Genomic DNA, 54,620 nt, shown 5'->3' with positions numbered 1-54,620 from the left:
GATCAAGGTGCAGGAGATGGCGCTGCGCAACCGCGCGCCGATCATCGGCCTTTACGACGCTGGCGGCGCCCGCATCCAGGAAGGCGTGGCGGCGCTCGGCGGCTATGCCGAGATATTCCAGCGCAACGTGCTCGCCTCCGGCGTCATCCCGCAGATATCGCTGATCATGGGGCCTTGCGCCGGCGGCGACGTCTATTCGCCTGCCATGACCGATTTCATCTTCATGGTGCGTGACACCTCCTACATGTTCGTCACCGGACCGGACGTGGTGAAAACCGTCACCAACGAGACGGTGACCGCCGAGAGCCTCGGCGGCGCCTCCGTGCACACCACCAAATCCTCGATCGCCGACGGCGCCTATGACAACGACGTCGAGGCGCTCTTGCAGATGCGCCGGCTGGTCGACCTTCTGCCGGCATCGAACACGGTGGAGTTGCCCGAGATCGAGTGCTACCAGTCGGTGACCGACCACGACCTCTCGCTCGACCGGCTGATCCCGGATAACGCCAACAAGCCTTACGACATCAAAGAGTTGATCCTGAAGGTCGCCGACGAGGGCGACTTCTTCGAGATCCAGCAGAGCTTTGCGAAAAACATCGTCACCGGCTTCGGCCGTGTCGAGGGTCGCACGGTGGGCTTCGTCGCCAATCAGCCGATGGTGCTGGCCGGCGTGCTCGATTCCGACGCCAGCCGCAAGGCGGCGCGCTTCGTGCGCTTCTGCGACTGTTTTTCCATCCCGATCGTGACCTTTGTCGACGTTCCGGGCTTCCTGCCGGGCACCGCGCAGGAATATGGCGGGCTGATCAAGCATGGCGCCAAGCTGCTCTTTGCCTATGCCGAGGCGACCGTGCCGAAGATTACCGTCATCACCCGAAAAGCCTATGGCGGTGCTTACGACGTCATGGCCTCGAAGCATCTGCGCGGCGACATGAACTATGCCTGGCCGACGGCGCAGATCGCGGTGATGGGCGCGCGCGGCGCGGTCGAGATCATCTACCGCAAGGATATCGGCAACGCGGAAAAGATCGCCGCGCATACAAAGACTTACGAGGATCGCTTCCTGTCGCCCTTCGTCGCCGCCGAGCGAGGCTACGTCGATGAGGTGATCATGCCGCATTCGACGCGCCGCCGCGTGGCGCGCGCCTTGCGCATGCTGCGCAACAAGGACATGCAGAACCCCTGGAAGAAGCACGACAACATCCCGTTGTAAGGAGCTATCGGGTTCTGACATGCGCATAACAGTCGCCGCTCACGGCCTCATCCCAGCCAAGGGCTATGGCGGGACGCAGCGCCAGGTCGAATGGCTGATCACCGAATTGATCAAGCTGGGGCATCAGGTGACCTTGATCGCCGCGCCGGGATCCTTGCATCCACTGTGCGAGGTCCGGCACGCGGTCAGCGATGAAGAATGCCGGGCGGCGATTCCGCGCGACACTGAGATCGTCCACCTTCACACCTGGAACGTGGACGTCCCCTTCCCCACTTTGAACACCGAGCACGGCCATCGTCCGGATTATCCGCGGCCGCAGCCGAACTGGAATTTCATCAGCGCCCGCCATGCCGCGCTGCATGGCCGAAAGACCTTCGTTTATAACGGGTTTCCGGTGGACGCTTACCGGCTGGCGCCGTCGAAGAACGATCACCTGTTCTTCATGGCGGCCATTGCGCGCGCCGGAAAAGGGCTGAACCGGGCGGTGGACCTCGCCAAAAAATTCGACTTCATCCTCGATATCGCCGGCGGTTCGCGCTGGAAGCTGCTGGGCCGCAGCAAGACCCGCCGCGAGGGCGTCTTCTTCAAGAGCCTTTCTTCCCGCTACCGCTTTCACGGCATGGTCGACGGGCAACAGAAGCTCAGCCTGCTCGGCGGATCGAAGGCGTTCCTGAACCCGATCTCCTGGGAAGAACCTTTCGGCATGGCGCAGGTCGAGGCGATGCTGTGCGGGACGCCGGTGTTGACCACGCCGCGCGGAGCCTTGCTGGAGACCGTCGATGCCGATACCGGCCGCTTCTTCGAGAGCGACGATGAGTTTGCCGGCGGCTTTGCCGAGATCGGCAGCCTGTCGGCGCAAAGATGCCGCGAATCGGCGGCAGAGAGATTCCCGATCGGGAGGACCGCCAAGGGCTATCTCGAGCTCTATGCCCGCATTCTTGATGGCGAAGCGCTTCCGTGACAAGGAACGGGCACGCTTGCCGTCGGGCGCCGTCCCGGATCGAAAAGGTACCGCTTGTTGCGTCCCATCCTCGTCTTCTGCCTGCCGGCGATCGGTGACTTCATCCGCTGCCATTCGGCAATCCGGATGCTCGCGGAGCGGTTCCCTGGCTGTCCGATCGACGTCACCACCTCCGCGCTCGCCGCGCCGCTGGCGCGGCTGATGCCGCATGTGCGCAAGACCTGGATCGTCGAGAAGCACTGGAAGCCGGGGCTGAAGCAGCGGGCCGGCCTGGCACGGGAACTGCGCAAGGAGAACTATCAGGCCGCCTATATGCTCACCAGCAGCACCAAGGCGGCGCTCATCCCATGGCTGGCCGGCATACCCGAGCGCATCGGTTATCCGCGCGAATTCCAGTTCGGAATCGTCAACCGCCTGCCGGCCGGCTGGCTGAAGAGCTTCGTGGCCTTCGGTCCGCGCAAGACCAGACTGTCCGAACAGGTCTGCGCGATTGCGACGCTGGGCGAGAAACTCGCCGACGGCACGCGGCTGTCGGCGCCGCAAATGATGATCTCGTCCGAGGAGCTTGCCGATTGGCGCGCGCGGCACGGGATCGACGCGGCCAAGCCGGCGCTGGCGCTCTACACGTCCGAGTTCAGCAATTTCCGCTCATGGCCGGCGGAGCGCTTCATTTCGGTCGCCAGGCACTACAGCGCGCGCGGCTGGGCGGTATGGGCCGTCGGCGGTCCGCGCGAGCGCGAGGCGGCGGCTCAGATCCGGGCGGCGCTGCCTGAGGTGGTGGACTTCACATCGACCCCGCAACTCACCGACGCGATGTGCCAGATCGCGGCTTCGACCGCCTTCCTCGGCGTCGATGGCGGCATCTGCCATGCCGCCGCGGCGTTGGGGGTGCCATGCGTGCTCATCTTTGGCTCGAACCGTTCCTATGAAACGGGACCGGTCAACGAGCATGTCCGGTTTCTCGAGCCGCCGATTTCGACGCCGAGTTGGGTCTACGACACGCGCGGCGTCAACGAGGAAAGAGTGCTCGCGGCCATCGAGGACGCCGTGGCGCATACGCGAAATCCGTAAGACGCCCCAGCCGTTCGCGACTATTCCTCCGTCGCACCGAAGCCGGCGCCCATGCCGGCGCGCGCCGTCGTCGACCATGGCGTGGCATGGTTGTCGATGCGCATCTGGAAGATGAAATAGGTCGGCGAGCAGAAGCCGATGCCCTTGACCTTGGCGGCGCCCGGCGTATCCGCCGGCAACGATTGGCACATGTAATCCTCGCGGCAGAAATGGTCGGCCGAGCATGCGGGACGGTTGCCGCGATTGACCGCGCCGCCGAGGCACTGGTCGAAATTATTGGTGGCGACGCAGATGTCGAATTTCTTGCCGCCGACCAGGCCGCAGATTTCGCTCGGCATCGGCTTGCCTTGCTTGAAGGCGGCGAAGCTGCGGTCCTTGTCGTCGCAGGCGCGATAGGCGAAGCCGCCTGGAACGCCGATCTTGGGCGGGCGGCAAGTGTAGTCGGTGCGCGAGATTGCCGGTGCCATTGCCGCGAACTGGCCGGTGATCTTGTAACGGTCGTTGAAAGGCTGCGCGGCATTGCTGGCGATCGAGCCGCTCAGGCACGGATGGCCGGAAAACATCGCCGGACTGTCCTTGGGCAGGAGGCACTGCGCGAGTTTTGTCCTGACGCCGGAGGCGGTGGCCAAAGGCGTGCACACCGTGCCGCCGCTGCACTGCCAGGCGCCGCCGAAACGGGCCGCGTCTTCCGCCATCAGGCACGGCATTGCTGTTTCGGCAGGTTCGTAGTCGACTTCGCCGGCGTCTTTCCAGGTCGCCGGCGGCGCGAAGGAGAGCGGCCGGAAGCGGTTGGGCTCCTTGCCCTCGGCCGTCGCCCGCAGCCACGCCTGGCGGCGCGGAATCTCGGCATGGAGATGCGGCGAGATGCCGACCTCTAGGCGGTTGAGCGGCGAGGTCGTGGCGTCGTCGAGACCAATGAAATGGAAGCCTGCGGTCGAGCCGGCCTGGTGGCAGCCCTGGCAGGCGCCATTGTCGAGACGCTCGACCAGTGCCTCCGGCGTGCGCACCAGCTTGAGTTTCGAATAGTCGAGCCCGGCAAAATCCTTCGGATCGAAGAGCGGCGTGAACGAGTGGTTGGCTTGTCTCGCGCTGCCGAAGGTCGACCAGGAGATGACTTTCTTCGCCAGGAACTCGTCCGGGATTTCATAGACGCCGAGATCGACGGCGGCGGTGTTGGCGCGGACATAGTCGGCGAGCCTCGCCCTCAACTGCACATCTTCAGCCAAGCGCGCCGTGTCGGGTGTGTTTTCCAGCGGCTTCTCGCTGATCGTGCTGCCATCGAGCCCGAAGATGCGCATCAGATAGGCGGCCTGTCCGCCGAACTCAGTTTCCTGGCCGGAGGGAAAGCGCACGATCTGGGCGTTGAGCTCGAGCTGCTTGAAGGACAGGCTGGCCTTCTCGATCGGTCCGCCGGTCAGCCAGCCTGCGTCGGCCGTTTCGTCGAGCTGCGGCGTCCAGCGGCCGGCAACGCCGGAGCAGCCGCCATCGGCATCCGGAGCGACCCGGTAGACGGCATTGAAGTTGAACGGCAGCCGCGAGGCCAGCAGCTTGCCGTTCTTCTTGAAGCTGTAAGCCAGGCGATAGATGAAGCGCACCTCGCCGCAACTCTTCTCATTGCCGAGCGCGGCGAAGTCGCGCCGGTCGAGCCGGTTGACGACACCCACCAGCCGAAACCGGGCGGCATTGGTTTTCAACCAGCGCATGTCGATGACGCGGCCGACATTGCCGTCCGTCACTTCGTAAAGCGTGCGCCCGCCGGCTTTCATGTCGGCGCGCAAAGCGGCGACATCGCTTGCTACGGTCTCGACGATGGCGTGGTAGGCCGGCGCCGTGTCGTAGAGGGTTTTGAGATCGTCCTTGCCGGCGGCGCCGAAAAGGCCAGCGAAGCCATAGCCCTTAGCGTCGAGCGTGGCGAGGATGCGCGGGTCGTCGACGATGGTGACCGGTTTGGCGGCGCGCGCGCCTTGCGGTGCGAGCAGCGCGACGAGGCCTAGAAAAGCGAGCGCGAAACGCTTCATCGTGTCCGCGCCTTCTGTCGTGCTTCAACCAGTTCACGCAGCACCGGCACCAGCGCCAGCGGCAGATCCTCGGCGATCAAGCCCGGACCGAAGCGGCTGCCTGCCTCGGCGTGGATCCAGACCGCTGCACAGGCCGCCTCGAAGGCTGGCATGGCCTGGGCGATGAGGCCGGCAATGATGCCTGCTAGAACGTCGCCCGATCCAGCCGTAGCAAGCCAGGCGGCACCGTTGCCGTTGATGGCCGCGCGGCCGTCCGGCGAGGCGATCACGCTGTCGGCGCCCTTGTAGATGACGACAGCGTTGGCACGCTGTGCAGCCGCGCGCGCCTTCGCCAGTTTGGAGAGCGACTGGTCGCCGGCGATATCCGGGAACAACCGGCCGAACTCGCCCTCATGCGGTGTCATGACCAGCGCCGGCGCATCCGGCCTGCCGGCCGCCTCGAACAGCGCAGAAGCGTTGTTGCGAAAGGAGGTGATGCCGTCGGCATCAAGCACCAGCCCTTCGACGCCGCCTTCCAGCCGTTTCCTGGCGAGAACGGCGAGCGTAAAATCGCGCGCCCGGTCGCCGACGCCGAAGCCGGGGCCGAGAACGAAGCTCGACGACCGGCGATCGCCGAGAAAGTCGTGCACATCCTCGATCGCATCCGCCTTGCGCAGCATGATCGCGGTCAGATGCGCGGCATTGACCTGCATGGCGTTTGCCGGCGACAGCACGGTCACCGCCCCTGCCCCGCCTCTGGCGGCGGCAAGCGCTGCCAGCCGCGCCGCTCCGGTCGCCGACGGGCCGCCGGAAAACACGCAGACATGGCCGCGTTTGTATTTATGCGCATCGACCGCCGGGACAGGGAAATCCTGGAGCCAGAATGCTGGAGTGTTTTCAAATGTGCGCGGCGCGATCTTCGCGATGATGTCGTCGCCGATGCCGATATCGGCGACCACGATCTCGCCGCAGCGCTCGCGGCCGGGCAAGAGCAAATGGCCGGGCTTTTTGCGCGCGAAGGTCACGGTGACGGCGGCGCGAAAGGCGGTGCCGAGAATGTCGCCGCTTTCGCCTGAGACGCCCGACGTTAGATCGACCGCGACGACCGGCAGGTTCAGCCTAGCCGCGATCTCGACCGCGGCCGCGGCGTCGCCCGACAGCGGCTTCGACAGGCCTGCGCCGTAAAGCGCGTCGACCGCCAGCGAGCCGGGCTCTGCTTCGAAGGCCGAAAGCGGCTGACGCTTCAGGGCGCAACCGGCGGCCGCAATTGCGGCATCGCTGCCCGAGCGCGGATCGCCAGAGGCCCACAGCTCGACTTCCACGCCAGCCTCCGCCAGCAGCCTCGCCACGACATAGCCGTCGCCGCCATTGCTGCCGGGACCGCAGAGCACATGCACCCTCTTTGCGCTCGGATAGCGCGCCAGCACCACCGCGGCGACCGCTTCGCCGGCACGCTGCATCAGGCCATAGCCGTCGAGCGGTCCGGCGGCGATCGCCAGGCGGTCGGCTTCGGCCATTTCGGTGGGCGAAAGAAGTTCATTGCGCATGGGATTGCCGATTTTGATCCGATCAAGCATTGTCCGTTTTCAAGTTCGAAGCAAACCGTTGCGACTGCTCCTTACCTGCAAAGCGGTCGTGTCCGGGAGGAAATCTGCCTGCGAATTGTGCTGTATGCCTATTTTTTGCGCGAAGGTCGGGAGGGGCGATGCGTAAGGTTCGGGCGCTTACGGCGCATCCAGTGTCCTGGATGACGCGAATTGGCATCGGGATGCAGTGTGGGGTCGGAATTGCCGTAGCCCGTTTTTCGCACCTCGGATTGGCACGCTTCGTGCTTGATGAAGGCCCAAGCGGGGCACACAACCCGACTTTCTGGCAGTGGAGGCCACTTTTTACATGAAAAAGATCGAAGCGATCATCAAGCCATTCAAGCTGGACGAAGTGAAGGAAGCGCTTCAAGAGGCCGGACTGCAAGGCATCACCGTGACCGAGGCCAAGGGTTTCGGCCGGCAGAAGGGTCATACCGAGCTCTATCGCGGCGCCGAATATGTCGTCGACTTCCTCCCCAAGGTGAAGATCGAGGTGGTGCTGGGCGACGAGGCCGTCGAAGGCGCCATCGACGCGATCCGCAAGGCGGCGCAGACGGGCCGCATCGGCGACGGCAAGATCTTCGTCTCCAACATCGAGGAAGTCGTGCGCATCCGCACCGGCGAGACCGGTATCGACGCCATCTGACGCCCCCATCTTTCTGCAACGTCATCATCAAAAAACGTCATCACACAGGGATACATGACATGACGACAGCCAAAGACATCATGAAGCAGATCAAGGACAACGACGTGAAATTCGTCGACCTGCGCTTCACCGACCCGAAGGGCAAGCTGCAGCATGTGACGATGGATGTCGTCGAGGTCGAGGAAGACATGTTCGCCGACGGCGTCATGTTCGACGGCTCCTCGATCGCCGGCTGGAAGGCGATCAACGAGTCCGACATGGTGCTGATGCCCGACACCGACACCGTGCACATGGACCCGTTCTTCGCCCAGTCGACCATGGTCATCCTGTGCGACATCCTCGATCCGGTCTCGGGCGAGGCCTATAACCGCGACCCGCGCGGCACGGCCAAGAAGGCCGAGGCCTACATGAAATCGGAAGGCATAGGCGACCAGATCTTCGTCGGCCCGGAAGCCGAGTTCTTCGTGTTCGACGACGTAAAGTACAAGGCCGACCCCTACAACACCGGCTTCAAGCTGGACTCGACCGAACTGCCCTCCAATGACGACACCGACTACGAGACCGGCAATCTCGGCCACCGCCCGCGCATCAAGGGCGGCTATTTCCCGGTGCCGCCGATCGATTCCTGCCAGGACATGCGCTCCGAAATGCTCACCGTGCTCGCCGAAATGGGCGTGCGCGTCGAAAAGCACCATCACGAGGTCGCCGCCGCCCAGCACGAGCTCGGCATCAAGTTCGACACGCTGGTGCGCAACGCCGACAAGATGTTGATCTACAAGTATGTCGTGCACCAGGTCGCCAACGCCTATGGCAAGACGGCCACCTTCATGCCGAAGCCGATCTTCGGCGACAACGGCTCGGGCATGCATGTGCACCAGTCGATCTGGAAGGGCGGCAAGCCGACCTTCGCCGGCAACGAATATGCCGGCCTGTCGGAAAGCTGCCTGTTCTATATCGGTGGCATCATCAAGCATGCCAAGGCGATCAACGCTTTCACCAACCCGCTGACCAATTCCTACAAGCGTCTGGTGCCGGGCTATGAGGCGCCGGTGCTGCTCGCCTATTCGGCGCGCAATCGTTCGGCATCGTGCCGCATTCCGTTCGGCTCGTCGCCGAAGGCCAAGCGCGTCGAGGTCCGCTTCCCCGATCCGGGCGCGAACCCCTACCTCGCCTTCGCCGCGATGCTGATGGCCGGCCTCGACGGCATCAAGAACAAGATCCACCCCGGACAGCCGATGGACAAGGATCTCTACGACCTGCCGCCGAAGGAACTGAAGAAGATCCCGACCGTCTGCGGCTCGCTGCGTGAAGCCCTGCAGAGCCTCGACAAGGACCGCGGCTTCCTGAAGGCCGGCGGCGTCTTCGACGACGACCAGATCGACGCCTACATCGAACTGAAGATGGCCGAGGTGATGCGGTTCGAAATGACCCCGCACCCGGTCGAGTACGACATGTACTATTCGGTCTAAATTTCTGATCGCATAGCGAAATCAGGCCCTTGGAGGTGACCATCTCCAAGGGCTTTTCATTGAGTTGCTTCAGGAGATTATGACCCGCCCAGCCTTCCGACGTGCGTGGTCCGCGCCAACAAGGTCGCGGCGGTTTTTCGCAACGATGTCCTCAGCGATCGGGACAGGTTCCAGCCCGGCAAACTTGCGGTAGATGACCGCCCCCAAAACGGTCGGCAAAGTGGCGAGAATCAAGAGCGGCCCTGCGGCGCCGAATGTGACGAGTGTCATGATGGGAGCCACCAACAATCCCGCGATGCCATAACCCAGATATCCGGTCTTGCCCATCGAACGCAGTCCGAAATGCGCGACGGCAATGAGGATGAGGACAGGCACCCCCGTGAACAGAGCCATGGCTCCCTTCACGACAAGGTCACTCATCAGCACATCGAACAGATTTCCGGGACGTATGGATTTACCCATGCGCTCCAGATCACGCATGTACGATCCGAGATCAAGGATACTCTGGATTACCGTGCTCAGGACTGCACCGAGCAAGGACGCGCCGAGCAGAGAAAGCAGTGAGGTGCGCACACGCAGCGGTCCGTCGAAGTACTCCGTTCCTTTGTGCGTGAATGCGCCAACCGTGCCGGCGGCGGCCAGTGCCTTGCCAAATGTGAGTTGTCCGCGGCCAGACTGGCCATGCGATCCGGTGCCTGTTTCGCCGGCGGCGAAGGCAAGGCCGCGGTAGGCTCCATTCATTCCATCGAGGTCTTCGGCAACGCCGTCTATCCCGGCCGACTTGCGATAAGCCAGGCCGATTGTCGCACCGACGCATGCGGGGATGAACAAACCCGTCGACACGTTCCCAGTCGCCGCCAGTTCCGCGAACGTGCCGGAGGCAAGATGCGATATGAACAGCGGCAAGGCGCAAACCGTCCCGAGCGCGGCATAGGCCCAGGCCTTGATGATGCCCAGTTGGCGCAACACCAAGTGTCCCAGCGTGAATATCAAAGCGAACACGATACCGCCCTTCAGTATCGTCAGAATAACGGCATCGTTGCTGAAATCGGTGAGCGGTTCCGTGCCCCAGCCGCGTATGCTTGCCGCGACCAGATAGAATCCGAACGCCAGCCCCGCCGTGAATATTTTCAGATATCGCGTGCCGATCCGATGCATGCACAATCTCCCTAGTATTGACCTACAGGGAGCACCTTAAAATTGCACGAAGCCGCCAAGTAAAATGCCGATTGTCAACATCGAAGGCGGCCGGTGTCATCGATGACTGACGGCGGCGCGGAGAATTCTTCCGGCGAGCAACTGCCATTGAAAAAGCCCCGGCGGTTGACCGCCGGGGCTTCATTGTCGTTTTCGTCGCGCCACAGGTTTGCAGCCTGGGCCGCCGAAGAAATCAGGCGGCAGCCGAAACGGCCGTGGTCGAAACCTCCGAGATCGTCTTCAGGATCTGCGAAGCGATCTGGTAGGGGTCGCCTTGCGAGTTCGGGCGACGGTCTTCCAGATAGCCCTTATAGTCGTTCTTGACGAAGGAGTGCGGCACGCGGATCGAGGCGCCGCGGTCGGCGACGCCGTAGGAGAACTTGTTCCACGGCGCGGTCTCGTGCTTGCCGGTCAGCCGCTTGTCGTTGTCCGGGCCATAGACGGCGATGTGGTCCATCAGGTTCTTGTCGAACTGGGCCATCAGCGCTTCGAAATAGGCCTTGCCGCCGACTTCGCGCATATAGGCGGTCGAGAAGTTGGCGTGCATGCCCGAGCCGTTCCAGTCGGTGTCGCCGAGCGGCTTGCAATGGAACTCGATGTCGATGCCGTATTTCTCGGTCAGGCGCAGCAGCAGGTAGCGGGCCATCCACATCTGGTCGGCGGCCTTCTTGGAGCCCTTGCCGAAGATCTGGAATTCCCACTGGCCCTTGGCCACCTCGGCGTTGATGCCTTCATGGTTGATGCCGGCTGCGAGGCAAAGGTCGAGATGCTCCTCGACGATCTTGCGGGCGACGTCGCCGACATTCTTGTAGCCGACGCCGGTGTAGTACGGGCCCTGCGGCGCTGGGTAGCCGCTCTCCGGGAAGCCGAGCGGACGGCCGTCCTTGTAGAAGAAATACTCCTGCTCGAAGCCGAACCAGGCGCCCTCGTCGTCGAGGATGGTGGCGCGCTTGTTGGAGACGTGCGGCGTGACGCCATCGGGCATCATGACTTCGCACATGACCAGCACGCCGTTGGTGCGGGCCGGATCCGGGTAGACGGCAACGGGCTTCAGCACACAGTCGGAGCTGTGGCCTTCGGCCTGGTTGGTCGACGAGCCATCGAAGCCCCAGAGCGGCAGTTGCTCGAGTGTCGGGAACTCGGCGAACTCCTTGATCTGGGTCTTGCCGCGCAGGCTGGGGGTCGGGACGTATCCGTCGAGCCAGATATACTCGAGCTTGTATTTGGTCATTCTAGAGCCTCTCGTTGCTTGATCACCGCATGCGGTGTCGACGCATGGCCGGGCTAGCCGGCCTGCCGATCGTTAAAAAGCAATTCGTATGCCACACACGCGCGCTCGGGTGCGGCAAAATGGTCACGAGATCGTGTTGGTTTTGCTGAGCCGCCTCAGCGCTGCGCTGCGATCAGTCAGAGCCGTTCTATGCACAAATAATATGCACTTATTGATCTTTTAATAGGCATATTGCCTAAATGAATCGCAGAACCTACATTGCTGGAAAGATGAATCGGAAAGCCTCTTAAAAAGAAAGGAGACCGGCAATGGAGATCGTCTCCGCCCGTCCGACGGCAAAAATCCTGATGTTCCCGTTGGCAGGACGCAAGCCTGCCTCAAATTTAGGCGCCAAGGCGAAATTCGCGGCAGAGCTGGCTTCATTGCGCGGCGAGCCCGTCGATTTCGACGGCTGGTACCATGAAGCGGCCGTCGAGGAAGAGAACCGACAGCTCAAGAGCTGATCCGTCTCATCCGTCTCGGCAATGAAAAAGCCCGGCGCGATCGCTCGCGCCGGGCGTTCCGTTTGAGAGGATGACCGATCCGGTCAGTCCTTGGCGTGCAGGTCGGTGCCGAGCGTATCCCTGACGAAGATCATGCCGATGATCAACGACATGGCGGCGATGACCACAGGGTACCAGAGGCCGTAGTAGATATCGCCCTTATAGGCGCTGAGCGCGAACACCGTCGCCGGCAGCAGGCCGCCGAACCAGCCATTGCCGATGTGATACGGCAGCGACATGCCGGTGTAGCGGATACGGGTCGGGAACATCTCGACCAGGATCGCGGCGATCGGCCCGTAGACCATGGTGACGAACAGCACCAGGATAAACAGGATGCCGATCGTCATCGGCCAGTTGATGGCCGCCGGATCGGCGGTCATGGCGAAGGCGCCACCGCCCGGAATGTTGTAGACGGTGATCTCAGGCGCGCCGGCTGCCTCATCCTTGGTCAGCAACTTGTCGGTGATCGCCTTGTCGGTCGGAACCGTAGCCTTCTCGCCGCCGCGGATGGTTGCAGCGTCGAGCTTCAGTTCGGGATTGGCCGCGATGAAGGCGTCGAGCTTCTGGTCCGGCACTTTGGCGGCGGCGCGCTTCAGCGGATAGCCGCCGTCCTGGAGCGACATGTTGATCGCCTTGACGAAGGCCGCGTCCTTGGCCTTGGCCTGATCGCCGGCGGCGACGGCGTCATAGGACGAGACCGTCTCGTTGCCGATCTTGACCGTGGCCGCCGTTCCAGGCGCCGCCGTCGAAACGACGTCGTAAGGCACTGAGTTCTTGGTAAGGAACGAGGTCGCGATGTCGCAGGACGTCGTGAACTTCGCTGTGCCGACTGGGTTGAACTGGAACTTGCAATCGCCGGGCGCGGCGGTGACCGTCGCGCGCGTGTTCTGCTGAGCGGTGGCGAGAGCCGGATTGGCGGCCCAGGTCAGCGCCTTGAACAGCGGGAAGGTGCAGACGATGCCCAAGGCAAGGCCGGCCATGATGATCGGCTTGCGGCCAATCTTGTCGGACAGCCAGCCGAAGACGACGAAGAAGATCGAGCCGAGCGCCAGCGCGATCGCGATCATGATGTTGACGGTCTGGGCGTCGACCTTCAGCACGTTGGTGAGGAAGAACAGGGCGTAGAACTGGCCGTTGTACCAGATCACGGCCTGTCCGGCGGTGAGACCGAGCAGGGCCAGCAGCGCGATCTTGGCGTTCTTCCATTGGCCGAAAGCTTCCGAGAGCGGCGCCTTGGAGCCCTTGCCCTCCGCCTTCATGCGTTGGAAGGTCGGCGATTCCGAAAGCGACAGACGGATCCAGATCGAGATGGCGAGCAGCACGAAGGAAACGATGAAAGGAATGCGCCAGCCCCAAGCGGCGTAGGTTTCCTTGCTGAGCGAGCCCTGCACGATCAGGATGACGATCAGCGATAGGAACAGGCCGAGCGTCGCTGTGGTCTGGATCCACGAGGTGTAGAAGCCGCGGCGGTCGTCCGGCGCGTGTTCGGCGACATAGGTCGCGGCGCCGCCATATTCGCCGCCCAGCGCCAGGCCCTGCAGCATGCGCAGGACGATCAGGATCACCGGCGCGGCAATGCCCCAACTGGCATAGCCAGGCAGCAGGCCGACCAGGAAGGTCGACAAGCCCATGATGGTCATGGTGACCAGGAAGGTGTATTTGCGGCCGACGAGATCGCCGATGCGGCCGAAGACCAGCGCGCCAAATGGGCGGACAAGGAAGCCGGCAGCAAAAGCCAGCAGGGCGAAGATGTTGCGCGTCGCTTCCGGGATCGTCGGGCTGAAGAAGGTCGAGCCGATGAAGGCCGCCAGCGAGCCGTAGAGATAGAAATCGTACCATTCGAATACGGTGCCGAGCGACGAGGCGAAGATGACTTTCTTCTCCTCCCGCGTCATGCCGCGGCTTTGCCCGCCGGCGGTCGATGCCATTGCCATTTCAAAAGTCCTCCCGTGGAATCCCGTCTGTCCTCGACGGCCGCGCGCCTGCGTCTACAACTCCTCCGGACGACTCAAGAGCGCAGCCAACGCGGGAAAAAATGGCAGAAAGCGCGGTGGAAATGCACCGCGACGATGGGATTATGACTTTGGTATTAGGTGCAGTGCGAAGCCGCGCTTGGAGCGGTTCGCCGTTCCACGGAAACGGCTAACCGCCGCATCTCTTTGTTGGACGCAACTCCTGACGGAAAACCGCTTCGCACTTTTCCTGGAATTGCTTTAGCCCTTTAGCGCCTCGAGCAGGCTGACGGCCGCCATCATGTCGCGCTTGCGGGCCGAGCGGCGCGCGACGGCTTCCGCGTCCTGGCCCCAATGCTCGATCTGCCAGTCCTCGTCGACATGGCCGGCGGCCCAGGCTTCCTCGCCGTCGATCTCGCCGAAATCGACGGCGAGAGCGAGCAGCGCTGAACCGGTCAGCGAAGTCATGACGTGGATGGCGGCGAGCCGCATCGGTTCGGAACGCTGGCCGAGATGCGCTCCGAGCACGGCGATGGCCTCGCGCGGCTGCTCGACATGGATGACGCCCTCGGCAAGGTTGAAGCGCGCGCCGAGGTTGCCGCGCGCCCAGTCCAGCACTGGATCCCAGTGCTTGTTCTGCCGGTCGACCAGGCCTTGCGGGGCGTCGGCGCGATAGCAGAGCAGATCGGACGAAGCGAAACGCAGCACATCCTCCAGCACCGCCTGCGGATCGGCGGCGACACCGTCTATGGCGGTGTTGACGAGGCGCATGACCGGCATCGTCACCGGATCGATGACTTCGGCCTGCGCAGAGAACTCACCCGCCACCAGGGTTGCTGCCTTTTCGGTCGGCAGCATCATCACCGCCTTGCCCGGCGTGCGCACCGGCCGCCCATCGAGATGGATCGCAAAGCCGTTTTCGACCGGTGCCACCGAGACATTTTTGTAAAAACGCTTCGGCAGCGGCGTCTTCATCTGGATCTGGGCACGGCGCACCGGATCGGGATCGGAGAGGAGTTTTCCCGCTTCGAGGTCTTCGAGAATGTCGCGCATCTGGAACTCCTTAAAGCAATTCCAGGAAAAGTGTGTAACGGTTTTCCGTCCGGAATTGCGTAAAAACAAGGGCATAGAGTGCTTGCCGTTTCCCTGAAACGGCGAGCTGTCTATGGGGCAGGCTGCCTGCGCGCCGGCCGGTTGACGATGATCAGGCCGGCGGCGATCAGCGCCAATGCGACGAAGATCCTGAACGTCGGCGCCTCGCCCAGCACCACCGCGCCGCACAGCACGCCGAACACCGGCGACAGGAAGGCGAAGCTCGACAGCCCCGATGCCGGATAGCGCCTGAGCAGCCAGAACCACAATACATAGGTGAAGGCGACGATATAGAAAGACTGGAAGAGCAGCGCCAGCGTCGGCAACGCGGTCAAGTCTCGGATCGGAGGGCCGGCCAAAGGCATCACCAGGACACCGACGACCGCCGCGCCGGCCAACTGGTAGAGCAGCAGCTTCTCGGCGCTGGTCTCGACCAGTTTCGAACGCTTGATAAAGATGCTGGTCGCTGCCCAAAGCACGCCTGAGCCCAGGCTGAGAAGATCGCCTGTCAGCGTCGCGTCCTTGCCGGTGACCACGCCGTCCGAGAACACGGCCACCAGGCCGCAGAAAGCGAGGATGAGACCGCCGAGCTTGCGGGCGTTGATGCGCTCGCCGAGCAGGAAATGGCCGCCGATCAGCACCCAGAACGGCATGGTGTTGACCAGGAGCGTGTTGCGGGCGACGGTCGTGTATTCCAGTCCGATATAGAGACACAGGAATTCGACGCCGAAGAGCGCGCCGACGACGATGCCTGCGCCAAGCGTGCCGTCCCTCTCGAACAGCTTGATGCCGCGCAGGCGGCACCAGCTGAGTACGCAGGCCCCGCCGAGGATCGAACGCGCGATCGACACAAACACCGGGTCATAGCCGGCATAGGAGATCTTGGCGGCGACGTAATTCAGGCCCCAGGAGAAGGTCAGGCCGACCATGATGGCCGCCGCGGCCATGTCGACCGCGTCGCGGCGATCCAATGCGGGCGCAACGGCCAAGTCAGTCCTCCGCGCTCTGCTCGTCGAAGCCGAGCAGGTTCCAGCTCTGGCGCATATGCGGCGGCATCGGCGCGGTGACGTCGATCACGCCCTGGTCCGGATGCGGAATGATGATGCGGCGCGCATGCAGATGCAGCCGGTTCTGCATGCCGCCCGGAAAGTCCCAATTGGTGTCGGCCTCGAAATATTTCGGGTCGCCGATGATCGGGCAGCCGATATGGGCGGCGTGCACGCGCAGCTGGTGCGTACGGCCGGTGTAAGGTTCCATCTCCAGCCAGGACAGCGACTGCGCCGCCTGCTCGACGACGCGGTAATAGGACACGGCGTGGTCGGCGCCCTTCTCGCCATGCTTGGCGATGCGCACGCGGTCGCCGTCCTCGGTCGGCTCCTTGATCAGCCAGGTCGAGATCTTATCCTCGCGCTTGGCCGGCACGCCCTTGACCAGCGCCCAGTAGGTCTTTTTCGTCTCGCGTGCCCGGAACGCTTCCGACAGCTTCATCGCCGCAAGGCGGGTGCGGGCGACGACCAGCACGCCGGAAGTGTCGCGGTCGAGGCGGTGGACGAGGCGCGGCTTCTCGCCCTTCTGGTTGCGCCATGCTTCCAGCATGTCGTCGACATTGCGGGTGACGCCCGAGCCGCCCTGTACCGCCAGGCCCGCCGGCTTGTTGAAGACAAAGACTTTCGGATCCTCGTGCAGCAGCATCTTGGCCAGCACATCGGCATCGCCCTGGTTGCGGATCGAGTGGCCGGTGAGCGCGGTGTCGCCTTTCTTGTCGACCTCGAGCGGCGGGATGCGCACGGTCTGGCCGGGCTCGACGCGCGTGTCGGCTTTGACCCGGCCGCCATCGACGCGGACCTGGCCGGAGCGCAACAATTTCTGCAGATGGCCGAAGCCAAGGCCCGGATAGTGGACCTTGAACCAGCGATCGAGCCGCATGCCCGCCTCGCCGGCCTCCACCGTGATCTGTTCTACACCTGCCATGGATACGCTTTTTCCGTTTGAAAGCGGCGCCATAGCACTAAGGCGAATAGGTTGCGAGCCAAAGACCCAACAAAGCGCGACGATTGCCCCAATCGCCGCGCTATTCGTTCAACTGCCCGAAGGCGTGGGCACGGCGCAGATCGTCGAACGGGTCAGGAAACGCTTCTCACGGCCGTTGTCGAGCGAGAACATACCGCCCCTGCCCTTCACCACGTCGATGATCAGGTCCGTATGCTTCCAGGCTTCGTATTGCGAGGCGCTGATATAAACCGGCGTGTCGCCGATCTCGCCGAGCTTCACGTCGTTGTCGCCGATCATGAACTCCGCGCGCGGATAGCACATCGGCGACGAGCCGTCGCAGCAGCCGCCGGACTGATGGAACAGCACCGGTCCGTGATCGGTGATGATTTCGGCGAGGAACGCCTCGGCCTCCGGCGTGGCCGACACCTTGCCCATTGAAACCTTGTTCATGAATTCCTCCACTTGCACAATCGGCGAGAGGGCACAGCGAACCGTGCCCTCCCTTCTCTGACGCAATTCCGGACGGAAAACCGATTCACACTTTTCCTGGAATCGCTCTTGGCCCTTCGCCCTGGGAGGATCAGAAGAAGCCGAGCTTCTTCGGGCTGTAGCTGACCAGCATGTTCTTGGTCTGCTGGTAGTGGTCGAGCATCATCTTGTGCGTCTCGCGGCCGATGCCGGACTGCTTGTAGCCGCCGAAGGCTGCATGCGCCGGATAGGCGTGATAGCAGTTGGTCCACACACGGCCGGCCTGGATAGCGCGGCCGAAGCGGTAGCAGCGGTTTGCGTCGCGGCTCCAGATGCCGGCGCCGAGGCCGTAGAGCGTGTCGTTGGCGATCGACAGCGCCTCGTCATCGTCCTTGAAGGTCGTGACCGACACGACCGGTCCAAAGATCTCCTCCTGGAAGATGCGCATCTTGTTGTTGCCCTTGAACACGGTCGGCTTGACGTAGTAGCCGCCGGCAAGGTCGCCCGGCAGATGGTTCTGCTCACCGCCGGTCAGCACCTCGGCGCCTTCCTGGCGGCCGATGTCGAAGTAGGACAGGATCTTTTCAAGTTGCTCGCTCGATGCCTGTGCGCCGATCATGGTGGCCGGATCGAGCGGATCGCCCTGGACGATCGCCTCGACGCGCTTCAGCGCCTTTTCCATGAACTTGTCGTAGATCTTCTCATGCACCAGCGCACGGCTGGGGCAGGTGCAGACTTCGCCCTGGTTGAGGGCGAACATGACGAAACCTTCTATCGCCTTGTCGAAGAAGTCGTCATCTTCGGCCGTCACGTCCTGGAAGAAGATGTTGGGCGACTTGCCGCCGAGCTCGAGCGTTACCGGGATCAAGTTCTGGCTGGCATATTGCGAGATCAGGCGCCCGGTCGTCGTCTCGCCGGTGAAGGCGATCTTGGCGATACGGTTCGACGATGCCAGCGGCTTGCCGGCTTCGAGGCCGAACCCATTGACGATGTTGAGCACGCCTTCGGGCAAAAGGTCGCCGATCAGGTCGGCCCATAGCATGATCGTGGCCGGGGTTTGCTCGGCGGGCTTCAGCACCACGCAGTTGCCGGCCGCGAGCGCCGGCGCCAGCTTCCACACCGCCATCAGCAGTGGGAAGTTCCACGGGATGATCTGGCCAACGACGCCGAGCGGCTCATGGAAGTGATAGGCGACCGTGTCGTGGTCGATCTCGGAGATCGTGCCTTCCTGGCCGCGCAAGACGCCTGCGAAATAGCGGAAATGGTCGACGGCCAGCGGCAGGTCGGCGGCGGTCGTCTCGCGGATCGGCTTGCCGTTGTCCCAGGTCTCGGCCAGTGCCAGAAGGTCGAGATTTTCCTCCATGCGGTCGGCGATGCGGTTGAGGATCAGTGCGCGCGCCGCCGGACTGGTCTTGCCCCAGGCATCCTTGGCCTTGTGCGCGGCATCGAGTGCGGCGTCGATGTCCTTGGCGTCGGAGCGGGCGATCTCGCCCAGCGGACGGCCGGTGACCGGCGAGATGTTCTCGAAATATTTGCCTGCGGCTGGGGCTGCCCATTTGCCGCCGATGTAATTGTCGTAGCGCTTGGCGAAGGGAACCTTGGCCGTACGCGAGAATTCCACCTTGTTCATCGCATCCTCCCTGAAGCACGCCGCGGGATGCGGCGCGTTGGCAGGAAGAGTTGCGGATGGGGTCTGGCTTGTCAGCCCTGGGCAAAACGATCGTTGTCCGCGACTGTCGCAGAACTGCGACAGGTCACGAAATCAATGCGGCCGGCGGATACCGAAACGGGCGAGCTTGCGGTGCAGCGTCGCGCGCGAAATGCCGAGGCCCTGGGCCGCCGCCGAGACATTGCCGCCGGCGCGCGCCAGCGCCCGCTGCAAGGCGCCGCGTTCGGCGTCCTCCAAGTCTTCCCCGGCTCTTGCCTGATCGCCGAGGACATCGGCCGCCAGCAAGCCCTTGGCCAGGGCTTCGCCCGTGATGCCCAGCGCCAGCCGCGCCGTGCGTGTCGCGCCGATTACCAGGTCGTCCTGGTCGACGGCGATCAGCGCGCCGGCGCTGCGCTCAGCTACAGGCGCCAGAAGGATGCGGGCGTTGGCATAGACCAGGCGGAAATTCTCGGCCTCGATCCGCCGCGCCGCGTCGCCCACCGCGACTGCGATAAGCTGGACGAAACCTTCGGTGAGGTCAGAACGGCAGGACGATACGTCGAGCGCGGCGGCAAGGTTGCCTTCATGGTCGTAGACCGGCGCGGTCGTGCAGCTGAGCAATGTGTTGCGGGTGAAGAAATGCTGGTCGCGATGGATGGTCAGCGGCCGCTGGTCGGCAAGGCAGGTGCCGATGCCGTTGGTGCCTTCGCTGTCCTCGCTCCAGACGGTGCCGGTCCACAGGCCCCATTCATCGAAGGTCTCGTCGTCGGCCACCGCGCCCCTGCGCTCGACGGGAATGCCGTCGCGGTCCGCCAGCATGACGCAGCAACCGACACCGCCGACAGCCAGATAGAGACGGTTGAGGCTGCCCTCGGCGGCATGGATCATCCCCTCCATGCGCTGGCGCGCCTGTCTGAGCTCGGCTTCGGTGAGCCGCCTGGGCGCCTTGCGCTCGGCCGGATCGAGGTGATGCAATTGCAGAGAGCGCCGCCACGAAGCGACCAGCGCGGAATGGGCCGCATCGCTCCTGGCGATCGAAGCCTGGACAAAATCCGCATGCACGGCTGCCTGCCGTCCGCTCAAATCCTATCCTCCCAGCGAGCGGACCTCCTTCCGCTCCTCGTTATATCCGTTAGGATATATCCGATGGGAGAGTTTTAGGGATTGGAATCTGCCGGCGCTATAGGACGATGGTGTAAGAGGCAGGCGACGGTGGTTCGGCAGGCCGTGCCGAACCATCACGAGAGCCACATTCCAATTAGTTGGCGGCGGCCTTGGGCTTGGACGAGCCGATCATCTTCCAGTTCTTGTAGAAGATGGAATTGATACGCTCGACACTGACCGAGACGATGGCCAGAAGACCCGCGATCAGCCCGGGGAACGGAGACGGGCGGATGATGTCGACGAAGACGCAGTAGCGGCGGCCGTCATATTCGTTGACCGAGCGGTGGAACAGCGTGTCGTCGAAGATGAACAGCGGATTGTCGAACCAGTAGTTCTTCTTGCTGCCGCACTGGACGAAGATCTCGGCCTGCACCGGGATCAGATTGTAGAGGATGCGCAGGCTGAGCCTCAGCGGACCGAAATGCCAGGACGTCGATTCGCGCTTGGAGAAAACCGAGACGGCGATCGTCTTGATGTATTTGTAGTCCTTGTTGAATTCCGGGACGTTGTCGATCTTGTGCTTGCCGTACCACTGGTAGACATACATGCCGCGCCGGCCGGCGCCGAAATTGGCGTCGATGTCGGCAATGATCTCGTCCTTGCGCGCCTTGAAGACGCCGAGAATCTCGTTGATCTCGCGCTGATAATCCTCGGGGAATTGTTCTGGCTTCCAGACGCCGGGATTGCGGTAGCAAAGCAGGTCGACAATCAGGTTGAACGGCGACAACAGCCAGGTGAACAGGCCGTTGCCGAGGAAATAGCGCTCGAAAAGGTTCTGGTCCTTGGTGTCGTTGCGCATGACGTCAATCAGACCGCAGACAACCCAGATCGTGGTGATGATGGGAATGAAATAGAAGGCTACAGCGAGAACCACGACTGCGATCGCAGCCTTGCGAAGGATTTTGACGGTTTGCTTTGTCATTCTTGCTACGCGCGGGTGCGCGACCCTGTTCCATGAGTCAAATCACGGCGACCCCCGCCAGCCGTGCGTCTTGATAGGATTTTTTGTTTTCCCACACAATGCCATGGCAAGGCCTTGTGGCCGATCGACATAAACAGTCGGGACAATGGCAATGAAGCGGACGGCAAAATCCAGAAGCCCAAGGGTGCGATAATGCAGAACTCGACAAGCTCGGGCGTTGGGGAGAAGATCTGGGCGTCTCGACGAACGAATCGAAGTCTGCCAACTGGGGTGGGGTGAGACCACCGACGACCAGAGCAAACCTGGTACTTGTGTCGATGGCGGATTTGTTACCGGTATTCCGACGAGCACCGTAGCTTCAAATCGCTGAGTAATTTGCACCGGTAGGGTGCGGAGACGATTTGACTATCGCCAAGGCGTGCGCGCTGAATGTCGCGATGCGCGACAGTCTCGCGGCCCATGAGACGATCTCGCTCTTCGTCGGCGAGACCGGGCGCTGGGAAACTGCCGATGGTCAGGTTTTCGACGTTCCTGGTGCGGCCAATCATGGTGGCGATGAGTGTCGGCCAGGTTGCACCGGCTGCTTGGTCGAGACGCTGTCCAGGCGCCGAAGCAGGGCGGCAGCGAAGCGGGCACGGTTGAAGGATCAGCCATCGCTTTTTGCCTTCACGCTGTCAGGCTTCGCCCTTGGCCGCGGGGAGAGCGAGACACCCCGGTCGACCTCTCGCCAAAGCAAATACCAAAGTGTTACTTAAGAGAGAGGGGGTATTGTTATGTGGGTCATTAGAATCGCGCGCGATGCGCTCGCCTGGATCGGGCTTCTGACTATCTTTGCAATTGCGCTCGCCCTGTCCATTGGTCCAACGTGGTGCCTGGCCGACAACTGTTCTGTTCAGGGTTGGCTCAGCGCCCTCAGCGGTTGGGCAGGTGCCATTGCTGCGGCCAGCACGATCGGTATGCTTTGGCGTCAATCGTCGGAAGCTGTGCGTAGCGCAGATATTGGTCAGAGCGCGTTGGAGCATGATCGGGAGACCTCACGCACTCAATTGCGCGCATACGTTTTTCTCGAGAATGCCGACCTCAATGAAACCGAGAGATACGCGATGCTCACGTTCAGAAATTTGGGTGCAACTCCCGCGAGAAATGTCAAATTGACCGCAGATGTAAACTTGGTGAACAATAGAGGTATTTATGAAAAAATCAGCATTGAAGGGTTGGTTGAAAACATACCTCCAATAGGACAGAGTGACGTTTTTGAGCATCGAATCGCTCTTGGATTTATCAATACTGCAGTAGCCATCGAAATTCGGCAAGGAGATACTCAATTGACTATTAGCGGCGATATAAAATATGAAGATGTCTTCGGCGATTCTCATACAACCGGCTATGCTGGCCGCTCTTCCGTCCATGACGAAAAGATCTTGGACCGGATGGATACCAGCGGACCGGGAAATTTCTCCGATTAGATTGTTCAGCACTTTTGCACCGCAATCGCCGTCTCGCCGTTTCCGCGTGGCGGGGGTCATGCCCGCCACTCGCCAAGCTTCGGGCCGCCGTGCTATGCGTTTGCCGGGGGAACGCTCAATATGGCTGAGCACAATGACGAGAATCTTTGGGAAACCGCGCAGACGTGGCGAGCATTGGCCATCGCCGCCGCAGTAATCACCCCCATCGCGTGCCTGTTTTTCCTTCCCTGGATACTTCAAGCTGACGGCGACGACGCAATGCTGCGTCGCGTCCAAATGGCCGGCGCCGCAGCCGCTATCGGCGCGACCCTTGTCACATTCTGCACGGTTGTGTGGCGCGGATTGATCTCGACCCAGCAAGCGAGGTTGCAGAGACTGCAGATCGACAAGCTTTCCGACCAGATCGCAGCGACGGAGCGCAACAACCTTGCGTCGCTCCTCCAGAAGGGAGCTGAGCTGATCGCCGAGCATGAAAAACCAGCGAAGGTCGCGGCCGGCATCGCATCTTTGCGAGCAGTTGGAGAGGGCGCCGATGACAAGTTCGCCATCCAGGCGATGGACATACTCGCCGATTATCTCGTCGGTCGAGAGGAGGAAATCTTCGGCAATCAAACCCTAGCGATCGCCGCCATCAACGCGCTCGCATTGATTTGGCAACAGACCGGCCGGCTGTCCAATCGCGTGCTCAACCTGTCCTATGAAGGTCTCGTCGAGCATTTCCACCTTGTCGTCGGTGTGAAGGAGGTGGCCTACCGCGAAGGTGACTTTTTTGGAGTCGAACTGGTCGCTCCGGAGGTCAAAGGCAAGACCTTTGTTCGCTTCGAGCAATGCACGCTCGAGGAGAGCGCGGTTGATCTGCGGCTCGGCCGCTTCGAGCAAGTGGCCTTTCGAGACTGCGTGGTCGCGGGCTTCAACGCGCGTGGTCGCAGACAACACGTCCACTTCCACGACTGCGATTTCAGCAAATGCGAGGTCCAGAACGCCGAGGTCTTCCCGGATTTGCGGCAATATGGCTGCTACTACCTTGACAAGTGGCCTCCTATTGGCGCGCCGGAAGGGTTCGACTGGTCGGCGAAACTGCATGTCGGCAAGCCTGCCACGGTAGATGAGGAGCTCTAGCGACCTCATCCCGGCACCGCCTTGGCGCGGCAGGCCCTCACCAAGCGCGGCCAGCGGCTTGGCTTCGCGTTGCCGGGCTTGCTATCCTCTCCCATAACAAGGTGCGAGTCGCATCGCTAAGTAGCCCGATCGGCGTCGCGTTCTCGAACACCTTCCAGTCGATGCGAAAGCTCGGTGGTGCCTTCGTAGCCCTCCGAGCCGTCCGGTTGTTCGAGCAGTTCCCAGACGAACCATGCGGTGAATATTTGGAGTGTGTCACTCCACTTCAACTCCGCGGCCGGCCGACAGACCGAGCTCGTCCCATTTGTCTTTCGGGATCGGGTCACCGACCAGGAATTCGAAGCCGACGACGCTTTCGCCGTCTCCTGCCAGCTCGCAATCGAACTTCAGCCCATACCAGTTCGCGCGGCTGCGAAAGGCAGCGCCATTGGCCTTGATCGAGGTGCCCCTGACCTTCTCCTCGGCGGTGGCGTAGGGCACGACCAGCTCTGGCTGGAAGTCAGCCTTCCATTTGCGAATTTGGTCGAGCGCCTCGAGATTGCACAATTGCACCATGCGCTCTTCGGAGGCAAAAGTGGCCAGATCGGCGCGCGCCTGGCGGCTACGCGGGTCGGCAAGCGTTTTTCCCGAGAGCATTTCGGTGGCGCGGATCATGCTTGGCTGGGGAGTCGGCTGCTGCGGCTCGGCAGGTTTTGGCGGCGGTTGCGGTTCTGGTGCCTGGATCACCGGTGGCGGTCGCGTCGAGTCCTCGAACTGTTGCGGCGTCAGGATATCGACCGACACCCGCTCTTCCTCCAGCCGCTTCGGACGCTTGGGCAGCGGCATCAAGGCAAGAGCCACGGCAAGCAGCGCGTGCAGCGCGATCGATGCAGGGATGCCCCACGGCGAAATCTCGCACTGGAGCGCGTCGACCGCCGGGCCGCGCAACTCAGCCGTTCCGTTCGCTGCGCAGCTTTGCCCAATATTCCAGCCGCTTACGGATATCGCGTTCGAAGCCACGTTCCGGCGGATCGTAGAACGTCTGCCGGCCCATCTTTTCGGGGAAATAGTCCTGGCCGGAGAACGCGTCCGGTTCGTCATGATCGTAGCGATAGCCGGCGCCGTAGTCTTCCTGCTTCATCAGCTTGGTCGGCGCGTTGAGGATATGTTTCGGCGGCAGCAGCGAGCCGAACTCCTTGGCGGCCGCGGTCGCGGCCTTGAAGGCGGTGTAGAGCGCGTTGGACTTCGGCGCGGTGGCGAGATAGACGGCGGCTTGGGCGAAGGCGAGTTCGCCCTCGGGAGAGCCCAGATAGTCGTAGGCATCCTTGGCGGCGTTGGCGACGACCAGCGCCTGCGGATCGGCCAGGCCGATATCCTCCACCGCCATGCGCACCAGCCGGCGGCCGAGATAGAGCGGATCCTCGCCGGCATCGAACATCCGGGCTAGATAGTAGAGCGCCGCATCCGGGTCGGAGCCGCGCACCGATTTGTGCAGCGCCGAGATCAGATTGTAGTGGCCGTCCTGGCCCTTGTCGTAGATCGGCGCGCGGCGCTGGATGATGCGCTGCAGGCCCTCTGGCCCGAACACCTCGCCCTTCTTGGCTGCGCGCCATACTTCCTCGGCCAAAGTGAGTGAAGCGCGGCCGTCGCCGTCGGCCATGCGGATCAGCATGGCACGGGCTTCATCGTCGAGCGGCAGCGCCCTGCCCTCAGTTTCTTCGGCCCGCTGAAGCAGCTTAGCGATGCTTTCCTCGCCGAGCGAGCGGAACACGAGCACGCGGGCGCGAGACAGAAGTGCCGCGTTGAGTTCAAAGGACGGGTTTTCCGTGGTGGCGCCGACCAGGACGACGGTGCCGTCTTCCATCACGGGGAGAAAACCGTCCTGCTGGGCGCGGTTGAAGCGATGGATCTCGTCGACGAAGAGCAGCGTCTGGCGGCCGTTGGCGCGGCGCAGCTTTGCCGCTTCGAACACTTTCTTCAAATCGGCGACGCCCGAAAAAACCGCCGAAATCTGCTCGAAGGCAAGATCGGTCTCGCCGGCGAGCAACCGCGCCACGGTCGTCTTGCCGGTGCCGGGCGGGCCCCAGAAGATCATTGAGCCGAGCGAGCCAGAATCTATCAGCCTGGTCAGCGCGCCGTCGGGGCCGGTCAGATGCTCCTGGCCGACCACCTCGCCGAGGTTCTTCGGACGCAGCCGGTCTGCAAGCGGCCGGCCGGGCGGCGCTTTCTCCGGTTCATCGGAACTGAACAGATCAGCCATGCAAGTCTTTTGGTTGGAATGCGATCCCGCTTTTTTGGGGACCTTATCCGAAAATGGGAAGACCGCCTCAGTAGCGCAACACTTGGCGCAGTATCTGCCCGCCGCGCTCGACGGTAAAGCGCCACCAGCGCGTGTCCTGCTGCGCGACTTGCGCCAGCGTTGCGGCGTTGTCGATGGCGGTGCCGTTTACCTCGCGCACGATGTCGCCCGGCTGGAAGCCGAAATCGGCGGCCGGCGAGTCGCGGTTGATGTCGACAACCGTTACGCCCTTGATATCCGTGCGCAGGCCAAGCCGCTGGGCAAGTCGCGGCGACAGTTCCGCCACCTTGGCGCCGGAGAACGGGCTGCGGCCATGCAGCGTCACCTCGACCGCCCTGGCGCCCTCGGGAGCGCGTTCCAGCGGTATCTCCATCGTCGCCTGCTGGCCCTTGCTCAGCACGACGAAGGTTGCCTTGGTGCCGATCGACAGCGTCGCCATGCGGTAGTCGAGCGCCTCGATGCTTTCGACCGGCGTGTTGTTGAGCGACAGGATGACGTCGCCGGGCTTCAGGCCGGCCTTGCCGGCCGGGCCGGAACCTTCGACCGACGAGACCAGCGCGCCGGTCGGCTTTTCCATGCCGAGCGATTCGGCGATCTGCGGCGTCACCATTTCGAACTCGGCGCCGATATAGGGGCGCTCGAAGAAGTCGAGGCCTGCTTTAGCGGCGTCGGCGAAGGCGCGCACCATGTTGGACGGAATGGCGAAGCCGATGCCGATCGAGCCGCCGCTGCGGCTATAGATCGCCGTGTTGATACCGACCAACTGCCCGCCCATGTTGATCAGCGCGCCGCCGGAGTTGCCGGGATTGATGGCGGCATCGGTCTGGATGAAATAACCCGAATCCGAGACGCCGATATGGCTGCGGGCCAGCGCCGATACGATACCGCTGGTGGTCGTCTGGCCGACGCCGAACGGATTGCCGATCGCGAGCACCAAGTCGCCGACCTCGAGCGCATCGGAATCGCCAATGGCGATCACCGGGAACGGCTTGTCGGCGGAAATCTTGAGCACGGCGAGGTCGAGCGTCTCGTCCTTGAGCATGACCTTGGAGGTGAATTCGCGCCCGTCGGCGGTCGCCACCTTCACCTCGTCCGCGTCCTTGATGACATGGTAGTTGGTGACGATCACGCCGCTCGGATCGACCAGCACGCCGGAGCCCAGCGAGGACTGAGCGCGCGGCTGGGCGCGGCCGAAGAACTCCTCGAAGAAGGGATCACCCTCGAAAGGTGAAGTTACCTTGGCGGTCTGGGAGGCGTAAACGTTGACCACCGCCGGCGCGGTCTGTTTGACCAGCGGCGCAAAGGACAATTGAACCTCTTCGCGGCCGAAGGGCACGCGCTTGTCGGGCCCGGAGGTCCCGTTCTCGCCCTCGACGCCGTGCAAGAGATCCGTCAGCACGTCGGAGAGCCCCGGATCGGCCGGCTTGGCAGCATCCTCGGCCAATGCCTGCCTGACGGCCGGCGCCGCGGCGAAGGCGGCCAGCGCGCAAATGGCAACAAGGAACAGCCGTTTGAGGTGCATTTTCGAATCCCTCCAGATCGGGCGCCATTGTCCCGACGATTGTGCAGAATGAAAGGCTAAGGCGATGAAATCGAATTATTTTCAGCCAGTAACCGGCTATAGCTGGCTCCGCAATCGGGTAGCGGGGTCCGACTGATGAAAAAGCAGCACGCTTCCCTCCGCGATTTCTTGACGACCGGAACCTTGGGACCGCTCTCACCGGAAATGAGCTTGGTCGATGTCGCGAAGTTGCTCGGTTCGCCCGATGGCTGGAATACCGACGAGGAAGCCCCCGTTCCGCTCTATTGGTTTTTCGGCAAGCTGGAGATTTCGTTCGAGAATGCCGCCCCCTATCGGATCAACTGGTTTCAGATCGAAAAAGCGAAGCGACTCAAAGGCAAATTCGAGCCTTTGACGGAACGGCTAAAGCTGTCGCTGGGCAAATTAGGCGCAAAGAAAAAACCCTCGTCGTTTCTTGCCGCAGGGCTCTGGGACCTCAAACACACAAAAGTCCACTACGCCGCACTGAGCGACAGCATCTTGCTGAACATCTGCGCCGGCTGCATCAAGGTGCACTTTCAGGTCGACACATCGTTCATAGATGACGGTGACGCGGTCAGGCATCTGGAAAGAGCAAAGCTGGGTCGGCTTTTGCGGGATGTCGATCCTCGGGCCAAGATCGACAGCATCTACTCATATCCGCAACCTGCCACCGAGGAGGTGCCAGGGGTCTTCAATTGGCGTGCGCTGAGCGGCCACGACTATTTGGATATTCTCGGATAGCGGCTAAAGCGCTTCGCATTGGAACGGATTCAGGCGACGCGCTTTAGGTCCTTGTTTTTATGCATGTCGTTCTCCCCAAAACCGAGGTCACTTTTGGGCGACATGCATTGGCACAAGAACGCAAAAGGGGCCCGAAGGCCCCTTGAGATCATTGATGAAAACGCTGGCCTCAGGCGGCCGCGGCTTCCTCGTTGGCGCCTTCAGCCTCGAGGCGGGCGCGGTCGGCGGCGCCCTTGGCCGAGGTGTCGCGGTCGACGAACTCGATGACCGCCATGGCGGCGTTGTCGCCCTTGCGGAAGCCTGCCTTCATGATGCGCAGATAGCCGCCGTTGCGGGTGGCGTAGCGCGGGGCGAGCGTCTCGAACAGGCGCTTGACGACGCCTTCATTGCCGATCTGGGCGATCACCTGGCGGCGGGCGTGCAGGTCGCCGCGCTTGCCGAGCGTCACCAGCTTCTCGACGATCGGACGCAGGTCCTTCGCCTTCGGCAGGGTGGTGACGATCTGCTCGTGCTCGATCAGAGACACAGCGAGATTGGCGAACATCGACTTGCGGTGGCTTACGCTGCGGGCGAAGCGACGGCCTTTGAAACCGTGGCGCATGGCTCTTTTCCTTCTTCAGTTGTTCAAGAGGCCACGGCCTCTGATGGTTTTCCGCATGACCGTCGGACCCTGCGGCTCACGCCGCCGGTCCTCGGAATTCATGCTCAATATTGGTCTTCGTAACGCTTGGCGAGGTCTTCGATGTTCTCCGGCGGCCAGTCCGGCACTTCCATGCCGAGATGGAGGCCCATCGCCGCCAGGACTTCCTTGATCTCGTTCAGCGACTTGCGGCCGAAGTTCGGGGTGCGCAGCATCTCGGCTTCGGTCTTCTGGATCAGGTCGCCGATATAGACGATGTTGTCGTTCTTCAGGCAGTTGGCCGAACGCACCGAAAGCTCGAGCTCGTCGACCTTCTTGAGCAGCGCCGGGTTGAAGGCGAGTTCGGTGACGGCTTCCGCTGCGACTTCCTTCTGCGGCTCGTCGAAGTTGACGAACAGCGCGAGCTGGTCCTGCAGGATGCGGGCGGCGAAAGCGACCGCGTCCTCGCCCGAGATCGAGCCGTTGGTCTCGATGGTCATGGTCAGCTTGTCATAGTCGAGGACCTGGCCCTCGCGGGTGTTCTCGACCTTGTAGGAGACCTTCTTGACCGGCGAATAGAGGCTGTCGACCGGGATCAGGCCGATCGGCGCGTCCTCGGCGCGGTTGCGCTCGGCCGGCACATAGCCCTTGCCGGTGTCGACGGTGAACTCCATGCGGATCTCGGCGCCTTCGTCCAGCGTGCAGATGACGTGGTCGGGGTTGAGGATCTCGACGTCGCCAACCGTCTGGATGTCGCCGGCGAGCACGGCGCCCGGGCCCTGCTTGCGAACGACCATGCGCTTGGGACCATCGCCTTCCATGCGGATGGCGATTTCCTTGATGTTGAGCACGATGTCGGTCACGTCCTCGCGCACGCCGGCGATGGACGAGAATTCATGCAGCACGCCGTCGATCTGCACGGCGGTCACAGCCGCGCCGCGCAGCGAAGACAAAAGCACGCGACGCAGCGCGTTGCCGAGCGTGAGGCCGAAGCCGCGCTCGAGCGGCTCGGCCACCAGCGTGGTCAGCGTCTTCTTCTTCGACGAGAACTCGATCTTGTTCGGCTTGATCAGTTCCTGCCAGTTTTTCTGAATCATAATGTCTTCCTTCCTTTGCCCCGCCACCATCCAATCGTGGCGGGCGACACGGAAAACCGCGGAGGAACGCCTGAGCGTTCGCGCGGGGCTCTAAACTTTAGACGCGGCGCTTCTTGCGCGGGCGGCAGCCATTGTGCGGGATCGGCGTCACGTCACGGATAGAGGTGATGGTGAAGCCGGCGGCCTGCAGGGCGCGCAGCGCCGATTCACGGCCGGAGCCGGGTCCGCAGACCTCGACCTCGAGCATGCGCATGCCATGTTCCTGGGCCTTCTTGGCGACGTCCTCGGCGGCCATCTGCGCGGCGAACGGGGTCGACTTGCGCGAACCCTTGAAACCTTGCGCGCCGGCCGACGACCAGGCAATCGAATTGCCCTGCGCGTCGGTGATGGTGATCATGGTGTTGTTGAAGGTCGAATTGACGTGGGCAACGCCCGACGAGATGTTCTTGCGTTCGCGACGGCGAACACGAGCGGCTTCCTTGGCCATGGTAGTCCTTTCAGTTGATCTCTACACCGCCGTAATGCCAGCGGCTCCACCTAGGAAGGCAGTAGGGGAGTAAGGCAGTAAGGGAGCAGGGAAATCAGATCCCTATTGCCTTACTGCCCCACTCCCTTACTCCCCAAATTACTTCTTCTTGCCGGCGATCGCCTTGGCCGGGCCCTTGCGGGTGCGCGCATTGGTATGCGTGCGCTGGCCGCGGACCGGCAGCGAACGGCGGTGACGCAGGCCGCGGTAGCAGCCGAGGTCCATCAGCCGCTTGATGTTCATCGAGACTTCGCGGCGCAGGTCGCCTTCGACCTGGTAGTCGCGGTCGATCGTCTCGCGGATCTGCAGCACTTCCGCGTCGGTCAGCTGGTTGACGCGGCGGTCCGCCGGGATGCCGACCTTGTCGACGATCTCCTGGGCAAACTTCTTGCCGATGCCGTGAATGTACTGAAGCGCGATGACGACGCGCTTGTTGGTCGGAATGTTGACGCCGGCTATACGAGCCATGTTCTTCTCTTCTCCATGTAGGCCGGACGAACCGGCGTTCAAGTAATCCCGCGTCCGGTGGAGGCCGGCCCTTGCGGGAGTTTCCTGGTTCAAAGCGGACGCCTTGCCCGTAAGGGCAAGCAAGGTCCATGCCTGATAGGAAGACGGGCCGCCATAACCCAGCGGCCCTTTCCAGTCAAGCGCAATTTTTAATTGTCGCCAAGCGCAATCTTCAATCGCCGCCCCGGCTACTTCGCCGCGGCCGCGAGCACCTTGCCGATCTCGGCGGTAACCGTGTCGATGCTCGCCATGCCATCGACGGTCTTGAGCCTGCCCTTGGCGTAGTAATAGCCGGTGAGCGGCGCCGTCTTTTTGTAATATTCGCGCAGGCGTTCCTCGAACACCTCCGGATTGTCGTCCTTGCGCACCGGCTGGCCGGCCGCCCTGGCATCCTCCGCGCGCTTGACGATGCGCCCAACCAGCGCCCTGTCGTCGACGACGAGCTCGATAACGCTGTCCAAGGCGATGCCGCGCTTGGCAAGCATCGCCTCGACCGCGTCAGCCTGCACCAGCGTGCGCGGATAGCCGTCGAGTATGAAGCCCTTGGCGCAATCCGGCTGATCGATCCGTTCGGCGACGATTGCGTTGACGATCGCGTCCGACACCAGCTCGCCGGCATCCATGACCGCCTTGGCGCGCTTGCCGACTTCCGTTCCTGCCTGGACGGCCGCACGCAGCATGTCACCCGTCGAGAGCTGGGGTATGCCGTGTTTTTCTACCAGTCTTTGTGCTTGCGTCCCCTTGCCCGCTCCTGGCGGCCCAAGCAATATCAGCCTCATCTGCTCCTCTTCCCCCCGCGCAACTTCGACTTCTTGATCAGGCCCTCATACTGATGCGCGATCAGGTGACCCTGAATCTGCGCCACCGTGTCGAGCGTGACACTGACCACGATCAGAAGCGATGTGCCACCGAGGTAGAAAGGTACGCCAGTCGCTGAAATCAGGAACTCAGGCAGCAGACAGACCAGCACCAGGTAGATGGCGCCGATGACGGTGATACGCGTCAGCACATAGTCGATGTACTCGGCGGTGCGTTCGCCCGGACGATAGCCCGGGATGAAGCCGGAATGCTTCTTGAGCTGGTCGGCTGTGTCCTTCGGGTTGAAGACGATCGCCGTGTAGAAGAAGGCGAAGAAGACGATCATGCTGGCGTAGAAGATCATGTAGAGCGGCTGGCCGTGGCCGAGCGAGGCCAGGATCGTGCTCGCCCATGCCGGCAGGTTGGTCGCCTGCGAGAAGCCCGCGATCGTCGCCGGCAAGAGCAGCAGCGATGACGCGAAGATCGGCGGGATGACGCCCGAAGTGTTGAGCTTGAGCGGCAGGTGCGAGGTGTCGCCCTGGAACATGCGGTTGCCGACCTGGCGCTTCGGATACTGAATCAACAGGCGGCGCTGCGCGCGCTCGAAGAAGACGATCAGCGCGATGACGACGATGGCCAGCACGATGATCGCGAGGATCAGGCCGGTCGACAGCGCGCCGGTGCGGCCGAGTTCCAGCGTGCCGGAGATCGCCCGCGGCAGGCCGGCGACGATGCCGGAGAAGATGATCAGCGAAATGCCGTTGCCGATGCCGCGCGCGGTGATCTGCTCGCCGAGCCACATCAGGAACATGGTGCCGCCGACAAGGGTGACCACGGTCGAGATGCGGAAGAACATGCCAGGATCGTTGACGATGCCGTTGCCGCCTTCGAGGCCGACCGAAATGCCGTAAGCCTGCACCAGCGCCAAGAGCACGGTGCCGTAGCGCGTGTACTGGTTGATGATCTTGCGGCCCTGCTCGCCTTCTTTCTTCAGCGCTTCCAGCGAGGGAATGACCGAGGTCATCAGCTGCATGATGATGGAGGCGGAGATGTAGGGCATGATGCCGAGCGCAAAGATCGCCATGCGCTGCACGGCGCCGCCGGCGAACATGTTGAACATGCCGAGCACGCCCTTGCTCTGCGAGGAGAAGGCCTGGGCGAAGGCGTCGGGGTTGATTCCGGGAAGCGGGATATAGGTGCCGAGGCGGTAGACGAGCAGCGCGCCTATCGTGAACCAGATGCGCTTCTTCAGATCCTCGGCCTTGGCGAAGGCCGCAAAATTGAGATTGGAGGCTAGTTGTTCAGCAGCCGAGGCCATGCCTGATTCTCCGCTAGAGCGTGATGCCGAAAAGTGTGGAGCGGTTTTCGGACAACATCCTGCTCTACTTATTTGATTTCTATGCCACGCTCGATGCCCGCAGCTCAGGCGGCGCGTGTCACCGAAGCCCACGAGATAAGCTCCGGACGGTAAACATGCAAGCGGCCGCGTTGACGCGGCCGCCCAATTCACCAGATCAAAGCGCGGTTCGGCGGCAAATGCGAAATCATTCGGGCCGCCCGCACTTCAAATCGCCGTTACTCGGCGGCGGCCGCTTCCGGCAGCTTCACCGAACCGCCGGCCTTCTCGATCTTCTCGATCGCGGCCTTGGAGGCGCCGGCGACGTCGAAGGAGAGCTTGGCCTTGAGTTCGCCGTCGGAGAGCACGCGCACGCCGTCCTTGGCGCGGCGGATGACGCCGGCGGCAACGAGGGCCTCGGCCGTCACGGCAGCCTTGACGTCGAGCTTCTTGGCGTCGACGGCGGCCTGGATCTTGGCCAGCGACACAACCGTGAAGCTCTTGGCGAAGATGTTGTTGAAGCCACGCTTCGGCAGGCGGCGGTAGAGCGGCATCTGGCCACCCTCGAAGCCGTTGATGGCGACGCCGGAGCGCGCCTTCTGGCCCTTGACGCCGCGACCGGCCGTCTTGCCCGAGCCGGAGCCGATGCCGCGGCCGAGACGCTTCTTGGAGTGCGTCGCGCCGTCGTTGTCACGCAGATCGTTGAGTTTCATCTGAGTTCTCCTGCGCTTCCGTTCAGGCCTCGTCCACGACGCGGACGAGATGCTGAACGGCAGCGATCATGCCGCGCACGGACGGGGTGTCTTCCAGCGTGCGCCGCTTGTGCATCTTGTTGAGGCCGAGGCCGACCAGCGTCGCGCGCTGTTCCTTCGGGCGGCGGATCGGCGAACCGATCTGCTCAACGGTGATGGTCTTGGTTGCTTTCTTGGCCATGGTCGAAATCCCTGGTCAGTCGACTATTCTTCAGCCGCAACGGCGGTGCCGCGGCGGGCCTGAAGGGTCGAGTACTTGATGCCGCGCGCGGCAGCCACATCCTTGGGATGCATCTGGCTCTTCAGCGCGTCGAAGGTGGCGCGAACCATGTTGTAGGGGTTCGACGAACCCATCGACTTGGCGACCACGTCATGCATGCCGAGCGTCTCGAAGACGGCGCGCATCGGGCCGCCGGCGATGATGCCGGTACCCTGCTTAGCGGCGCGCAAGAGAACGCGTCCGGCGCCCCAACGGCCCTCGACGTCGTGATGCAGCGTGCGGCCCGAACGCAGCGGCACGAAGATCATGTCGCGCTTGGCCGATTCGGTCGCCTTGCGGATCGCTTCCGGCACTTCGCGCGCCTTGCCGTGACCGAAGCCGACGCGACCCTTCTGGTCGCCGACGACGACGAGAGCGGCAAAGCCGAAACGACGGCCACCCTTCACCACCTTGGCGACGCGGTTGATGTGGACGAGCTTGTCCACCATGCCATCGTCACGCTCTTCGCGTTCACGCTCGCGGCCGCGGCCGCCTTCTCTACGTTCCTGTGCCATATCCTGTTCCTTGTTCTTTTCCGGAAGCACGGGTTGCTGTTTGCCGGCGCCGCTTTGGGTCGCCGACGGTTTAAAATCAGAAGCTGAGACCGCCTTCGCGGGCGGCCTCGGCCAGTGCCTTGACGCGGCCGTGATAGATGTACGGGCCGCGGTCGAAGACGACTTCCTTGACACCGGCCTTGGTGGCGCGCTCGGCGATCAGCTTGCCGATCGCGGCGGCGGCGGCAGTGTCGGCGCCGGTCTTGAGCGAACCCTTGACGTCCTTCTCGAGCGTCGAAGCGGCGGCGATGGTGTGGCCCTTGGCGTCGTCGATCACCTGGACATAGATGTTCTTCGAGGTGCGATGCACCGACAGACGCGGACGCTCGCCGGCGACCTTCTTCAACTGGCGGCGCACGCGCTGCGCGCGGCGTTGGATGGTCTCTTTGGGGCTGGGCATAATGTCAGTTCCTTGCCTTCAGAAAACGGGGGCAACCTTGTGCGGTAGGCCAAGCCTCCCGCGATCGCGCCCCGCGGCGTTACACTTCTTCGGCTTAACCCTTTGCGAAAAGTCCAAAACTTTTCAGGGCCATGCCTATTACTTCTTCTTGCCTTCCTTGCGCACGATGCGCTCGTCGGCATAGCGCACGCCCTTGCCCTTGTAGGGCTCGGGGCCGCGATACTCACGGATCTCGGCCGCGACCTGGCCGACCTGCTGCTTGTCGATGCCCGAGACCGTGATTTCGGTCGGCTTCGGCACGGTGATCGTGATGCCTTGCGGCGTCTGATAAACCACATCATGGCTGAAGCCCAGCGCCAGCTGCAGGTTCTTGCCCTGCAACGCCGCGCGATAGCCGACGCCGGTGATCTCGAGCTTCTTTTCGAAGCCGTCCTTCACGCCCTGCAGGATGTTGACGATCTGCGTGCGCGACATGCCCCACTTGGAGCGGGCGTTCTTGGTCTGGTCGCGAGGCTCGACGGAGATCTCGTTGTTCTCCATCTTGACCAGCACTTCGTCGTTGACCACGAACTTCAGCTCGCCCTTGGGGCCCTTCGCCGTCACGGTCTGGCCGTTGACGGAGGCGGTCACGCCCTGCGGCAGCGAAACGGGTTTCTTTCCGATACGAGACATTTTGTTGTCCTCGTCACTTCTCTTGTTTCAGGTCTCTGTCTTCGGGAACGATCCGAAGACCGGATTCCACTTTGCGGTCAGCTGCCAGATCAGAAGATCTGGCAGAGGATCTCACCGCCGACGTTCTGTTCGCGCGCTTCGTGGTCGGCCATAACGCCCTTCGGCGTCGAAAGGATGGCGATGCCGAGGCCGTTGGCGACCTGCGGGATCGACTTGGCCGAGACATAGACGCGGCGGCCGGGCTTCGAGACGCGCTCGATTTCGCGCACGACCGGCGCACCATCGAAATACTTCAGCTCGATCTCGATTTCGGACTTGCCGTTTTCGAAGTCGGTCTGGCTGTAGTCGCGGATATAGCCTTCCGACTTCAGCACGTCGAGAACGCGGGCGCGCAGACGCGAGGCCGGAGTCGAGACGCTCGACTTCTTGCGGCCATAGGCGTTGCGGATGCGGGTCAGCATATCGCCGAGAGGATCGCTCAATGACATCTCAGTGTCTCCTTACCAGCTCGACTTGACCAGGCCCGGGATCTGGCCGGTATTGCCGAGATCACGCAGCGCGATACGCGAAAGCTTGAGCTTGCGATAATAGGCGCGCGGACGGCCGGTAACTTCGCAGCGGTTGCGGATGCGGATCTTGGCCGAATTGCGCGGCAGCGCCGAAAGCTTCAACTGAGCGCGGAAGCGCTCTTCCATCGGCTTCGACTGATCCATGATGATCGCCTTCAGCGCAGCGCGCTTGGGACCGTACTGGTCGGCAAGCTTGCGGCGCCTGTTGTTCTTCTCGACTGAGCTGGTCTTTGCCATTTCAGATTGTTCCTTTTTCGCTGCCGTTACTGGCGGAAGGGGAAGTTGAAGGCCTTGAGCAAAGCTCTCGCCTCGTCGTCCGTCTTCGCCGTCGTACAAACGATGACGTCCATGCCCCAGACCTGATCAACCTTGTCGTAGTTGATCTCCGGGAACACGATGTGCTCCTTGATGCCCATGGCGTAGTTGCCACGACCGTCAAAGCTCTTCGGGTTCAGCCCGCGGAAGTCGCGAACGCGCGGCAGCGCGATGTTCACGAGGCGGTCGAGGAACTCATACATGCGTTCCTTGCGCAGCGTGACCTTGGCGCCGATCGGCATATTCTCACGCACCTTGAAGCCCGCGATCGAGTTGCGGGCGCGGGTGACGACGGCTTTCTGGCCGGCGATCAGCGCGAGATCCTCGGCCGCGACCGAGGGCTTCTTGGAGTCGCCGGTCGCCTCGCCGACACCCATGTTCAGCACGATCTTGTCGATGCGCGGAACCTGCATGTCGTTGTCGTAACCGAACTGCTCCTGCAGCGCCTTGCGGATGGTCTCGTTGTAGACCTTCTTGAGGCGCGGCTCGTTCTTGGCAGTCGCCTGCTTGGTTTCAGCCTTAGCCATTGATGACTTCTCCCGAACGCTTGGCGACGCGCACCTTCTTGCCGTCCTTCTGGATGGTGAAGCCGACGCGGGTCGGCTTGCCGTCCTTGGGGTCGGCCAGCGCGATATTCGACAGGTGGATCGGCGCTTCCTTGGTGATGATCCCGCCCTCTTGGGACTGGGTCTGTTTCTGGTGACGACGGATCATGTTGACGCCGCGCACCAGCGCGGTGTCTTCCTTCGGCTGCACCGACAGGACTTCGCCCGAGCGGCCCTTGTCCTTGCCGGCAAGCACGACGACCTTGTCGCCTTTTTTGATCTTTTGCATTGGTCCGGCTCCTTACAGCACTTCAGGCGCGAGCGAGATGATCTTCATGTGGTTCTTGGCGCGCAGCTCGCGCGGAACCGGTCCGAAGATACGGGTGCCGATCGGCTCTTTCTTATTGTCGACGAGAACGGCCGCGTTCTTGTCGAAACGGATCACGCTGCCGTCCGGGCGGCGGATGTCCTTGGCCGTGCGAACCACGACCGCCTTCATCACATCGCCCTTCTTAACGCGGCCGCGCGGAATGGCTTCCTTGATCGACACCACGATGATGTCGCCGACGGAGGCATACTTCCGCTTCGAGCCGCCCAGCACCTTGATGCACATGACACGACGAGCGCCGGAATTATCCGCGACGTCGAGGTTTGTTTGCATCTGAATCATGACTGGCCGCCTTCTTCTTTTCTAACGGGACAGGCGCGCGACGCCCCTCCCCGGTCTGTCCAAAATTCGTTGTTTACGCCTGATCCGAAGTAATAACGATCCAGCGCTTGTCCTTGGAAATCGGCTTCGATTCCTGGATGAACACCTCGTCGCCGACCTTGTGGGCGTTGGTTTCGTCGTGCGCCTTGTACTTCTTGGTCATGCGCACGGTCTTCTTCATCACCGGATGCGTGAAGCGACGCTCGACCTTGACGACAACCGTCTTCTCGTTCTTGTCGCTGACGACGGTGCCCTGCAGGATACGCTTCGGCATGGTCTTAACCCTTCTTGGCCGCGGCTTTTTCCGCGGCAATGGTCTTAATGCGCGCGATGTCCTTGCGGACCTGCTTCACGCGCGCGGTCTTCTCGAGCTGGCCGGTCGCCTTCTGGAAGCGCAGGTTGAACTGCTCCTTCTTCAGGCTGGCCAGGTCGTCGGTCAGCTGATCCTGGGTCTTGGTCCGGATGTCTTCGGCTTTCATCGTTCAGCCCGTCCTTATTCTGCGATGCGCTGTACGAAGCGCGTCTTGACCGAGAGCTTGGCGGCGCCGAGGCGCAGCGCTTCACGCGCCGTCTCCTCGCTGACACCGTCAATCTCGAACATGATGCGGCCGGGCTTCACGCGCGCCGCCCAGTAGTCGACGGCGCCCTTGCCCTTACCCATGCGGACTTCGGTCGGCTTCGAGGTGACCGGCAGATCAGGGAACACCCGGATCCAGACGCGGCCGGCGCGCTTCATCTCGCGGGTGATCGCGCGGCGGGCCGCCTCGATCTCGCGCGCGGTGACGCGGTTCGGCTCAAGCGCCTTCAGCCCGAAACCGCCGAAATCCAGGTTGGTGCCGCCCTTGGCGGTACCGTGGATACGGCCCTTGAACTGCTTGCGGAACTTTGTGCGCTTTGGCTGCAGCATCGTTCTAACTCCAAATTCTCAAATGTCTCAGGCGTTCTCGCGACGGCGGCCGCGTTCACGCTCACCACCGGCACCGCCGCCGCCATGCGCTGCATCACCTTCGGTGGCGCGACGCTCGGAAGCCATCGGGTCATGCTCGAGGATCTCGCCCTTGAACACCCACACCTTGACGCCGCAGATGCCGTAAGCCGTGTTAGCCTCGGCCGTGCCGTAGTCGACATCGGCGCGCAGCGTGTGCAGCGGCACGCGGCCTTCGCGGTACCACTCCATGCGCGCGATTTCGGCACCGCCGAGACGGCCGGAGCAGTTGATGCGGATGCCTTCGGCGCCGAGACGCATGGCCGACTGAACGGCGCGCTTCATGGCGCGGCGGAACGCGATACGGCGCTCGAGCTGCTGGGCGATCGACTGGGCGATCAGCGTGGCGTCGATTTCCGGCTTGCGCACTTCGACGATGTTGAGATGCGTCTCGGACTTCGTCATCTCGGTCAGCTTCTTGCGCAGCTTCTCGATGTCGGCGCCCTTCTTGCCGATGATCAGGCCCGGACGCGCCGCATGGATGGTGACGCGGCACTTCTTGTGCGGACGCTCGATCACGACCTTGGAGATCGCGGCCTGCTTGAGTTCCTTCTCAAGATACTTGCGGATCTTGATGTCCTCATGCAGCAGCTGGCCGTACTCGCCGGTGTTCGCGAACCAGCGCGAATCCCAGGTGCGGTTGATGCCGAGACGCAGCCCGATCGGATTGACTTTCTGGCCCATTATGCGGCCTCCCCTTTTTCCTCGACTTCACGAACGACGATCGTGAGGTGCGAAAACGGCTTTTCGATACGGCTGGCGCGACCGCGGCCACGAGCGTGGAAACGCTTCATGACGATCGACTTGCCGACATAGGCTTCCGCCACCACCAGCGCATCGACATCGAGGTCGTGGTTGTTTTCCGCGTTGGCGATCGCCGATTCCAGCGTCTTCTTGACCGTGCCGGAAATCCGCTTGGCCGAGAATTCGAGGTCGGAAAGCGCGGTCGCGACCTTCTTGCCGCGGATCAGCGCGGCAACCAGGTTCAGCTTCTGCGGGCTGATACGGATGGTGCGCAGAACGGCGCGCGCCTCGTTGTCAGCAAGCCTGCGCGGAGCTTTGGCCTTGCCCATGATTATTTCCTCTTCGCCTTCTTATCCGCGCCGTGACCGTAATAGGTCCGGGTCGGAGCGAATTCACCGAACTTGTGGCCGACCATGTCCTCGTTCACCGAGACCGGGACGTGCTTCTGGCCGTTGTAGACACCGAAGGTGAGGCCGACGAACTGCGGCAGGATGGTGGAGCGACGGCTCCACATCTTGATCACCTCATTGCGACCGCCTTCACGAACCTTGTCCACCTTCTTGAGAAGGTAGCCGTCGATGAAGGGGCCTTTCCAAATCGAACGAGTCACTTGGCGTTACCTCTTCTTAGCTCTTGCGCTGATGGCGCGAGCGCAGGATGAACTTGTCGGTCGCCTTGTTGGACCGCGTCTTCTTGCCCTTGGTCGGCTTGCCCCAGGGCGAAACCGGATGACGGCCACCCGAGGTGCGGCCTTCGCCGCCGCCATGCGGATGGTCGACCGGGTTCATGGTCACGCCGCGATTGTGCGGGCGCTTGCCGCGCCACACCGTGCGGCCTGCCTTGCCGTCATTGATGTTGCCGTGGTCGGGGTTCGACACCGCGCCGACGGTCGCCATGCAGGAACCGTGCACGACCCGCTGCTCGCCCGAGTTGAGGCGCAGGATCGCCATGCCCTGGTCGCGGCCGACGAGCTGGGCGTAACCGCCAGCCGAACGGGCGACCTGGCCGCCCTTGCCCGGCTTCAGCTCGATGTTGTGGACGATCGTGCCGACCGGCATCGAGGCCAGCGGCATCGCATTGCCCGGCTTCACGTCGACTGCTTCGCCGGCCACGATCTTGTCGCCGGCAGCGAGGCGCTGCGGGGCCAGGATGTAGGACAGCTCGCCGTCGTCATATTTGATCAGCGCGATGAAGGCGGTGCGGTTCGGATCGTATTCGATCCGCTCGACCGTGCCGACGACGTCGTACTTCTTACGCTTGAAGTCGATGATGCGGTACGAACGCTTGTGACCGCCGCCAATGAAGCGGGCCGTGATGCGGCCGTAATTGTTGCGGCCGCCCGACTTGGTCAGGCCTTCGGTCAGGCCCTTGACGGGCTTGCCCTTGTAGAGGCCCGAGCGGTCGACGATGACCAGCTGGCGGGTGCTCGGCGTTACCGGGTTGAATTTCTTAAGTGCCATTGTCCTGTCCTCGCGGCCTTGCTCAGAGACCCGTCGCGACGTCGATCGACTGGCCGTCGGCCAGCGTCACTACCGCCTTCTTGACGTCGCCCTGGCGGCCAACGGTGCCGCGGAAGCGCTTGATCTTGCCCTTGCGGACGAGCGTGTTCACAGCCGTGACCTTGACGCCGAAGAGAGCTTCCACGGCAGCCTTGATTTCCGGCTTCGACGCCTTCTTGGCGACATTGAAGACGACCTGGTTCTGCTCGGAAGCCATGGTCGACTTTTCGGTGATCGCCGGCGAGACGATCACGTCGTAGTGACGAAGGTCGGTCATTTGAAGCGCTCCTCGAGAGCCTCGACGGCGGCCTTGGAAAGGACCAGCGTGCCGCGGCGCAGAATGTCGTAGACGTTGATGCCCTGGATGGGCAGCACGTCGATGTTCGGGATGTTGGTCGCCGCCAGCTTGAAGTTCTGGTCGAGCTCGGCGCCACCGATCACCAGGGCGTTGGTCAGCCCGAGCGTCTCGAGGTTCGCGACCAGCGTCTTGGTCTTGGCCTCGGCAAGCTTCAGCTCGTCGATGACGATGATCGAAGCGCTCTTGGCCTTGGCCGAGAGAGCATGCTTCAAGCCCAGCGCGCGGACCTTCTTCGGCAGTTCATGCTCGTGGCTGCGCACGACCGGGCCGTGCGCCTTGCCGCCGCCGCGGAACTGCGGAGCGCGAGCCGAATGGTGACGGGCGCGGCCCGTACCCTTCTGCTTGTACATCTTGGCGCCGGTGCGCGCGATCTCGGCGCGGCCCTTGGCCTTGTGCGTGCCCTGCTGCTTCTTGGCAAGCTGCCAGCGCACGACGCGCTGCAGGATGTCTTCGCGCGGGTCGAGGCCGAAAATCTCCTCGGAGAGCTTCAGCTCGCCGGCGTCCTTGCCGCCCAGCGTTTTAATCTTGAGGTCCATTATTCCGCTCCCTCAGTAGCCGGGGCTTCGTTCTTGGCGGCAGCGGCACGGATCGCGGCGGGCTTCGGCGCGTTGGCCGGCAGCGCAACCTTGGCGGCGTCGCGAACCAGGATCCAGGCGCCCTTGACGCCGGGGACGGCGCCGCGGATCAGGATCAGGCCGCGGTCTGCGTCGGTCGAGACGACCTCGACATTCTGCGTGGTGACGCGGGTGTCGCCCATATGGCCGGCCATCTTCTTGCCCTTGAACACCTTGCCGGGGTCCTGGCGCTGACCGGTCGAACCGTGTGTGCGGTGCGAGACCGAGTTACCGTGCGTGGCGCGGCCACCACCCATGTGGTGACGCTTGATCACGCCCTGGAAACCCTTACCGGTCGAAGTGCCGGTGACGTCGACCTTCTGGCCGGCGACGAAATGCTCGACGGTCAGCTCGGCGCCGACGTCGATCATGTTGTCGGCGGAGACACGGAACTCCGCGACCTTCGCCTTCGGCTCGACGGAAGCGGCGGCGAAATGGCCGCGCAGCGCCTTCGACGTGTTCTTCACCTTGGCAAGGCCAACGCCGAGCTGGACGGCGGTGTAGCCGTTCTTCTCCTGCGTGCGCTGGGCCACGACCTGGCAGTTCTCCATCTGGAGAACGGTGACGGGAACGTGCTCGCCGGCATCGTTATAGATGCGGGTCATTCCCACCTTCTTTGCAATCACACCTGAACGCATCGGTTCAATTCCTTTAGAGTTCCGGGCCAGGGGCACCGCCCCTTACCGCGCTCTCGTTCCCTTAGAGCTTGATCTCGACGTCGACACCGGCGGCCAGATCGAGCTTCATCAAAGCGTCGACTGTCTGCGGGGTCGGATCGACGATGTCGAGCAGACGCTTGTGCGTGCGCATCTCGAACTGCTCGCGGCTCTTCTTGTCGACGTGGGGCGACCGGTTGACCGTGAATTTTTCGATCCGCGTCGGCAGCGGAATGGGGCCGCGGACGTTGGCGCCGGTGCGCTTGGCGGTCGACACGATTTCGCGCGTCGAGGCGTCGAGCACCCGGTGGTCAAACGCCTTAAGGCGGATGCGGATATTCTGTCCGTTCATGCGTCAATTCCTTGTTCTGGCGCGGCGGGGGCAGCTCCCGCGCCCGCGACAGATCGGTTTCAGTCCAAATTACTCTTTGATGGTGACGACGATGCCGGCACCGACGGTGCGGCCGCCTTCACGGATGGCGAAGCGCAGCTTCTCTTCCATGGCGATCGGCACGATCAGCTCGACGTCGACGGTGATGTTGTCGCCGGGCATCACCATCTCGGTGCCGGCCGGCAGCGTCACGATGCCCGTCACGTCCGTCGTGCGGAAGTAGAACTGCGGACGGTAGTTGGTGAAGAACGGCGTGTGACGGCCACCCTCGTCCTTGGTCAGGATGTAGGCTTCGGCCACGAACTTCTTGTGCGGCTTCACCGAACCGGGCTTGGCCAGAACCTGGCCGCGCTCCACACCTTCACGGTCGACGCCGCGCAAGAGTGCGCCGATGTTGTCGCCGGCCTGGCCCTGGTCGAGCAGCTTGCGGAACATTTCGACGCCCGTGCAGGTCGTCTTGGTGGTCGGACGGATGCCGACGATCTCCAGTTCCTCGCCGACCTTGACGATGCCGCGCTCGACGCGGCCGGTCACCACCGTGCCGCGGCCCGAGATCGAGAACACGTCTTCGATCGGCATCAGGAACGGCTTGTCCAGCGGACGCACCGGCGTCGGGATGTAGGCGTCGACCTGAGCCATCAGCTCGCGGATGGCGTCCTCGCCGATGGTCTTGTTCGAATCTTCCAGAGCGGCCAGAGCCGAGCCCTTGACGATCGGAATGTCGTCGCCGGGGAACTCGTTCTTCGACAGAAGCTCGCGAACCTCGAGCTCGACCAGCTCGAGCAGCTCGGCGTCGTCGACCTGGTCGACCTTGTTCAAAAACACAACGATCGACGGCACGCCGACCTGACGGGCAAGCAGGATGTGCTCGCGGGTCTGCGGCATCGGGCCGTCGGCGGCCGACACAACCAGGATCGCGCCGTCCATCTGGGCAGCGCCGGTGATCATGTTCTTCACATAGTCGGCGTGGCCGGGGCAGTCGACGTGGGCATAGTGACGGTTGGCCGTCTCATACTCGACGTGAGCCGTCGAGATCGTGATGCCGCGCGCCTTCTCTTCGGGTGCTGCGTCGATCTGGTCATAGCGCTTGTATTCGCCAAAATACTTCGTGATCGCCGCCGTCAGCGACGTCTTGCCATGATCGACGTGGCCGATCGTGCCAATGTTCACATGCGGCTTGGTGCGCTCGAATTTACCTTTTGCCATGTGATCTCTCCATTCCTGCTTGCCCGTGCGGGGCTTGAATTAAGGTCTCGTGCAACCCGCTCGAGTTACGCGTACTTCTTCTGGACTTCCTGGGCGACCGCGGTCGGAACCGGCTCGTAGTGGTCGAACTGCATCGTGTACTGGGCGCGGCCCTGCGACATCGAACGCAGATTGTCGACGTACTTGAACATGTTGGCGAGCGGCACCATCGCGTTGATGACGACGGCGACGCCGCGCGCTTCCTGACCCTGGATCTGGCCACGACGGCCGTTGAGGTCGCCGATGACGCCGCCGACATAGTCTTCCGGCGTCACGACCTCGACCTTCATGATCGGCTCGAGCAACTGCACGCCGAGGCGCGGAGCGGCTTCCTTGAAGCAGGCGCGGGAAGCGATTTCGAAGGCCAGCACCGAGGAGTCGACGTCGTGGAAGGCACCGTCGATCAGCGTCGCCTTGACGCCGATCATCGGGAAGCCGGCGAACGGGCCGGAACCCATGACGCTGTTGATGCCCTTCTCGACGCCCGGGATGTATTCCTTCGGAACCGCGCCGCCGACGATCTTGGACTCGAACACGAACTCTTCGCTCTCGGTGTTCGGCTCGAACAGGATCTTGACGCGGGCGAACTGGCCGGTACCGCCGGTCTGCTTCTTGTGCGTGTAGTCCTGCTCGTGTGTGCGGGTGATCGTCTCGCGATAGGCCACCTGCGGAGCGCCGACATTGGCTTCCACCTTGAACTCGCGGCGCATGCGGTCGACGATGATGTCGAGATGCAGCTCGCCCATGCCGGCGATGATGGTCTGGCCCGATTCCTCATCGGTCTTGACGCGGAAGGACGGATCCTCGGCCGCCAGGCGATGCAGCGCGAGGCCCATCTTTTCCTGGTCGTTCTTGGTCTTCGGCTCTATGGCGATCTGGATGACCGGATCGGGGAATTCCATGCGCTCGAGGATGACCGGGTGCAGCGGATCGCACAGCGTGTCGCCGGTGGTCGTGTCCTTGAGGCCAGCCAGGGCGACGATGTCGCCGGCATAGGCTTCCTCGATGTCGGCGCGCGAGTTCGCATGCATCTGCAGCATGCGGCCGATGCGCTCCTTCTTGCCCTTCACGGTGTTGTCGAGCGAGGTGCCCTTGGCGAGCTTGCCCGAATAGATGCGGGCGAAGGTCAGCGAACCGACGAACGGGTCGTTCATGATCTTGAACGCCAGCATCGACAGCGGCTCGTTGTCGTCGGCATGACGCTCGATCTCGGCGTCGGTCTTGGCGTCGACGCCCTTGATCGCCGGCACGTCGATCGGCGACGGCAGGTATTCGACAACGGCGTCGAGCAGCGGCTGCACGCCCTTGTTCTTGAAGGCCGAACCGCAGAACATCGGGAAGAACTTGACCGCGATGGTGCCCTTGCGGATCAGCGCGCGGATCTCGTCGTTCGACGGCATCTTGCCTTCGAGGTAGTTCTCGAGCGCGGTCTCGTCCATCTCGACGGCGGCTTCGATCATCTTCTCGCGATACTGCTCGGCCTTGGCCTTGAGGTCGGCCGGGATCTCGACGACGTCCCAGGCGGCGCCCAGGGTCTCGTCGCGCCAGACCAGTGCGTTCATCTCGACCAGGTCGACGACGCCCTTGAACTCGGTCTCGGCGCCGATTGGCAGCTGCATGACGACGGCCTGCGCGCCGAGGCGCGAACCGATCATCTCTTCCGAGCGGTAGAAGTCGGCACCGATCTTGTCCATCTTGTTGCAGAAGATCATGCGCGGCACGTGGTACTTGTCGGCCTGGCGCCACACGGTCTCGGTCTGCGGCTCGACACCGGCGTTGGCGTCGAGCAGCGCGATGGCGCCGTCGAGTACGCGCAGCGAACGCTCGACTTCGATGGTGAAGTCGACGTGTCCGGGGGTGTCGATGATGTTGAAGCGGCGCATCTTGCCGTCACGACCCTTCCAGAAGGTCGTGGTCGCGGCCGACGTGATGGTGATGCCGCGTTCCTGCTCCTGCTCCATCCAGTCCATGGTGGCAGCGCCGTCATGGACTTCGCCGATCTTGTGCGACTTGCCCGTGTAATACAGGACGCGCTCGGTCGTCGTCGTCTTGCCGGCGTCGATATGCGCCATGATACCGAAATTGCGGTAGTCTTCGATTTTGTATTCGCGGGCCATGGGAGGTGCCTCTCAGTCTCGTTCGCGTTACCAGCGGTAATGCGCGAAGGCGCGGTTGGCTTCCGCCATCTTGTGGGTGTCTTCACGCTTCTTGACGGCGGTGCCGCGGTTGTTGGCCGCGTCCATCAGCTCGCCCGAGAGGCGGTCGACCATGGTGGTCTCGTTGCGGTTGCGAGCGGCAGCGATCAGCCAGCGGATGGCCAGCGCCTGACGGCGCTCGGGGCGCACGTCGACCGGAACCTGGTAGGTGGCGCCGCCAACGCGACGCGAGCGCACTTCCACATGCGGCGCGACATTGTCGAGCGCCTGATGGAAGACGGTGACCGGCTCCTGCTTGGTCTTCGACTGGACCTGGTCCAGCGCGCCGTAGACGATGGTCTCGGCAACCGACTTCTTGCCGTCATACATGACGGCGTTCATGAACTTGGTGACGACGAGATCGCCGAACTTGGGGTCCGGATTGATCTCACGCTTTTCTGCACTGTGACGACGGGACATCGGAAAACCCTTACTTCGGACGCTTGGCGCCGTATTTCGAACGACGCTGCTTGCGGTTCTTCACACCCTGCGTGTCGAGCACGCCGCGGATGATGTGGTAGCGGACGCCCGGCAGATCCTTGACGCGGCCGCCGCGGATCATGACCACCGAGTGCTCCTGAAGATTGTGACCTTCGCCGGGGATGTAGCCGATCACTTCAAAGCCGTTGGTCAGGCGAATCTTGGCCACCTTGCGCAGCGCCGAGTTCGGCTTCTTCGGCGTCGTGGTGTAGACGCGCGTGCAGACGCCCCGCTTCTGCGGGTTCTGCTGCATGGCCGGGACCTTGTTTCGCTTCACCGGCGCCAGGCGCGGCTTGCGGATCAGCTGGTTGACGGTAGGCATTAAACCCTCTTGTCTCTCAATTCCGTGTCTGCCCTGTCAGGGCCGCTCAAAGCGCCATTTCCATACGCAAATTCGGGCAAAACACCGCGTCTCGCGGTCCTGCCCGAACAAATTGCAGAGGAAGCGGAAGCCGCTTCATGCGCGCCGGAAATGTCTTTTCGCTCGTAAAACGAACCCTGTTTGAGACAAACTCCAAGGCGTGTCGCCTCGGAAAGGCTGGTCTCACATCGGTTCTGACGTGGCGGCTTCTACTCGTATGACCATTGCCCGTCAACCCCGGAGGCACAAATATTGCGCTCAATTCGGGTCTTGGCAGCCATGCGGAAAACGCATGTAATTTTCTTGCGCCTTTTTTCAAGAGCGGGGAAGAAAGTGACCGGGTTTCGGCTGTCTTCCATGCTGGCTTCATGCCAAAAGGCGGCCTAAGCCGGTTCCATCCCCCGGCAAACGAGGAATCAGCCCGTGAACGACAATGAAGAACGTCCGGTCACCATCATCACCGGACGGGTCTGGAAAAAGAAGGGCGGCAAGCCGGAAGGCGTCCATGTGATGCTGGTGGCGCCCGACGATGATTCTGCCGTTCGCCGCGCGCTCGAATCGCTGGCCGCCGAAGGATATGCGGAAGCCGAGCTCGACCAGATCGGCGACATGGAGGGCGAGCCCGACGACGAGCCGCATCTGTCGGCATACCAGGGCGCGCTCGAAGGCGAAGTCTCGATCGTCACTTTCGAAGAGCCGATCTAAATTCAGGCGTGCGACGGCGACCCCTCGGCTTGCCCCGGCAATTCTCTCCTACCTAGAACAGCCCCTCTTCCATTCTCGGAGTTCCCATGACCAGCAACGCAATCAAGCTCGGCATCGTCGGCGTGGGAAAGATCGTGCGCGACCAGCATCTGCCGGCCGTCGCCAAGGACGGCGACTTCCAGCTTGCCGCCGCGGCCAGCCGCCATGGCAAAGTCGACGGCATTCCAAACTATCCGACGATCGAGGCGATGCTTGCCGCCGAGCCCGGTCTCGACGCCGTCTCGCTCTGCATGCCGCCGCAATTTCGCTATGACGCGGCGCGCACGGCGCTGGAAGCGAAGAAGCATGTGTTTCTCGAAAAGCCGCCGGGCGCCACCGTCAGCGAGGTCGAGCATCTCAAGGCGCTGGCCGACAAGAACGGCGTCTCGCTGTTCGCCAGCTGGCATTCGCGCTATGCGCCGGCGGTCGAGGCCGCGCGCGCCTTCCTCACCAGGGCCAAGATCAGTTCCGCCGCCATCAACTGGAAGGAAGACGTGCGCCGCTGGCATCCGAACCAGGAGTGGATCTGGCAGCCGGGCGGTTTTGGGGTCTTCGATCCGGGCATCAACGCGCTGTCGATCGTCACCCACATCCTGCCTGCGATGTTCATCACCTCGGCCGTGCTCGATTTCCCGGAGAACCGCGCAGCACCGGTCGCGGCGCATGTCGTCTTCCGGACCTCGACAGGACTGCCGGTGACGATGGAGCTCGACTGGCTGCAGACCGGCCCGCAGAGCTGGGACATCGTCGCCGAGACCGACAAGGGCAAGATGGTGCTGTCGGGCGGCGGTTCGAAGCTCGCCATCGACGGCACGATCGTCCATGACGAGCCGGAAGCCGAATATCCGATGCTATACAAGCGCTTCGCCGAGATCGTTCGCGCGGGCACTTCCGATGTCGATCTCGCGCCGCTGCAGCATGTTGCGGATGCCTTCATGCTGGGTAAGCGCAATGTGGTCCAGGCGTTCTTCGATTGAGTTGTGCGTACGAAGGGGATCGCACGCTCGTGCCAGGTCGACCCCCACTCCGTCTCGGCTTCGCCGAGCCACCTCTCCCCCGATCGACGGGGTAGAGGAAAGGCGCCAGGCTTTTTTGCCGTCAACGCTCGTCCAGCAAAGCTCCCTTCCTTTCCCTCCGGAGGGGGAAAGGTGGCGCTGCGAAGCAGCGACGGATTGGGGGAAGCCGGTCGTCAAACGACCAGCCGATGACGAGCGAGCACGATCACTTGACGATCGCGATCGCAAATCCATCATAGCCCTTGGCGCCGACGGTCTGGATGGCGGTGCCGTCCAGACGCTTGTCGTTGCCGATGAAGGAGAACGCGGCACGGGCGCCATCGACATTGGCATCGCCGCTATTCTGCTTCACGACGGCACCGTCACGAACAACGTTGTCGCAGACGATCACCGTGCCTGAGCGCGACAGCTTCATCGCCCAGTCGAGATAGCTCGGATTGTTCGGCTTGTCGGCATCGATGAAGATGAGATCGAACGGACCGGCATTTTCGCCCCCGAGCGCGGCGAGCGACTGCAGCGCCGGGCCGACGCGCAGGTCAACCTTGTCCGCCACCCCTGCCCGCTCAAAGTTCGAACGCGCGACCTTGGCGTGGTGCGGATCGAGTTCCAGCGTCACCACCTTGCCGTCCGCCGGCAGTCCCCTGGCCATCCAGATCGTCGAATAGCCGCCGAGCGTGCCCACCTCCAGCACCTTTTTCGAGCCATGGATGCGCACCAGCAGCGACAGGAGCTTGCCCTGCGCGGCCGAAACGTCGATCGCCGGCAGACCCTGGTCGCGGTTCGCCGCCAGCACTGCATCCAGCACCGGGTCCGCCCTGAAAAGCGATGAAACGATGTAGTCATCGACAACCGTCCAAGTCTTGCTGCTCATGGTTCTATCTCTCCGTTTAACGCAATTCCGGACGGCAGATCGTTTCACACTTTTCCTGGAATTGCCGCTCGTTGCATGAAGCCAAAAAGCGAAAAGGGGCCACGTGGGCCCCTTTTCTTGGTTGTCATTTCATGCCGCTTACTGCGCGGCGTTGACCATGTCTGTCAGCATCGGGTCGGCGACCTCGACACCGGAGGCCTTGCGGCGCTCGTCGATGATGAGCTCGTCGCGCGAGGTGGCGATGCGCCTGATCTGGCTCATCGTGCCGCCCGTGCCGGCCGGGATCAGACGGCCGACGATGACGTTTTCCTTAAGGCCCTGCAGCATGTCGGTCTTGCCGGCAACCGCAGCCTCGGTCAGCACCCTGGTCGTCTCCTGGAAGGAGGCGGCCGAGATGAAGGACGGCGTCTGCAGCGAAGCCTTGGTGATGCCGAGCAGCACCGGCTGGCCTTCGGCCGGCTTCTTGCCGTCCTCGATCAGCCGCTCGTTGACCTCCTCCAGCTCGATCACGTCGACATGGTCGCCCGGGATGTAGGTCGAGTCGCCCTGCGTGGTAATCTCGACCTTCTGCAGCATCTGGCGAACGATCACCTCGATGTGCTTGTCGTTGATCGACACGCCTTGCAGTCGGTAGACCTCCTGGATTTCGTTGACGAGGTAGGAGGCAAGCGCCTCCACGCCCTTGATCGCCAGGATGTCGTGCGGCGCCGGATTGCCGTCGAGGATGTAGTCGCCCTTCTCGATGACGTCGCCGTCCTGCAGATGGAACGGCTTGCCCTTCGGGATCAGGTACTCCACCGGCTCCAGCGTCGAGTCATGCGGCTCGATGATGATGCGGCGCTTGTTCTTGTAGTCGCGGCCGAAGCGGATCGTGCCATCGATCTCGGCGATGATGGCGTGATCCTTCGGACGGCGAGCCTCGAACAGTTCGGCCACGCGCGGCAGACCACCGGTAATGTCCTTGGTCTTGGCGCTTTCCATCGGGATACGCGCCAGCACGTCGCCGGGCTTCACATGGGCGCCCGGCTCGACCGAGAGAATGGCCTCGACCGAGAGCAGGAAGCGGGCATCGCCGCCCTTCGACAGCTTGCCGACCTTGCCCTTGGCGTCCTGAACGACGATCGCCGGCTTCAGGTCGCTGCCGCGCGGCGTCGAACGCCAGTCGATGACCTCGCGCTTGGTGATGCCGGTCGACTCGTCGGCCGTTTCCTGAACGGAGATGCCGTCGACCAGATCCTCGAACGCCACCCTGCCCTCGATTTCGGTGAGGATCGGGCGGGTATAGGGATCCCACTCGGCGATACGCTGGCCGCGCTTCACCTTGTCGCCATCGTCCACGAAGATACGCGAACCATAGGCGACGCGGTGCGTTGCGCGCTCCTTGCCGGTCTCATCGAGGATGAGCACCGCCATGTTGCGGCCCATGACCATCTGCTGGCCTTCCGAGTTGCGCACCACGTTGCGGTTGCGGATCTGCACCTTGCCCTCGTAGGAGGCCTCAAGGAACGAACTATCCACCACCTGCGCCGTACCGCCCATGTGGAAGGTACGCATGGTGAGCTGGGTGCCCGGCTCGCCGATCGACTGCGCCGCGATGACGCCGACGGCTTCGCCCTGGTTGACGGGCGTGCCGCGGGCAAGATCGCGACCGTAGCAGACCGCGCACACGCCGGTCCTGACCTCGCAGGTCAGCGCCGAACGGATGCGGACCGACTGCACGCCGGCCTTTTCGATCTGCTCCACATCGCGCTCGTCCATCAGCGTGCCGGCCTTGACCAGCAACTCGCCGGAGACCGGATGGTTGATGTCGTCGAGCGCGGTGCGGCCCAGCACGCGCTGGCCGACCGAGGCGACGATCTGACCGGCATCGACGATCGGCTGCATGGTGAGGCCCTTGTCGGTCCCGCAATCCACGGAGTTGACGATGCAGTCCTGCGCCACGTCGACCAGACGGCGGGTCAGGTAACCCGAGTTCGCCGTCTTCAAGGCGGTGTCGGCCAGACCCTTGCGGGCGCCGTGGGTCGAGTTGAAATACTCGAGCACGGTGAGGCCTTCCTTGAAGTTCGAGATGATCGGCGTCTCGATGATCTCGCCCGACGGCTTGGCCATCAGGCCGCGCATGCCGGCGAGCTGACGCATCTGGGTGGGCGAACCGCGCGCACCCGAATGCGACATCATGTAGATCGAGTTCATCGGCTTCTGACGGCCGTTGTCCTCGAATTCCACCGCCTTGATGCGCGCCATCATCTCGTCGGCGACCTTTTCCGAGCACTTGGCCCAGGCGTCGACGACCTTGTTGTACTTCTCGCCCTGGGTGATCAGGCCGTCATTGTACTGCTGCTCGTATTCCTTGGCCAAAGCCTCGGTCTCGGACACAAGCTTCAGCTTGGTGTCCGGGATCAGCATGTCGTCCTTGCCGAACGAAATGCCGGCACGGCAAGCATGGGCGAAGCCGAGCGCCATGATGCGATCGCAGAAGATGACCGTCTCTTTCTGACCGCAGTGGCGGTAGACGGTGTCGATCATCTTGGAGATGTTCTTCTTGGTCATCTCCTGGTTGGCGGTCTCATAAGGCACGTTGACGTTCTTCGGCAGAAGCTCGCCGATGATCATGCGGCCAGGCGTGGTGTCGTAGATCTTCGACACGACGTTGCCTTCGGCGTCGACGGTGCGGAAGCGGCCCTTGATCTTGGCGTGCAGCGTCACGGCCTTGGTCTCCAGCGCATGCTGGAGCTCGCCCATGTCGGCAAACACCATGCCTTCGCCCGGCTCGTTCTGGTTGACGATCGAGAGATAGTAGAGACCGAGGACCATGTCCTGCGACGGCACGATGATCGGCGCGCCGGAGGCCGGGTGCAGGATGTTGTTGGTCGACATCATCAGCACGCGGGCTTCCAACTGCGCTTCCAAGGACAGCGGCACGTGGACCGCCATCTGGTCACCGTCGAAGTCGGCGTTGAAGGCCGTGCAGACCAGCGGATGCAGCTGGATCGCCTTGCCTTCGATCAGGATCGGCTCGAACGCCTGGATGCCCAGGCGGTGCAGCGTCGGCGCGCGGTTCAGCAGCACCGGATGCTCGCGGATGACCTCGTCGAGGATATCCCAAACCTCCGGACGCTCCTTCTCGACCAGCTTCTTGGCCTGCTTGACGGTCGAGGAGAAACCCTTGGCGTCGAGGCGGGCGTAGATGAAGGGCTTGAACAGCTCCAGCGCCATCTTCTTCGGCAGGCCGCACTGATGCAGCTTGAGCTCCGGACCGGTCACGATGACCGAGCGGCCGGAATAGTCGACGCGTTTGCCGAGCAGGTTCTGGCGGAACCGGCCCTGCTTGCCCTTCAGCATGTCGGACAGCGACTTCAGCGGACGCTTGTTGGCGCCGGTTATGACGCGGCCGCGACGGCCGTTGTCGAACAGCGCGTCGACGGCTTCCTGCAGCATGCGCTTTTCATTGCGCACGATGATGCCGGGGGCGCGCAGCTCGATCAGCCGCTTGAGGCGGTTGTTGCGGTTGATGACGCGGCGATAGAGGTCGTTGAGGTCGGACGTCGCGAAACGGCCGCCGTCCAGAGGGACCAGCGGGCGCAGGTCCGGCGGGATCACCGGAACCACCTTCATGATCATCCATTCCGGACGGTTGCCGGATTCCATGAAGTTCTCGACGACCTTGAGCCGCTTCAGATACTTCTTCTGCTTGAGCTCCGACGTGGTCGAAGCCAGCTCCGAACGCAGGTCGCCGGCGATCTTCTCCAGGTCCATGCCGGCAAGAAGGTCATGGATGGCCTCGGCGCCGATCATGGCGGTGAAGGAATCCTCGCCATACTCGTCGACGGCCAGCATGTACTCTTCCTCGCTGAGCAGCTGGTGCTCCTTCAGCGCGGTGAGGCCGGGCTCGGTGACGATGTAGTTCTCGAAGTAGAGCACCCGCTCGATGTCCTTCAAGGTCATGTCGAGCAGCGTGCCGATGCGCGAGGGCAGCGACTTCAGGAACCAGATATGGGCGACGGGCGCGGCGAGCTCGATATGGCCCATGCGCTCGCGGCGAACGCGCGACAGCGTGACTTCAACGCCGCACTTTTCGCAGATGACGCCCTTGTACTTCATGCGCTTGTACTTGCCGCACAGGCACTCATAGTCCTTGATCGGGCCAAAAATGCGCGCGCAGAACAGGCCGTCACGCTCGGGCTTGAACGTGCGGTAGTTGATGGTCTCCGGCTTCTTGATCTCGCCGAACGACCAGGACAGAATCTTCTCTGGGCTGGCAAGCGAGATCCGGATGGAATCGAACACCTGCGCAGGCGCCTGCGGGTTGAAGAGATTCATGACCTCTTGGTTCATGCCGTTCTCCTTTTCGGGGTCCTCGATAACCCCTTGCATCGATCGCGGACGAAATGTCCGCAGAATGGCCGGCTAGCCGGCCGAAGACTTCTTGGTTGAGCATGACCTTGTCCGAAAACCGGTGGCCACTTTTCGGGGTCATGCTCGGGGCGGGGGGGGGGGGGGGGGGGGGG

Annotated in this window: 60 protein-coding genes (1 of these 60 running past the window's edge); 12 read left to right on the top strand and 48 right to left on the bottom strand. The window is 62.7% G+C overall.

The genetic code is table 11. The annotated features are described in order from the left end of the window. The 3 genes in view from FJ988_RS06390 to waaF are tightly spaced (at most 54 nt apart) and all read left to right on the top strand, a layout consistent with a single transcriptional unit that may run on beyond the window. Window positions 1–1,210 carry the 3' portion of an acyl-CoA carboxylase subunit beta gene (locus FJ988_RS06390; RefSeq protein WP_140815906.1) on the top strand. The gene continues 323 nt to the left of window position 1, outside the view, so 1,210 of the gene's 1,533 nt are visible here — the last part of the coding sequence; its start codon lies beyond the left edge, outside the window; its stop codon occupies window positions 1,208–1,210. Window positions 1,211–1,229: 19 nt separating this feature from the next. Next, on the top strand, window positions 1,230–2,171 hold the full coding sequence (locus tag FJ988_RS06385) for a glycosyltransferase (RefSeq protein WP_140815905.1): 942 nt from the start codon (window positions 1,230–1,232) through the stop codon (window positions 2,169–2,171). Window positions 2,172–2,225: 54 nt separating this feature from the next. Next, complete coding sequence (gene waaF, locus FJ988_RS06380; RefSeq protein ID WP_246688449.1) at window positions 2,226–3,242, top strand: lipopolysaccharide heptosyltransferase II; 1,017 nt, start codon at window positions 2,226–2,228, stop codon at window positions 3,240–3,242. Window positions 3,243–3,262: 20 nt separating this feature from the next. Here the strand turns inward: waaF and FJ988_RS06375 are convergent, their stop codons facing one another. Both FJ988_RS06375 and FJ988_RS06370 read right to left on the bottom strand, forming a co-directional pair. Further along, window positions 3,263–5,260: a hypothetical protein gene (locus tag FJ988_RS06375; RefSeq protein ID WP_140815904.1), complete on the bottom strand. Its 1,998-nt coding sequence runs from the start codon at window positions 5,258–5,260 to the stop codon at window positions 3,263–3,265. After that, the gene (locus FJ988_RS06370; RefSeq protein ID WP_140815903.1) at window positions 5,257–6,786 is read right to left on the bottom strand and encodes an NAD(P)H-hydrate dehydratase; all 1,530 of its coding nucleotides are present in this window, start codon (window positions 6,784–6,786) and stop codon (window positions 5,257–5,259) included. Before FJ988_RS06370 ends, FJ988_RS06375 begins: the two co-directional genes overlap by 4 nt. 346 nt (window positions 6,787–7,132) lie before the next feature. Between FJ988_RS06370 and FJ988_RS06365 the strand changes: the two genes are divergently transcribed. Beyond that, window positions 7,133–7,471, top strand: a complete 339-nt coding sequence (locus FJ988_RS06365) for a P-II family nitrogen regulator (RefSeq protein ID WP_140815902.1) — start codon at window positions 7,133–7,135, stop codon at window positions 7,469–7,471. 59 nt (window positions 7,472–7,530) lie between these two features. Next, window positions 7,531–8,940: a type I glutamate--ammonia ligase gene (glnA, locus tag FJ988_RS06360; protein WP_140815901.1), complete on the top strand. Its 1,410-nt coding sequence runs from the start codon at window positions 7,531–7,533 to the stop codon at window positions 8,938–8,940. A gap of 69 nt (window positions 8,941–9,009) precedes the next feature. Here glnA and FJ988_RS06355 read toward each other — a convergent pair whose 3' ends face one another. After that, entirely contained in the window at window positions 9,010–10,098 is a 1,089-nt protein-coding gene (locus FJ988_RS06355) for a hypothetical protein (protein ID WP_140815900.1), read from the bottom strand. Window positions 10,099–10,330: 232 nt separating this feature from the next. Next, window positions 10,331–11,368: a glutamine synthetase beta-grasp domain-containing protein gene (locus FJ988_RS06350; protein ID WP_140815899.1), complete on the bottom strand. Its 1,038-nt coding sequence runs from the start codon at window positions 11,366–11,368 to the stop codon at window positions 10,331–10,333. Window positions 11,369–11,676: 308 nt separating this feature from the next. Here FJ988_RS06350 and FJ988_RS06345 point away from each other — a divergent pair, with 308 nt between their 5' ends. Continuing rightward, window positions 11,677–11,871 (top strand): DUF2735 domain-containing protein, encoded by a 195-nt coding sequence (locus tag FJ988_RS06345; protein WP_140815898.1) that lies wholly within the window; start codon window positions 11,677–11,679, stop codon window positions 11,869–11,871. Between the two features lie 83 nt (window positions 11,872–11,954). Here FJ988_RS06345 and FJ988_RS06340 read toward each other — a convergent pair whose 3' ends face one another. From FJ988_RS06340 to FJ988_RS06305, 8 genes are all read right to left on the bottom strand, one after another. Further along, window positions 11,955–13,844 carry an MFS transporter gene (locus tag FJ988_RS06340; protein ID WP_140815897.1) on the bottom strand — a complete coding sequence of 630 codons (1,890 nt, stop codon included), beginning with the start codon at window positions 13,842–13,844 and terminating at the stop codon, window positions 11,955–11,957. Window positions 13,845–14,123: 279 nt separating this feature from the next. Then, window positions 14,124–14,915: an ATP12 family chaperone protein gene (locus FJ988_RS06335; RefSeq protein WP_140815896.1), complete on the bottom strand. Its 792-nt coding sequence runs from the start codon at window positions 14,913–14,915 to the stop codon at window positions 14,124–14,126. A 110-nt stretch (window positions 14,916–15,025) separates the two neighbouring features. Continuing rightward, on the bottom strand, window positions 15,026–15,901 hold the full coding sequence (locus tag FJ988_RS06330; RefSeq protein ID WP_140816154.1) for a DMT family transporter: 876 nt from the start codon (window positions 15,899–15,901) through the stop codon (window positions 15,026–15,028). 43 nt (window positions 15,902–15,944) lie between these two features. Next, window positions 15,945–16,925, bottom strand: a complete 981-nt coding sequence (locus FJ988_RS06325; RefSeq protein WP_140815895.1) for an RluA family pseudouridine synthase — start codon at window positions 16,923–16,925, stop codon at window positions 15,945–15,947. A 108-nt stretch (window positions 16,926–17,033) separates the two neighbouring features. After that, entirely contained in the window at window positions 17,034–17,396 is a 363-nt protein-coding gene (locus FJ988_RS06320) for a DUF779 domain-containing protein (RefSeq protein ID WP_181183439.1), read from the bottom strand. Window positions 17,397–17,526: 130 nt separating this feature from the next. Further along, entirely contained in the window at window positions 17,527–19,044 is a 1,518-nt protein-coding gene (gene adh / locus FJ988_RS06315; RefSeq protein WP_140815894.1) for an aldehyde dehydrogenase, read from the bottom strand. Window positions 19,045–19,176: 132 nt separating this feature from the next. Further along, the gene (locus FJ988_RS06310) at window positions 19,177–20,145 is read right to left on the bottom strand and encodes a helix-turn-helix domain-containing protein (RefSeq protein ID WP_140815893.1); all 969 of its coding nucleotides are present in this window, start codon (window positions 20,143–20,145) and stop codon (window positions 19,177–19,179) included. 175 nt (window positions 20,146–20,320) lie between these two features. Then, a complete protein-coding gene (locus tag FJ988_RS06305) occupies window positions 20,321–21,148 on the bottom strand; it encodes an aspartyl/asparaginyl beta-hydroxylase domain-containing protein (RefSeq protein WP_140815892.1) in 828 nt (275 codons plus the stop codon). Between the two features lie 401 nt (window positions 21,149–21,549). On the opposite strand from FJ988_RS06305, the gene FJ988_RS06300 reads away from it, so the two are divergent. The 3 genes from FJ988_RS06300 to FJ988_RS06290 all read left to right on the top strand — a co-directional run bounded on the left by FJ988_RS06300 (window position 21,550) and on the right by FJ988_RS06290 (window position 23,733). Further along, window positions 21,550–21,903 (top strand): hypothetical protein, encoded by a 354-nt coding sequence (locus FJ988_RS06300; protein WP_140815891.1) that lies wholly within the window; start codon window positions 21,550–21,552, stop codon window positions 21,901–21,903. An 18-nt stretch (window positions 21,904–21,921) separates the two neighbouring features. Beyond that, on the top strand, window positions 21,922–22,614 hold the full coding sequence (locus FJ988_RS06295; protein WP_140815890.1) for a hypothetical protein: 693 nt from the start codon (window positions 21,922–21,924) through the stop codon (window positions 22,612–22,614). Between the two features lie 120 nt (window positions 22,615–22,734). Further along, a complete protein-coding gene (locus FJ988_RS06290; protein ID WP_140815889.1) occupies window positions 22,735–23,733 on the top strand; it encodes a hypothetical protein in 999 nt (332 codons plus the stop codon). Window positions 23,734–23,988: 255 nt separating this feature from the next. Here FJ988_RS06290 and FJ988_RS31120 read toward each other — a convergent pair whose 3' ends face one another. From FJ988_RS31120 to FJ988_RS06275, 3 genes are all read right to left on the bottom strand, one after another. Beyond that, on the bottom strand, window positions 23,989–24,660 hold the full coding sequence (locus tag FJ988_RS31120; protein ID WP_246688448.1) for a DUF930 domain-containing protein: 672 nt from the start codon (window positions 24,658–24,660) through the stop codon (window positions 23,989–23,991). A gap of 1 nt (window position 24,661) precedes the next feature. Beyond that, a complete protein-coding gene (locus tag FJ988_RS06280) occupies window positions 24,662–25,972 on the bottom strand; it encodes a replication-associated recombination protein A (RefSeq protein WP_140815888.1) in 1,311 nt (436 codons plus the stop codon). Between the two features lie 67 nt (window positions 25,973–26,039). After that, window positions 26,040–27,533, bottom strand: coding sequence for a DegQ family serine endoprotease (locus FJ988_RS06275; protein WP_140815887.1), 1,494 nt, complete (start codon window positions 27,531–27,533; stop codon window positions 26,040–26,042). 135 nt (window positions 27,534–27,668) lie between these two features. Here FJ988_RS06275 and FJ988_RS06270 point away from each other — a divergent pair, with 135 nt between their 5' ends. After that, the gene (locus tag FJ988_RS06270) at window positions 27,669–28,295 is read left to right on the top strand and encodes a hypothetical protein (protein ID WP_140815886.1); all 627 of its coding nucleotides are present in this window, start codon (window positions 27,669–27,671) and stop codon (window positions 28,293–28,295) included. Between the two features lie 169 nt (window positions 28,296–28,464). Here the strand turns inward: FJ988_RS06270 and rplQ are convergent, their stop codons facing one another. From rplQ to rpsL, 31 genes are all read right to left on the bottom strand, one after another. Beyond that, complete coding sequence (rplQ, locus tag FJ988_RS06265; RefSeq protein WP_140815885.1) at window positions 28,465–28,896, bottom strand: 50S ribosomal protein L17; 432 nt, start codon at window positions 28,894–28,896, stop codon at window positions 28,465–28,467. A gap of 104 nt (window positions 28,897–29,000) precedes the next feature. Beyond that, window positions 29,001–30,011, bottom strand: a complete 1,011-nt coding sequence (locus tag FJ988_RS06260; protein ID WP_040983001.1) for a DNA-directed RNA polymerase subunit alpha — start codon at window positions 30,009–30,011, stop codon at window positions 29,001–29,003. Between the two features lie 97 nt (window positions 30,012–30,108). Further along, window positions 30,109–30,498 carry a 30S ribosomal protein S11 gene (gene rpsK / locus FJ988_RS06255; protein ID WP_006205444.1) on the bottom strand — a complete coding sequence of 130 codons (390 nt, stop codon included), beginning with the start codon at window positions 30,496–30,498 and terminating at the stop codon, window positions 30,109–30,111. Between the two features lie 138 nt (window positions 30,499–30,636). Further along, window positions 30,637–31,005: a 30S ribosomal protein S13 gene (rpsM, locus tag FJ988_RS06250; protein ID WP_027170351.1), complete on the bottom strand. Its 369-nt coding sequence runs from the start codon at window positions 31,003–31,005 to the stop codon at window positions 30,637–30,639. A gap of 227 nt (window positions 31,006–31,232) precedes the next feature. Then, entirely contained in the window at window positions 31,233–31,823 is a 591-nt protein-coding gene (locus FJ988_RS06245) for an adenylate kinase (RefSeq protein WP_140815884.1), read from the bottom strand. Further along, a complete protein-coding gene (gene secY, locus FJ988_RS06240; RefSeq protein ID WP_140815883.1) occupies window positions 31,820–33,160 on the bottom strand; it encodes a preprotein translocase subunit SecY in 1,341 nt (446 codons plus the stop codon). Before secY ends, FJ988_RS06245 begins: the two co-directional genes overlap by 4 nt. A gap of 257 nt (window positions 33,161–33,417) precedes the next feature. Then, complete coding sequence (rplO, locus tag FJ988_RS06235) at window positions 33,418–33,891, bottom strand: 50S ribosomal protein L15 (RefSeq protein ID WP_140815882.1); 474 nt, start codon at window positions 33,889–33,891, stop codon at window positions 33,418–33,420. Between the two features lie 22 nt (window positions 33,892–33,913). Continuing rightward, window positions 33,914–34,111: a 50S ribosomal protein L30 gene (gene rpmD, locus FJ988_RS06230; protein WP_027170355.1), complete on the bottom strand. Its 198-nt coding sequence runs from the start codon at window positions 34,109–34,111 to the stop codon at window positions 33,914–33,916. A 23-nt stretch (window positions 34,112–34,134) separates the two neighbouring features. After that, complete coding sequence (gene rpsE, locus FJ988_RS06225; RefSeq protein ID WP_027046810.1) at window positions 34,135–34,704, bottom strand: 30S ribosomal protein S5; 570 nt, start codon at window positions 34,702–34,704, stop codon at window positions 34,135–34,137. Between the two features lie 76 nt (window positions 34,705–34,780). After that, complete coding sequence (gene rplR / locus FJ988_RS06220; RefSeq protein WP_140815881.1) at window positions 34,781–35,143, bottom strand: 50S ribosomal protein L18; 363 nt, start codon at window positions 35,141–35,143, stop codon at window positions 34,781–34,783. Window positions 35,144–35,281: 138 nt separating this feature from the next. Next, window positions 35,282–35,815, bottom strand: a complete 534-nt coding sequence (rplF, locus tag FJ988_RS06215; RefSeq protein WP_140815880.1) for a 50S ribosomal protein L6 — start codon at window positions 35,813–35,815, stop codon at window positions 35,282–35,284. 89 nt (window positions 35,816–35,904) lie between these two features. Further along, window positions 35,905–36,303, bottom strand: coding sequence for a 30S ribosomal protein S8 (rpsH, locus tag FJ988_RS06210; RefSeq protein WP_040994628.1), 399 nt, complete (start codon window positions 36,301–36,303; stop codon window positions 35,905–35,907). A 12-nt stretch (window positions 36,304–36,315) separates the two neighbouring features. After that, complete coding sequence (gene rpsN / locus FJ988_RS06205) at window positions 36,316–36,621, bottom strand: 30S ribosomal protein S14 (RefSeq protein ID WP_140815879.1); 306 nt, start codon at window positions 36,619–36,621, stop codon at window positions 36,316–36,318. A gap of 26 nt (window positions 36,622–36,647) precedes the next feature. Then, the gene (gene rplE / locus FJ988_RS06200) at window positions 36,648–37,226 is read right to left on the bottom strand and encodes a 50S ribosomal protein L5 (protein WP_140815878.1); all 579 of its coding nucleotides are present in this window, start codon (window positions 37,224–37,226) and stop codon (window positions 36,648–36,650) included. Further along, complete coding sequence (rplX, locus tag FJ988_RS06195) at window positions 37,219–37,533, bottom strand: 50S ribosomal protein L24 (protein WP_140815877.1); 315 nt, start codon at window positions 37,531–37,533, stop codon at window positions 37,219–37,221. The genes rplE and rplX overlap by 8 nt, the downstream gene beginning before the upstream one ends. Window positions 37,534–37,545: 12 nt before the next feature. Next, window positions 37,546–37,914 (bottom strand): 50S ribosomal protein L14, encoded by a 369-nt coding sequence (gene rplN, locus FJ988_RS06190; RefSeq protein WP_006205457.1) that lies wholly within the window; start codon window positions 37,912–37,914, stop codon window positions 37,546–37,548. Window positions 37,915–37,987: 73 nt separating this feature from the next. Further along, window positions 37,988–38,227 carry a 30S ribosomal protein S17 gene (rpsQ, locus tag FJ988_RS06185; RefSeq protein WP_140815876.1) on the bottom strand — a complete coding sequence of 80 codons (240 nt, stop codon included), beginning with the start codon at window positions 38,225–38,227 and terminating at the stop codon, window positions 37,988–37,990. Between the two features lie 4 nt (window positions 38,228–38,231). Next, window positions 38,232–38,432, bottom strand: a complete 201-nt coding sequence (rpmC, locus tag FJ988_RS06180) for a 50S ribosomal protein L29 (RefSeq protein ID WP_140701052.1) — start codon at window positions 38,430–38,432, stop codon at window positions 38,232–38,234. 14 nt (window positions 38,433–38,446) lie between these two features. Then, complete coding sequence (rplP, locus tag FJ988_RS06175) at window positions 38,447–38,860, bottom strand: 50S ribosomal protein L16 (protein ID WP_027170364.1); 414 nt, start codon at window positions 38,858–38,860, stop codon at window positions 38,447–38,449. Between the two features lie 27 nt (window positions 38,861–38,887). Next, window positions 38,888–39,622 carry a 30S ribosomal protein S3 gene (gene rpsC / locus FJ988_RS06170; RefSeq protein ID WP_140815875.1) on the bottom strand — a complete coding sequence of 245 codons (735 nt, stop codon included), beginning with the start codon at window positions 39,620–39,622 and terminating at the stop codon, window positions 38,888–38,890. Beyond that, window positions 39,622–40,011, bottom strand: a complete 390-nt coding sequence (gene rplV, locus FJ988_RS06165; protein ID WP_010909277.1) for a 50S ribosomal protein L22 — start codon at window positions 40,009–40,011, stop codon at window positions 39,622–39,624. The genes rpsC and rplV overlap by 1 nt, the downstream gene beginning before the upstream one ends. A 2-nt stretch (window positions 40,012–40,013) precedes the next feature. Further along, complete coding sequence (gene rpsS, locus FJ988_RS06160; protein WP_015317982.1) at window positions 40,014–40,292, bottom strand: 30S ribosomal protein S19; 279 nt, start codon at window positions 40,290–40,292, stop codon at window positions 40,014–40,016. Between the two features lie 16 nt (window positions 40,293–40,308). Next, on the bottom strand, window positions 40,309–41,142 hold the full coding sequence (gene rplB / locus FJ988_RS06155; RefSeq protein WP_095818138.1) for a 50S ribosomal protein L2: 834 nt from the start codon (window positions 41,140–41,142) through the stop codon (window positions 40,309–40,311). A 22-nt stretch (window positions 41,143–41,164) separates the two neighbouring features. Further along, complete coding sequence (locus tag FJ988_RS06150; protein WP_040983033.1) at window positions 41,165–41,458, bottom strand: 50S ribosomal protein L23; 294 nt, start codon at window positions 41,456–41,458, stop codon at window positions 41,165–41,167. Further along, window positions 41,455–42,075 (bottom strand): 50S ribosomal protein L4, encoded by a 621-nt coding sequence (gene rplD, locus FJ988_RS06145; protein ID WP_140815874.1) that lies wholly within the window; start codon window positions 42,073–42,075, stop codon window positions 41,455–41,457. The genes FJ988_RS06150 and rplD overlap by 4 nt, the downstream gene beginning before the upstream one ends. After that, complete coding sequence (rplC, locus tag FJ988_RS06140; protein ID WP_140815873.1) at window positions 42,075–42,791, bottom strand: 50S ribosomal protein L3; 717 nt, start codon at window positions 42,789–42,791, stop codon at window positions 42,075–42,077. Before rplC ends, rplD begins: the two co-directional genes overlap by 1 nt. A 61-nt stretch (window positions 42,792–42,852) precedes the next feature. Then, window positions 42,853–43,161, bottom strand: a complete 309-nt coding sequence (gene rpsJ, locus FJ988_RS06135) for a 30S ribosomal protein S10 (RefSeq protein ID WP_006205468.1) — start codon at window positions 43,159–43,161, stop codon at window positions 42,853–42,855. Between the two features lie 69 nt (window positions 43,162–43,230). Beyond that, window positions 43,231–44,406, bottom strand: a complete 1,176-nt coding sequence (tuf, locus tag FJ988_RS06130) for an elongation factor Tu (protein WP_112099610.1) — start codon at window positions 44,404–44,406, stop codon at window positions 43,231–43,233. A 65-nt stretch (window positions 44,407–44,471) separates the two neighbouring features. After that, on the bottom strand, window positions 44,472–46,562 hold the full coding sequence (fusA, locus tag FJ988_RS06125) for an elongation factor G (protein ID WP_140815872.1): 2,091 nt from the start codon (window positions 46,560–46,562) through the stop codon (window positions 44,472–44,474). A gap of 27 nt (window positions 46,563–46,589) precedes the next feature. Further along, window positions 46,590–47,060: a 30S ribosomal protein S7 gene (gene rpsG / locus FJ988_RS06120; RefSeq protein WP_112099612.1), complete on the bottom strand. Its 471-nt coding sequence runs from the start codon at window positions 47,058–47,060 to the stop codon at window positions 46,590–46,592. Window positions 47,061–47,070: 10 nt separating this feature from the next. Next, a complete protein-coding gene (gene rpsL, locus FJ988_RS06115) occupies window positions 47,071–47,442 on the bottom strand; it encodes a 30S ribosomal protein S12 (protein WP_006202128.1) in 372 nt (123 codons plus the stop codon). Between the two features lie 462 nt (window positions 47,443–47,904). On the opposite strand from rpsL, the gene FJ988_RS06105 reads away from it, so the two are divergent. Then, on the top strand, window positions 47,905–48,186 hold the full coding sequence (locus FJ988_RS06105) for a transcriptional regulator (RefSeq protein WP_095765518.1): 282 nt from the start codon (window positions 47,905–47,907) through the stop codon (window positions 48,184–48,186). Window positions 48,187–48,272: 86 nt separating this feature from the next. Then, the gene (locus FJ988_RS06100; protein WP_140815870.1) at window positions 48,273–49,202 is read left to right on the top strand and encodes a Gfo/Idh/MocA family protein; all 930 of its coding nucleotides are present in this window, start codon (window positions 48,273–48,275) and stop codon (window positions 49,200–49,202) included. Window positions 49,203–49,446: 244 nt separating this feature from the next. Here FJ988_RS06100 and FJ988_RS06095 read toward each other — a convergent pair whose 3' ends face one another. Together FJ988_RS06095 and rpoC are read right to left on the bottom strand one after the other, a co-directional pair. Continuing rightward, window positions 49,447–50,112 (bottom strand): O-methyltransferase, encoded by a 666-nt coding sequence (locus FJ988_RS06095; protein WP_140815869.1) that lies wholly within the window; start codon window positions 50,110–50,112, stop codon window positions 49,447–49,449. Window positions 50,113–50,250: 138 nt separating this feature from the next. Continuing rightward, window positions 50,251–54,447 (bottom strand): DNA-directed RNA polymerase subunit beta', encoded by a 4,197-nt coding sequence (rpoC, locus tag FJ988_RS06090; protein ID WP_140815868.1) that lies wholly within the window; start codon window positions 54,445–54,447, stop codon window positions 50,251–50,253. Window positions 54,448–54,620 lie beyond the last annotated feature (173 nt).

It is taken from the genome of Mesorhizobium sp. CU3 (assembly GCF_006442965.1).
GTDB lineage: Bacteria > Pseudomonadota > Alphaproteobacteria > Rhizobiales > Rhizobiaceae > Mesorhizobium.
This window is presented reverse-complemented; position numbering and strand designations above follow the sequence as displayed.

Bases quoted from the DNA above. Each gene is read 5' to 3' on its own strand.
- FJ988_RS06350 (WP_140815899.1), bottom strand. From the start codon at position 11,368: ATGACCAAATACAAGCTCGAGTATATCTGGCTCGACGGATACGTCCCG.
- rplC (WP_140815873.1), bottom strand. From the start codon at position 42,791: ATGCGTTCAGGTGTGATTGCAAAGAAGGTGGGAATGACCCGCATCTAT.
- rplX (WP_140815877.1), bottom strand. From the start codon at position 37,533: ATGCAAAAGATCAAAAAAGGCGACAAGGTCGTCGTGCTTGCCGGCAAG.
- FJ988_RS06100 (WP_140815870.1), top strand. From the start codon at position 48,273: ATGACCAGCAACGCAATCAAGCTCGGCATCGTCGGCGTGGGAAAGATC.
- FJ988_RS06365 (WP_140815902.1), top strand. From the start codon at position 7,133: ATGAAAAAGATCGAAGCGATCATCAAGCCATTCAAGCTGGACGAAGTG.
- rplB (WP_095818138.1), bottom strand. From the start codon at position 41,142: ATGGCACTTAAGAAATTCAACCCGGTAACGCCGAGCACCCGCCAGCTG.
- FJ988_RS06375 (WP_140815904.1), bottom strand. From the start codon at position 5,260: ATGAAGCGTTTCGCGCTCGCTTTTCTAGGCCTCGTCGCGCTGCTCGCA.
- FJ988_RS06270 (WP_140815886.1), top strand. From the start codon at position 27,669: ATGAAAAAGCAGCACGCTTCCCTCCGCGATTTCTTGACGACCGGAACC.
- rplV (WP_010909277.1), bottom strand. From the start codon at position 40,011: ATGGGCAAGGCCAAAGCTCCGCGCAGGCTTGCTGACAACGAGGCGCGC.
- FJ988_RS06305 (WP_140815892.1), bottom strand. From the start codon at position 21,148: ATGACAAAGCAAACCGTCAAAATCCTTCGCAAGGCTGCGATCGCAGTC.
- rpsJ (WP_006205468.1), bottom strand. From the start codon at position 43,161: ATGAACGGACAGAATATCCGCATCCGCCTTAAGGCGTTTGACCACCGG.
- rplF (WP_140815880.1), bottom strand. From the start codon at position 35,815: ATGTCTCGTATCGGAAAGAAACCCGTTTCGCTGCCGCAGGGCGTGACC.
- FJ988_RS06325 (WP_140815895.1), bottom strand. From the start codon at position 16,925: ATGGCAGGTGTAGAACAGATCACGGTGGAGGCCGGCGAGGCGGGCATG.
- FJ988_RS06320 (WP_181183439.1), bottom strand. From the start codon at position 17,396: ATGAACAAGGTTTCAATGGGCAAGGTGTCGGCCACGCCGGAGGCCGAG.
- rpmD (WP_027170355.1), bottom strand. From the start codon at position 34,111: ATGGCCAAGAAAGCAACCAAGACCATCACCGTTGAGCAGATCGGTTCG.
- rpsK (WP_006205444.1), bottom strand. From the start codon at position 30,498: ATGGCCAAGGAAGCCGCTCGTGTTCGCCGTCGCGAACGCAAGAACATC.
- FJ988_RS06245 (WP_140815884.1), bottom strand. From the start codon at position 31,823: ATGAGGCTGATATTGCTTGGGCCGCCAGGAGCGGGCAAGGGGACGCAA.
- FJ988_RS06150 (WP_040983033.1), bottom strand. From the start codon at position 41,458: ATGACCGACCTTCGTCACTACGACGTGATCGTCTCGCCGGCGATCACC.
- rpsH (WP_040994628.1), bottom strand. From the start codon at position 36,303: ATGTCATTGAGCGATCCTCTCGGCGATATGCTGACCCGCATCCGCAAC.
- rplD (WP_140815874.1), bottom strand. From the start codon at position 42,075: ATGGACCTCAAGATTAAAACGCTGGGCGGCAAGGACGCCGGCGAGCTG.
- rpsN (WP_140815879.1), bottom strand. From the start codon at position 36,621: ATGGCAAAGACCAGCTCAGTCGAGAAGAACAACAGGCGCCGCAAGCTT.
- secY (WP_140815883.1), bottom strand. From the start codon at position 33,160: ATGGCCTCGGCTGCTGAACAACTAGCCTCCAATCTCAATTTTGCGGCC.
- tuf (WP_112099610.1), bottom strand. From the start codon at position 44,406: ATGGCAAAAGGTAAATTCGAGCGCACCAAGCCGCATGTGAACATTGGC.
- rpsC (WP_140815875.1), bottom strand. From the start codon at position 39,622: ATGGGCCAGAAAGTCAATCCGATCGGGCTGCGTCTCGGCATCAACCGC.
- rpmC (WP_140701052.1), bottom strand. From the start codon at position 38,432: ATGAAAGCCGAAGACATCCGGACCAAGACCCAGGATCAGCTGACCGAC.
- rplE (WP_140815878.1), bottom strand. From the start codon at position 37,226: ATGGCTAAGGCTGAAACCAAGCAGGCGACTGCCAAGAACGAGCCGCGC.
- FJ988_RS06355 (WP_140815900.1), bottom strand. From the start codon at position 10,098: ATGCATCGGATCGGCACGCGATATCTGAAAATATTCACGGCGGGGCTG.
- FJ988_RS06280 (WP_140815888.1), bottom strand. From the start codon at position 25,972: ATGGCTGATCTGTTCAGTTCCGATGAACCGGAGAAAGCGCCGCCCGGC.
- rpoC (WP_140815868.1), bottom strand. From the start codon at position 54,447: ATGAACCAAGAGGTCATGAATCTCTTCAACCCGCAGGCGCCTGCGCAG.
- FJ988_RS06370 (WP_140815903.1), bottom strand. From the start codon at position 6,786: ATGCGCAATGAACTTCTTTCGCCCACCGAAATGGCCGAAGCCGACCGC.
- adh (WP_140815894.1), bottom strand. From the start codon at position 19,044: ATGAACAAGGTGGAATTCTCGCGTACGGCCAAGGTTCCCTTCGCCAAG.
- FJ988_RS06385 (WP_140815905.1), top strand. From the start codon at position 1,230: ATGCGCATAACAGTCGCCGCTCACGGCCTCATCCCAGCCAAGGGCTAT.
- rpsE (WP_027046810.1), bottom strand. From the start codon at position 34,704: ATGGCACAGGAACGTAGAGAAGGCGGCCGCGGCCGCGAGCGTGAACGC.
- rplR (WP_140815881.1), bottom strand. From the start codon at position 35,143: ATGCCCAGCCCCAAAGAGACCATCCAACGCCGCGCGCAGCGCGTGCGC.
- rplQ (WP_140815885.1), bottom strand. From the start codon at position 28,896: ATGCGCCACGGTTTCAAAGGCCGTCGCTTCGCCCGCAGCGTAAGCCAC.
- rpsL (WP_006202128.1), bottom strand. From the start codon at position 47,442: ATGCCTACCGTCAACCAGCTGATCCGCAAGCCGCGCCTGGCGCCGGTG.
- FJ988_RS06290 (WP_140815889.1), top strand. From the start codon at position 22,735: ATGGCTGAGCACAATGACGAGAATCTTTGGGAAACCGCGCAGACGTGG.
- FJ988_RS06335 (WP_140815896.1), bottom strand. From the start codon at position 14,915: ATGCGCGACATTCTCGAAGACCTCGAAGCGGGAAAACTCCTCTCCGAT.
- FJ988_RS06260 (WP_040983001.1), bottom strand. From the start codon at position 30,011: ATGATTCAGAAAAACTGGCAGGAACTGATCAAGCCGAACAAGATCGAG.
- FJ988_RS06330 (WP_140816154.1), bottom strand. From the start codon at position 15,901: ATGGCCGCGGCGGCCATCATGGTCGGCCTGACCTTCTCCTGGGGCCTG.
- rpsM (WP_027170351.1), bottom strand. From the start codon at position 31,005: ATGGCTCGTATAGCCGGCGTCAACATTCCGACCAACAAGCGCGTCGTC.
- glnA (WP_140815901.1), top strand. From the start codon at position 7,531: ATGACGACAGCCAAAGACATCATGAAGCAGATCAAGGACAACGACGTG.
- rplP (WP_027170364.1), bottom strand. From the start codon at position 38,860: ATGCTGCAGCCAAAGCGCACAAAGTTCCGCAAGCAGTTCAAGGGCCGT.
- FJ988_RS06275 (WP_140815887.1), bottom strand. From the start codon at position 27,533: ATGCACCTCAAACGGCTGTTCCTTGTTGCCATTTGCGCGCTGGCCGCC.
- FJ988_RS06345 (WP_140815898.1), top strand. From the start codon at position 11,677: ATGGAGATCGTCTCCGCCCGTCCGACGGCAAAAATCCTGATGTTCCCG.
- rpsQ (WP_140815876.1), bottom strand. From the start codon at position 38,227: ATGCCGAAGCGTATCCTGCAGGGCACCGTCGTCAGCGACAAGAACGAG.
- rpsG (WP_112099612.1), bottom strand. From the start codon at position 47,060: ATGTCCCGTCGTCACAGTGCAGAAAAGCGTGAGATCAATCCGGACCCC.
- FJ988_RS06095 (WP_140815869.1), bottom strand. From the start codon at position 50,112: ATGAGCAGCAAGACTTGGACGGTTGTCGATGACTACATCGTTTCATCG.
- fusA (WP_140815872.1), bottom strand. From the start codon at position 46,562: ATGGCCCGCGAATACAAAATCGAAGACTACCGCAATTTCGGTATCATG.
- FJ988_RS06340 (WP_140815897.1), bottom strand. From the start codon at position 13,844: ATGGCAATGGCATCGACCGCCGGCGGGCAAAGCCGCGGCATGACGCGG.
- rplN (WP_006205457.1), bottom strand. From the start codon at position 37,914: ATGATTCAGATGCAAACAAACCTCGACGTCGCGGATAATTCCGGCGCT.
- rplO (WP_140815882.1), bottom strand. From the start codon at position 33,891: ATGAAACTCAACGATCTGCGTGACAACGACGGCGCGACGCACTCCAAG.
- FJ988_RS06295 (WP_140815890.1), top strand. From the start codon at position 21,922: ATGTGGGTCATTAGAATCGCGCGCGATGCGCTCGCCTGGATCGGGCTT.